The sequence below is a fragment of the Marinobacter sp. DUT-3 genome (assembly GCF_050379435.1).
In the GTDB taxonomy this organism is placed as follows: domain Bacteria; phylum Pseudomonadota; class Gammaproteobacteria; order Pseudomonadales; family Oleiphilaceae; genus Marinobacter.
The window spans coordinates 228,147-276,432 of the sequence record NZ_JBNRMG010000005.1; the positions used below are offsets into that span (position 1 = coordinate 228,147).

43 protein-coding genes (1 of these 43 running past the window's edge) are annotated in these 48,286 nt (G+C 58.0%); 16 read left to right on the top strand and 27 right to left on the bottom strand.

Annotated elements, in window-relative coordinates; translation table 11 throughout:
- The 3 genes in view from fdhF to ACQUWM_RS11525 are tightly spaced (each overlapping or abutting the next) and all read left to right on the top strand, a layout consistent with a single transcriptional unit that may run on beyond the window.
- A protein-coding gene (fdhF, locus tag ACQUWM_RS11515) for a formate dehydrogenase subunit alpha (protein WP_428922237.1) crosses the window boundary here: on the top strand, nucleotides 1-111 show its 3' portion. Its footprint begins 2,760 nt before the window's first position; only the last 111 of its 2,871 coding nucleotides appear in the window; its start codon lies off the left edge, out of view; the stop codon is at nucleotides 109-111.
- Nucleotides 111-944, top strand: a complete 834-nt coding sequence (gene fdhD / locus ACQUWM_RS11520; RefSeq protein ID WP_428922238.1) for a formate dehydrogenase accessory sulfurtransferase FdhD — start codon at nucleotides 111-113, stop codon at nucleotides 942-944. The genes fdhF and fdhD overlap by 1 nt, the downstream gene beginning before the upstream one ends.
- The gene (locus ACQUWM_RS11525; RefSeq protein ID WP_428922239.1) at nucleotides 941-1,180 is read left to right on the top strand and encodes a formate dehydrogenase subunit delta; all 240 of its coding nucleotides are present in this window, start codon (nucleotides 941-943) and stop codon (nucleotides 1,178-1,180) included. The genes fdhD and ACQUWM_RS11525 overlap by 4 nt, the downstream gene beginning before the upstream one ends.
- On the opposite strand, the gene ACQUWM_RS11530 is transcribed toward ACQUWM_RS11525, so the two are convergent.
- The 4 genes from ACQUWM_RS11530 to ACQUWM_RS11545 all read right to left on the bottom strand — a co-directional run bounded on the left by ACQUWM_RS11530 (nucleotide 1,164) and on the right by ACQUWM_RS11545 (nucleotide 7,713).
- Nucleotides 1,164-2,897: a formate--tetrahydrofolate ligase gene (locus ACQUWM_RS11530; protein WP_428922240.1), complete on the bottom strand. Its 1,734-nt coding sequence runs from the start codon at nucleotides 2,895-2,897 to the stop codon at nucleotides 1,164-1,166. The genes ACQUWM_RS11525 and ACQUWM_RS11530 overlap by 17 nt on opposite strands.
- A gap of 77 nt (nucleotides 2,898-2,974) precedes the next feature.
- Nucleotides 2,975-3,925, bottom strand: a complete 951-nt coding sequence (locus ACQUWM_RS11535) for a methylenetetrahydrofolate reductase (protein WP_406999434.1) — start codon at nucleotides 3,923-3,925, stop codon at nucleotides 2,975-2,977.
- Between the two features lie 37 nt (nucleotides 3,926-3,962).
- Nucleotides 3,963-5,324 (bottom strand): glycine cleavage T C-terminal barrel domain-containing protein, encoded by a 1,362-nt coding sequence (locus tag ACQUWM_RS11540; RefSeq protein WP_428922241.1) that lies wholly within the window; start codon nucleotides 5,322-5,324, stop codon nucleotides 3,963-3,965.
- Nucleotides 5,325-5,517: 193 nt separating this feature from the next.
- Nucleotides 5,518-7,713: a LamG-like jellyroll fold domain-containing protein gene (locus ACQUWM_RS11545; RefSeq protein ID WP_428922264.1), complete on the bottom strand. Its 2,196-nt coding sequence runs from the start codon at nucleotides 7,711-7,713 to the stop codon at nucleotides 5,518-5,520.
- Between the two features lie 278 nt (nucleotides 7,714-7,991).
- Here ACQUWM_RS11545 and ACQUWM_RS11550 point away from each other — a divergent pair, with 278 nt between their 5' ends.
- The 3 genes from ACQUWM_RS11550 (at nucleotide 7,992) to ACQUWM_RS11560 (ending at nucleotide 11,137) form a co-directional block, all read left to right on the top strand.
- Entirely contained in the window at nucleotides 7,992-9,779 is a 1,788-nt protein-coding gene (locus tag ACQUWM_RS11550; protein WP_428922242.1) for a DUF4153 domain-containing protein, read from the top strand.
- A gap of 94 nt (nucleotides 9,780-9,873) precedes the next feature.
- On the top strand, nucleotides 9,874-10,329 hold the full coding sequence (locus tag ACQUWM_RS11555; RefSeq protein WP_406999442.1) for an aminoacyl-tRNA deacylase: 456 nt from the start codon (nucleotides 9,874-9,876) through the stop codon (nucleotides 10,327-10,329).
- A gap of 208 nt (nucleotides 10,330-10,537) precedes the next feature.
- Nucleotides 10,538-11,137: a hypothetical protein gene (locus tag ACQUWM_RS11560; protein WP_406999444.1), complete on the top strand. Its 600-nt coding sequence runs from the start codon at nucleotides 10,538-10,540 to the stop codon at nucleotides 11,135-11,137.
- Between the two features lie 70 nt (nucleotides 11,138-11,207).
- Here ACQUWM_RS11560 and ACQUWM_RS11565 read toward each other — a convergent pair whose 3' ends face one another.
- The gene (locus ACQUWM_RS11565) at nucleotides 11,208-11,735 is read right to left on the bottom strand and encodes a shikimate kinase (protein ID WP_406999446.1); all 528 of its coding nucleotides are present in this window, start codon (nucleotides 11,733-11,735) and stop codon (nucleotides 11,208-11,210) included.
- Nucleotides 11,736-11,804: 69 nt separating this feature from the next.
- Here ACQUWM_RS11565 and ACQUWM_RS11570 point away from each other — a divergent pair, with 69 nt between their 5' ends.
- From ACQUWM_RS11570 to ACQUWM_RS11580, 3 genes are all read left to right on the top strand, one after another.
- Entirely contained in the window at nucleotides 11,805-13,316 is a 1,512-nt protein-coding gene (locus ACQUWM_RS11570) for a hypothetical protein (protein WP_428922243.1), read from the top strand.
- Between the two features lie 200 nt (nucleotides 13,317-13,516).
- Nucleotides 13,517-14,935, top strand: a complete 1,419-nt coding sequence (locus ACQUWM_RS11575) for a flavin-containing monooxygenase (protein WP_428922244.1) — start codon at nucleotides 13,517-13,519, stop codon at nucleotides 14,933-14,935.
- 207 nt (nucleotides 14,936-15,142) lie between these two features.
- Nucleotides 15,143-16,051, top strand: coding sequence for a metal-dependent hydrolase (locus ACQUWM_RS11580; RefSeq protein ID WP_428922245.1), 909 nt, complete (start codon nucleotides 15,143-15,145; stop codon nucleotides 16,049-16,051).
- Nucleotides 16,052-16,163: 112 nt separating this feature from the next.
- On the opposite strand, the gene ACQUWM_RS11585 is transcribed toward ACQUWM_RS11580, so the two are convergent.
- From ACQUWM_RS11585 to ACQUWM_RS11605, 5 genes are all read right to left on the bottom strand, one after another.
- Entirely contained in the window at nucleotides 16,164-17,291 is a 1,128-nt protein-coding gene (locus ACQUWM_RS11585) for an HlyD family secretion protein (protein ID WP_428922246.1), read from the bottom strand.
- Nucleotides 17,291-17,638 carry a DUF3302 domain-containing protein gene (locus tag ACQUWM_RS11590; RefSeq protein WP_428922247.1) on the bottom strand — a complete coding sequence of 116 codons (348 nt, stop codon included), beginning with the start codon at nucleotides 17,636-17,638 and terminating at the stop codon, nucleotides 17,291-17,293. The genes ACQUWM_RS11585 and ACQUWM_RS11590 overlap by 1 nt, the downstream gene beginning before the upstream one ends.
- Nucleotides 17,639-17,967: 329 nt before the next feature.
- Nucleotides 17,968-20,547, bottom strand: coding sequence for a DUF2339 domain-containing protein (locus tag ACQUWM_RS11595; protein ID WP_428922248.1), 2,580 nt, complete (start codon nucleotides 20,545-20,547; stop codon nucleotides 17,968-17,970).
- A gap of 14 nt (nucleotides 20,548-20,561) precedes the next feature.
- Nucleotides 20,562-20,945, bottom strand: a complete 384-nt coding sequence (locus ACQUWM_RS11600; RefSeq protein WP_406999452.1) for a DUF2750 domain-containing protein — start codon at nucleotides 20,943-20,945, stop codon at nucleotides 20,562-20,564.
- Nucleotides 20,935-21,525 (bottom strand): TetR/AcrR family transcriptional regulator, encoded by a 591-nt coding sequence (locus ACQUWM_RS11605; RefSeq protein WP_406999454.1) that lies wholly within the window; start codon nucleotides 21,523-21,525, stop codon nucleotides 20,935-20,937. The genes ACQUWM_RS11600 and ACQUWM_RS11605 overlap by 11 nt, the downstream gene beginning before the upstream one ends.
- 109 nt (nucleotides 21,526-21,634) lie before the next feature.
- On the opposite strand from ACQUWM_RS11605, the gene ACQUWM_RS11610 reads away from it, so the two are divergent.
- A complete protein-coding gene (locus ACQUWM_RS11610) occupies nucleotides 21,635-22,138 on the top strand; it encodes an HPP family protein (RefSeq protein WP_406999455.1) in 504 nt (167 codons plus the stop codon).
- 10 nt (nucleotides 22,139-22,148) lie between these two features.
- On the opposite strand, the gene ACQUWM_RS11615 is transcribed toward ACQUWM_RS11610, so the two are convergent.
- The 6 genes from ACQUWM_RS11615 to ACQUWM_RS11640 form a co-directional block, all read right to left on the bottom strand.
- On the bottom strand, nucleotides 22,149-22,481 hold the full coding sequence (locus ACQUWM_RS11615; protein ID WP_428922249.1) for a TfoX/Sxy family protein: 333 nt from the start codon (nucleotides 22,479-22,481) through the stop codon (nucleotides 22,149-22,151).
- Between the two features lie 81 nt (nucleotides 22,482-22,562).
- On the bottom strand, nucleotides 22,563-23,234 hold the full coding sequence (locus tag ACQUWM_RS11620; RefSeq protein WP_428922250.1) for a hypothetical protein: 672 nt from the start codon (nucleotides 23,232-23,234) through the stop codon (nucleotides 22,563-22,565).
- Between the two features lie 23 nt (nucleotides 23,235-23,257).
- On the bottom strand, nucleotides 23,258-23,731 hold the full coding sequence (locus ACQUWM_RS11625; RefSeq protein WP_428922251.1) for a hypothetical protein: 474 nt from the start codon (nucleotides 23,729-23,731) through the stop codon (nucleotides 23,258-23,260).
- Between the two features lie 155 nt (nucleotides 23,732-23,886).
- Nucleotides 23,887-24,690, bottom strand: coding sequence for an SDR family oxidoreductase (locus ACQUWM_RS11630; protein WP_428922252.1), 804 nt, complete (start codon nucleotides 24,688-24,690; stop codon nucleotides 23,887-23,889).
- Between the two features lie 19 nt (nucleotides 24,691-24,709).
- Nucleotides 24,710-25,093 (bottom strand): hypothetical protein, encoded by a 384-nt coding sequence (locus ACQUWM_RS11635; RefSeq protein ID WP_428922253.1) that lies wholly within the window; start codon nucleotides 25,091-25,093, stop codon nucleotides 24,710-24,712.
- Between the two features lie 93 nt (nucleotides 25,094-25,186).
- Complete coding sequence (locus tag ACQUWM_RS11640; RefSeq protein ID WP_428922254.1) at nucleotides 25,187-26,086, bottom strand: fatty acid desaturase family protein; 900 nt, start codon at nucleotides 26,084-26,086, stop codon at nucleotides 25,187-25,189.
- A gap of 150 nt (nucleotides 26,087-26,236) precedes the next feature.
- Here ACQUWM_RS11640 and ACQUWM_RS11645 point away from each other — a divergent pair, with 150 nt between their 5' ends.
- Both ACQUWM_RS11645 and ACQUWM_RS11650 read left to right on the top strand, forming a co-directional pair.
- Nucleotides 26,237-27,262, top strand: a complete 1,026-nt coding sequence (locus ACQUWM_RS11645) for an AraC family transcriptional regulator (protein ID WP_428922255.1) — start codon at nucleotides 26,237-26,239, stop codon at nucleotides 27,260-27,262.
- A 39-nt stretch (nucleotides 27,263-27,301) separates the two neighbouring features.
- A complete protein-coding gene (locus ACQUWM_RS11650) occupies nucleotides 27,302-28,165 on the top strand; it encodes a DUF72 domain-containing protein (RefSeq protein ID WP_406999467.1) in 864 nt (287 codons plus the stop codon).
- Nucleotides 28,166-28,205: 40 nt separating this feature from the next.
- Here the strand turns inward: ACQUWM_RS11650 and ACQUWM_RS11655 are convergent, their stop codons facing one another.
- Genes ACQUWM_RS11655 through ACQUWM_RS11665 form a run of 3 tightly spaced genes read right to left on the bottom strand, consistent with a single transcriptional unit; the run spans nucleotide 28,206 to nucleotide 34,345 of the window.
- Nucleotides 28,206-30,290 carry a WD40/YVTN/BNR-like repeat-containing protein gene (locus ACQUWM_RS11655; RefSeq protein ID WP_428922256.1) on the bottom strand — a complete coding sequence of 695 codons (2,085 nt, stop codon included), beginning with the start codon at nucleotides 30,288-30,290 and terminating at the stop codon, nucleotides 28,206-28,208.
- 23 nt (nucleotides 30,291-30,313) lie between these two features.
- Nucleotides 30,314-31,945 carry a toxin-antitoxin system YwqK family antitoxin gene (locus ACQUWM_RS11660; protein WP_428922257.1) on the bottom strand — a complete coding sequence of 544 codons (1,632 nt, stop codon included), beginning with the start codon at nucleotides 31,943-31,945 and terminating at the stop codon, nucleotides 30,314-30,316.
- A gap of 30 nt (nucleotides 31,946-31,975) precedes the next feature.
- Complete coding sequence (locus tag ACQUWM_RS11665) at nucleotides 31,976-34,345, bottom strand: hypothetical protein (protein ID WP_428922258.1); 2,370 nt, start codon at nucleotides 34,343-34,345, stop codon at nucleotides 31,976-31,978.
- A 201-nt stretch (nucleotides 34,346-34,546) separates the two neighbouring features.
- Here ACQUWM_RS11665 and ACQUWM_RS11670 point away from each other — a divergent pair, with 201 nt between their 5' ends.
- On the top strand, nucleotides 34,547-35,290 hold the full coding sequence (locus ACQUWM_RS11670; RefSeq protein WP_406999474.1) for a substrate-binding periplasmic protein: 744 nt from the start codon (nucleotides 34,547-34,549) through the stop codon (nucleotides 35,288-35,290).
- On the opposite strand, the gene ACQUWM_RS11675 is transcribed toward ACQUWM_RS11670, so the two are convergent.
- On the bottom strand, nucleotides 35,265-35,807 hold the full coding sequence (locus ACQUWM_RS11675) for a Crp/Fnr family transcriptional regulator (protein WP_406999476.1): 543 nt from the start codon (nucleotides 35,805-35,807) through the stop codon (nucleotides 35,265-35,267). The two genes, ACQUWM_RS11670 and ACQUWM_RS11675, sit on opposite strands and share 26 nt — an antisense overlap.
- Before the next feature lie 287 nt (nucleotides 35,808-36,094).
- On the opposite strand from ACQUWM_RS11675, the gene ACQUWM_RS11680 reads away from it, so the two are divergent.
- Nucleotides 36,095-38,146, top strand: a complete 2,052-nt coding sequence (locus tag ACQUWM_RS11680; RefSeq protein WP_428922259.1) for a M60 family metallopeptidase — start codon at nucleotides 36,095-36,097, stop codon at nucleotides 38,144-38,146.
- A gap of 13 nt (nucleotides 38,147-38,159) precedes the next feature.
- On the opposite strand, the gene ACQUWM_RS11685 is transcribed toward ACQUWM_RS11680, so the two are convergent.
- Nucleotides 38,160-38,483: a hypothetical protein gene (locus ACQUWM_RS11685; RefSeq protein ID WP_406999480.1), complete on the bottom strand. Its 324-nt coding sequence runs from the start codon at nucleotides 38,481-38,483 to the stop codon at nucleotides 38,160-38,162.
- A gap of 49 nt (nucleotides 38,484-38,532) precedes the next feature.
- Nucleotides 38,533-40,227 (bottom strand): BamA/TamA family outer membrane protein, encoded by a 1,695-nt coding sequence (locus tag ACQUWM_RS11690; protein WP_428922260.1) that lies wholly within the window; start codon nucleotides 40,225-40,227, stop codon nucleotides 38,533-38,535.
- A gap of 137 nt (nucleotides 40,228-40,364) precedes the next feature.
- Between ACQUWM_RS11690 and ACQUWM_RS11695 the strand changes: the two genes are divergently transcribed.
- Complete coding sequence (locus ACQUWM_RS11695) at nucleotides 40,365-41,024, top strand: hypothetical protein (protein ID WP_406999484.1); 660 nt, start codon at nucleotides 40,365-40,367, stop codon at nucleotides 41,022-41,024.
- Between the two features lie 45 nt (nucleotides 41,025-41,069).
- On the top strand, nucleotides 41,070-41,639 hold the full coding sequence (locus ACQUWM_RS11700) for an NnrU family protein (protein ID WP_406999485.1): 570 nt from the start codon (nucleotides 41,070-41,072) through the stop codon (nucleotides 41,637-41,639).
- Between the two features lie 52 nt (nucleotides 41,640-41,691).
- Here the strand turns inward: ACQUWM_RS11700 and glsB are convergent, their stop codons facing one another.
- The 5 genes from glsB to ACQUWM_RS11725 form a co-directional block, all read right to left on the bottom strand.
- Entirely contained in the window at nucleotides 41,692-42,585 is an 894-nt protein-coding gene (gene glsB, locus ACQUWM_RS11705) for a glutaminase B (RefSeq protein ID WP_406999704.1), read from the bottom strand.
- Nucleotides 42,586-42,662: 77 nt separating this feature from the next.
- Entirely contained in the window at nucleotides 42,663-44,132 is a 1,470-nt protein-coding gene (locus ACQUWM_RS11710; RefSeq protein ID WP_406999487.1) for an alanine/glycine:cation symporter family protein, read from the bottom strand.
- Nucleotides 44,133-44,419: 287 nt separating this feature from the next.
- Nucleotides 44,420-45,829, bottom strand: a complete 1,410-nt coding sequence (locus ACQUWM_RS11715; protein ID WP_428922261.1) for a sigma-54-dependent transcriptional regulator — start codon at nucleotides 45,827-45,829, stop codon at nucleotides 44,420-44,422.
- A 31-nt stretch (nucleotides 45,830-45,860) separates the two neighbouring features.
- Nucleotides 45,861-47,600 (bottom strand): transporter substrate-binding domain-containing protein, encoded by a 1,740-nt coding sequence (locus tag ACQUWM_RS11720; protein ID WP_406999491.1) that lies wholly within the window; start codon nucleotides 47,598-47,600, stop codon nucleotides 45,861-45,863.
- A 223-nt stretch (nucleotides 47,601-47,823) separates the two neighbouring features.
- Complete coding sequence (locus ACQUWM_RS11725; RefSeq protein WP_406987089.1) at nucleotides 47,824-48,258, bottom strand: PaaI family thioesterase; 435 nt, start codon at nucleotides 48,256-48,258, stop codon at nucleotides 47,824-47,826.
- Nucleotides 48,259-48,286 lie beyond the last annotated feature (28 nt).

Sequence of the window (48,286 nt, forward strand, 5' to 3'; positions counted from 1 at the left end):
GTTCAGGTCGAGAAGGTGCACCAGCCGTCCAACTGGCAGAAACGTCACCAGGCTGACGACCGGGAACAGCGGGGCTATCTGGCCGGGACTGCACCGGTCCGGGAGCCATGATGGCGGCACCAAAGCGGGATGAATTGGCCGGTAACGGCTACCAGCCGGTAATCATCCGGGCGCGGGAGCGCCAGGACGACCGCTGGGTACAGCGCACACTCCCCGACTCGGTATCCCAGGAATGCCCGGTAGCACTGGTGTACAACGGCATCTCCCATGCGGTGATGATGGCCACCCCCACCGATCTGGAAGACTTCGCCCTGGGCTTCAGCCTGTCCGAACGCATTGTCACTGAACCATCCCAGATATTCGAGACCGAGATTGTCGATCACGGAGAACAGGGCATCGAACTGCAGATGCATATCCACGGCGCCTGCGCCAATGCCCTCAAGCTGGCGCAGCGTAACCTGATCGGCCCTACCGGCTGCGGCCTGTGTGGCAAGGTCACCCTGGAGCAGATCCGCCGGCCGTTACCCACACGACAGTCCAGGCCACTGCCCGGTCCTGAACAGGTGCAGACCGCCCTCACCGGCCTCGACCAGCACCAGCGTCTGCAACAACTGACCGGCACCATGCACGCCGCGTGCTGGTGTGACAGCGAAGGGCGAATCCAGTTGTTACGGGAGGATGTCGGGCGGCACAACGCTCTGGACAAGCTGGTTGGCGCTCTCAGGCGTGCGGGCCATGATCGGTGCGATGGTTTTGCCCTGGTGTCCAGCCGTGGAAGCTATGAAATGGTGGCCAAGGCGGCGGAAGCGGATCTCGGCACCCTGGTGACCGTATCCGGCGTAACCGCCATGGCGATCCGCGACGCCCGGCAGGCCGGGCTCAACCTCATCGGATTTGCCCGCCGAGGCCGTCAAGTAATCTATACCTCGGGAGACAGCGCATGACTAAGGAATCCACCACTCACCTGGTGAAGATGATCAACCAGATTGCCGCCAACTGTCCCTTTCAGGGGGACCCGGCGGCGGTCACCCAGGCAACCACTAACCATATCCACAAGTTCTGGGCCCATTCCATGAAGGAGGATATTGTTGCCTATCTGGAGTCCGGTGGCGAAGGTCTGAGCCCTGCGGCCGTGGAGGCCATCAGGGCTCTGGATGCTGACCTCAGGCCAACCCGGTAACCTGCTCGTTCTCATCCAGCGAAATATCCAGGGCCGCCGGTCGGCGTGGCAGACCAGGCATGGTCATGATGTCGCCACAGACCGCCACCACAAACCCGGCGCCGGCAGACAGGCGCACTTCCCGCACCGGCAGCACATGACCGCTTGGGGCACCCCGTAACGACGGATCCGCCGAGAAGCTGTACTGGGTTTTGGCAATGCACACTGGCAGGTGGCCGAAGCCCAGTTGCTCGTACTCTTCAAGCTGACGCTTCGCCGCCGGTGCGAAATCGACACTGGCCGCATCATAGATCCGGGTAGCGACAGTCTCGATTTTCTCCGTCAGGGGGATGTCGTCTTCGTATAGCAGCTGCACCTCCGGTGTGCCTTCGTCCATCTGGTCCAGTACCGCCTGGGCCAGATCCGTCGCTCCTTCTCCTCCCATCGCCCAATGGGTAGCCGTCACCGCACGTACACCCCATTCGGCACTGATGGACTGGATCAGGGCGAGCTCTTCGTCACTGTCAGTTGGAAAGCGATTGATACAGACCACCGGCACCAACCCGAACCGCCGCAGGTTACGGATATGTCGTTCCAGATTCACCGCGCCGGCTCTCAGCGCTTGCAGATCCGGAGTTGCAAGGTCCTTGCGGGGCACACCACCCTGCATCTTCAGGGCGCGCACGGTGCATACCAGTACTGCTGCGTCCGGACGCAGGCCGGTCTGGCGGCACTTGATGTCAATAAACTTCTCTGCGCCCAGGTCGGCGCCGAAGCCCGCCTCGGTGACCACCACATCATTCAGCGCCAGCGCCGCGCGGGTAGCGGTCACCGAATTGCAGCCATGGGCGATGTTGGCGAACGGGCCGCCATGGATGAACACCGGATTGTGCTCCAGACTCTGCACCAGGTTAGGTAGCAACGCCTCCTTTAACAGCACCGTCAATGCCCCTTCCACGCCCAGGTCCCGCGCCGTGACCGGCGACATATCCGGACGCCGGCCGACAATGATATTGCCCAGACGCTGGCGCAGGTCGGGCAGACCATCCGCCAGGCAGAGTATCGCCATGATTTCCGAAGCCACGGTGATATCGAACCCGGTTTCCCGCGGCGTGCCATGGGCTGCGCCGCCCAGGCCACTCACCATGTAACGCAGGGACCGGTCGGTCAGGTCCATCACCCGCCGCCAATAGACATGGCGAGGGTCCAGGCCAACCTCGTTGCCCCAGTGCATGTGATTGTCCAGGATCGATGCCAGCAGGTTGTGGGCGGTGGTAATGGCATGGAAGTCGCCGTTGAAGTGCAGGTTGATGTCCTCCATGGGGATCACCTGGGCGCGGCCGCCGCCCGCAGCCCCGCCCTTCATCCCGAAGCAGGGTCCCAGGGAGGGTTCCCGCAGGCACACAGAGGAGCGCACGCCCAGACAATTAAGTCCATCGTTCAGCCCCACGCTGGTGGTGGTCTTGCCCTCGCCGGCGGGGGTAGGCGTAATGGCCGTCACCATCACCAGCTTGCCCCGCGCCGCCCGTGAGGAGGTATCCACATGGGCCATGTTCAGCTTGGCCTTATAGTGGCCGAAAGGGATCAGGCTGTCGGCCGGCAGGCCCAGACGCTGCTGGGCAAGGAGCAGGATGGACTGCGGCTGTACGGAGCGGGCAATCTCGATATCGGGGGTGCCCGGCGGCAGCCTCTCCGGGGTCGGGACGGTTTTATTGTACTCACTGTATTGAAGACCCACGTTTCTCTCCCCCTATATTGGCTGAAGCTCTCCCCCTATGTTGGCTGAGGCTCTTCCCCTACATCCGTTACCACGTATCACACACTGTCGGACACGGGGTCAGACAGGCTGCCCCGAGCCTCGTCGGGCTCTTCGTTCTCATCGGTCTCGCCATACTCACGTATCCACCGGGCAGACCGTTGCAGCCCCCCAAACGGAAACAGGTGTATGCCCGCAAGCCGGGTGTCCGGGAAATCCTGTCGGTGACGCGCCAGGGCGTGCACCAGGCCGTCGGGGGTCCAGGACCGCAACAGGCGGGCGCTGCCAGGCTTACGCCACATCGTCCGCGCGGATACCCCCACGCCGCATTGCGCAGCATAAGCAATCAATGTCTTCAGGTTGGTGGGGCCGGCCACCCCCATATAGACCGGCACTTCCGGCAGGATATCTCCCACGGCCTGCAACCAGCCGGTATAGCGCTCTGCCTCGAAGGCGAACTGGGTCACCACCCACAACCGGGTGCCGGTGACTCTCGCGTAATCGCGCTTGAGCGACAGGGCCCGGGCCAGACTGTCCGGCCCGGCGACGGGGTGTCCATCCGGGTGGCCGGCAACTCCGATGTGCAGGAATTGCTGTTGCTCCAACAGGCCGGATTCCAGCAAAGCCAGGGTGTCCGGGAACGGGCCAGCGACCGAATCACTGTCACCGGCAATCAACATCAGGCGGTCAACTCCGATATCTCTTAGCTGCCCCAGCCAGTCACGCAACTGGTCGCGACTTTCGACCAACCGCGCGGGCAGATGGGGCACCGGCAGCATGCCCTCGTCAATCAGCCGCTGACAGGCAGGCAATGTCTCACTGAACTGACCGTGGGGCAGGAAAGGGACGTAAACCCAGGTGCCGACGGGGAACAGCTCCGTCAGGGAGTCTGTTTCCAGAATCTGACGGGGCGTCGCCTCGATCGTCGCAGCGCGGACCAACTCCCGCACCAGCGCAATGGTCCGGGGATCTTCCGCTTTTTCTGTCTGCCGTTGGTATGCCAGCTTCATGTTTCTGTCACCTCATTCAACCGATACCCGTGAATTGTCAATCCGCGAAATCAATCCCCTTGGCCCTGGCACGTTCCCGGGCATTGGGATTGACCGATGGCCGGAAGGGCACTTCCACCACTTCCGCTTCCACCTCGGTTGAGCCGTCTGCTGCGGCATACTCCACGGGTAGGTGCACGGTGAGCCGGGTGCCAATGTCGCGCAGGTCAAACGGTACGTAGGCCAGTGCGATGTTGGTTTCCAGTTCCGGGGAGTACCAGGGCGAAGTGACATAGCCTTCGGGCTCACCGCCATCAGGACCACTGATCAGCCAGAAATCATTGGCGTAGTCAGTCACCTTGCCACCGCCGAAGCGGATACCCACCATGATGTGGCTGAACGGCGGATGACCGGCGTCGAGCTGCTCGCGAACTTTCTCAAGCTTCTGCTTGCCGATGTAGTCCGCGTCCTTGTTGCGCGGTACCTGGTAGGCCAGGTTGCACTGGAACGGCAGGGTTTCCTGGTCTACATCCTGCCCCCAGGAAAGAATGCCTGCGGCAATCCGGCGATGGTGTGCCGGGGCAATCACCCGCAAGTTGTGGGGTTCGCCAGCAGACAGCACGGTATACCAGAGATCCTCGGCGTACTTGGTGGCTTCCTTGAGGTAGATCTCGTAGCCTTTTTCGCCGGTGAAACCGGTCTGGGAAATGATCACGTCGTGGCCGGCAACCTGACCCTCCATCAGCCCGTAGTAAGGAATTTCCTTCACCGCTTCACCGAACAGATCGGCCATGAGTGCTTCGGACTTGGGCCCCTGGATCTGGACGGGCGCCACATCGATTTCCGCGATACTGACGTCGAAACCCATACCGATGTTCACCCCGCGCAGCCAGAACTCCAGGTCGCTGTCGGAGAGGGAGAACCAGAATTCATCCTCGGCCACCCGCAGCAAAACCGGATCGTTCAGGATGCCGCCGTCCTCGTTGCACAGGATGACGTACTTGCCACGCATAGGCTTGATTTTAGTGGCGTCCCGGGTGATGACGTAGTTGACGAACCGCTCCGCATCCGGGCCCTTGACCTGGATCTGGCGCTCGACCGCCACGTTCCACATGGTGACGTCGTGGATCAGGGACTCGTATTCCACCATGGCGCCGCCGTCCTCCGGACGGACATAGCCGCGGGGATGATACATACGGTTGTACACAGTGGCCCGCCAGCAGCCGGCCTCATACGCCAGATGCCAGTACGGGGATTTGCGAACCCGGGTGGAAATCAGCATTTCCACCGGCGTGGGGCCAGACTGGCGCAGGTTGATCGGCACCTTGCGGTCCGACTGGTCGACACTTCCGGGCTGTCGTGCAGCGCCGGCTCGTTGCTGTGGATGATCCAACAAAGCCTTCTCAAAATTAACCGCCATGGCTATCTCCCCTTTTCTCGGGTTTTCGATAGTTTTAATGTGACGGTGTTTGGTGGGCAGAGGATGGACCAATACGACACGTAAACGTCCAAAAACGGCAGGCAAGCCGTGCGGGTTGCGGTAACACCGGGTGCGGATTGGAGCAAGCCCCGTCCGTTACCGCCTGAACCAAACAGGGCTTGACGGCGACGGCCTATTCGGCAGCCAGCGCCGCGATTTGTGCGGCACTCAAGGCACCGCTATAAATCCGGAAGTCGTCTATTTTCCCGTCCAGGAAGGCGTCGTTCCCATACTGGGAATCTCCCAGCCAGTTCTGTGTGGACACGCCCAGGCGGAACGGAGCCAGTACCATATTGTCGTTACGGCCAACCTCGCCGCCATTCAGGTAGAGAATGCCGGTCGTTCCGGACAAGCTCATAGCCACATGTGCCCATTCACCGACAGGGGCAGGGTTCCCACAGATTTTCTGGTCGGCATGGTAGCTGATCCTGGTAATGAAAAAGCACATCTGGTTGTCACGATCGCGGGGCACCAGGGCCATATATCGCTGGGTGCCAAATCCGAAATCGAACAATCTCGCCATGTCGGTTGTCCCGTCGATGTATACCCAACTGGTGATGCTGAAGTCTGCCAGCTCGGAAACGATTCCCTCCTGCAGGCTCACGTAGTCGTCGGCGCCATCCAGGGATATTGCATTACCGAGCTTGCCCGGCACCAGTGCGGGGCCATTGTTGGGCGTGGCGACGACGGTGTCGTCAACGGAGCTGGCAAACCCGCCGTCCTCCGCCGCATCGAATGGGAAATACACCATGAGTTTGGGCCCCACCCGCACGGTAACGGTATTGGAGGCCGCGCTCTCGCCCTCGGAAGAAATCGCGGTTACCTGGTAATAGTAATCCTCGCCTTCCGAGACATCGGTATCGGTGTAGGTCAGGAATTCCTCTGCCCCACGTGTGGCAATCGTGGCATACACCGCATCCGGAGCACTGGCGCGCTTGAGCCGGTAGCTCTCGGCGCCAGCAGCGCCCCACCAGGACAGCTCCACCGTACCGCCGCTCAGATTCCCGGTTAACCCCCTGGGAGCGCCGCCCAGGGCAGCAGGTTCCAGCGTCTCGGTCAGGGTTCCCCACCCCAGCTCATCGCCGCCCCAACTGCTTCTTTCCGGCCGTTGTCGTGCCGCCATTTTTTCCGTCCAGGGCGCTGCCATGCCCAGCCGGTTGACGTAGTGGTTGTAGATCAACTCCCAGGCCGGCCGGCTATGACCACGCTGCTTGTCGGAAACTGTCCATTGAGGAACGTGCATGACACTTCCGCAGTTCGGTCCATAGGGCGTGTAGGGAACTTCCTCAAGCAGGTTGTAGCGGGCGATGTATTCCGACGCGGCAAGCAACCGGTGGTTCCAGTACTCAAAGACATCCTCACCCTGGTTCCAGGCCATTTTGGCGATAGCCCCGTAGAGCGCGACACCCAGGGTGGTGTGCCCCTGATCGCGGCCGCTTTCCTGATATTGCCCCATGTTGCCGGCGTGAAGATGGAACACCAGGTTGTCGAGCGCGCCGTTGCCCTCACCGGTGTACAGGTAGTCCATTGCTTCCTGGTAGATGTCCGGCCGGTCAGCGAAGACGCCAATGGCCTGTATGCCAGCAATATTGGCCAGGTCCCAGTTAGCCCAATAGTTGGAAATACAGGCATCGTTGTGCTCCCGCAGGAAGCGTCGACTCAGGGGGTAGAACACCGTCACCAGCATATCCTGGAACTGCTTGATATCCGCTTCGGCCCAGCCATCATAGGTACGCATGATTTCAGCGACATTGGCAAACTCGTAGCCATACAGGCCAGCGGCCAGATAGCGACCTTGATCACCCGTGATGGTTTTCAGGGTGGATGACCAGGCATTCAGGTAGTCCACGGCCAGGTCGCCGTAGCGATCGTCTCTGGATATCTTCCAGCGCAGCGCCAGGGCATAGGAGAAGCGGATCTCGGCAACGAGGCGGCCGAAATTCTGGCCGTCGCCGCCACGAATCACGGTTTCAAGGGGCGCCGGTGTCTTGCCAAGCTGGGAAATGCCGTCGGTAACCAGATCGTTCCAGGCGCTTGCCCAGGGCTCTTCTTCGTTCTGTACTTTCTCCCGAATACGGGCAAAGTCCGCTTCCGCGTGCAGCAGGCCCGGGTGATTGAATTGCCGGACCTCATTTCCGGCCAAACCGGTTTCGTCCACCTCCGGTTCGGCCTCGGTGGTGCCTGTGCCGGTGTTGCCTACGAGGTCTTCAACGGACGCGTCCTGTCTACATCCGGCAAGGCTTGCTGCCAGGGCTACAACAAACACCATAATCAGAAATACGGAGCGACACCCGATGCTCCGTAAGAACGCCTGCAAATCCTTTATCATCACAATTCACTCACTGTGGCTTATCCCGTGGGATTTGATAATCCAGACCAGTGGTGGGGTTTGCCCAGCCGCTGGAACGAAAAAAGCCGAGTATAGGAGTATGACGAAACGGTTGTTCCTTCTGTGCGACCATCCGCTATGTGCCAACCTGAAATATTGTGATACGCATCTACTTTTGCGATCTTGATGGCCAGCAGTGCCCCTGCCAGGCCAGGCCGATTTCCCTTATCATCAAGCGCTTGGTACGGCTGTAACATTCCTCCAACAAGGCAGATCTTATGGAAGCCCATGACAACTCCCGTCTGGACACCGTCAGCCGCTATGGCTTGATCATACTGGCAGTGGTGCAGGGCTTCGCCCTGTATCTGTTACACCTGTCCATCGACCACGGGGCATGGCCCGCGACCGATCCACGGTGGCTTATGGCCTTTTACGCACTGGCGGGCGGATTGCCGGTGTTCTTCTATCTCGGCCTGGAACGGATGATGGAACGTCGCAATGCATGGGCGGCTGCCACGGTTGGGCCTCTCCTGTTCGGGCTGGGCTGGCATCTGGGGTGGCTCAGGTGGGGAGCTGGCCTGGAATTGCCGGACCGGCCGTACTTTACATTCATCTTCTTCGTCAGCGTCGGGATATCGCTGTTTATACTGGCGTTATACTTCCGCATCTGGTGTATCAACCGCGCGCCCCGTTTCGACTACCGCCAGTTGCTGGAACACTCCTGGCAGCATGCCCTGACTCTGGCCCTGCTCGGACTTTTCCTTGGGACATTCTGGCTGTTGCTGATCCTGTGGGGTGCTCTTTTTGACATCATCGGTATCTCTTTTTTCGAGGAATTGTTTGAGGAACCCATCTTCCTCTACCCCGCCAGCGCGTTTGTCGGTGGCTGGGGGCTGGTGCTGATCCGCGAACGCATCCGACTGGTTGCCACCGTGCAGTCCATGTGCGAAGTATTGATCAAGGCCCTACTGCCCCTGGCCGCACTGATTGGCATACTGTTCCTGGGGGCGTTGCCATTCACTGGCGTGGCCAAGATCTGGGAAACCGGTCATGCCGCCCTGCTGATGATGTCCCTCGCGATCGTGCTGCTGTTCTTCTTCAACTCGGTGCTGAGCGAGAACCCGGAGCATCCACCTTACCCGAGGTGGATGCACGGCCTGGTGATATTCGGCGTGTTCCTGCTCCCTCTCAATTCGCTGTTGGCAGCCTGGGCGCTGGGGTTGCGTATCGAGCAATACGGCCTGACCGTCGACCGCCTCTGGGCGGCTACCATCCAACTGCTGATCGCCGGCTTCACCTTCAGCTATGCCGTGTTGATCCTGATGAAGCGCGCCCGGGCCCTGGGGGCCATCCAGAGCGCCAACAAGGTGCTGGCGTTTGTGGTCGCCGGGGTACTGATCCTGGTGAACACCCCCGCCGCCGACATGCGCGCCTGGGCCGCCGAAAGCCAGGCCAACCGGCTGTTGAATGGTGAGGTCGAGGCGGACGCATTTGACTACAACTACCTGCGCTTCAAGCTGGGCGCTTACGGGGTCAAGGAGTTAAGAAAGCTGCAGGACTCGGAGTTTGCCAAGCAGAATCCGTTGGTCGCCGATCGCATCGACGCCGTGCTTAAGCAGGACAAACGTTGGCAACACAAGCCCGTGGTGGACAGGAACGATCGCCAGGCGGTGGCGGACATGTTCATGGTCATACCCCGGGAAACAGCCATACCGGAACCGCTGCTCGATATACTGACAAACGACAACGAGTACTGCCTGAGCTCCCCCAAACAATGCCAATTGGTCAGGACGCCATCCCGCGACGGTGAAGTCTACTGGTTGCTGTTCACAAACCGGTACGGCTCTTACATATCGGGAACTGCCTACAGTGATGACTCAGGGACCATGAAAGCCATCGGACGCGTATCCAGCCCCGGCTGCCATGAGTCCAACGAAGCCCGGCTCAACGAGAACACGAAACTGGCACCGGTGGAAAGCCCGTTTGTGGCGTTCACTGACGGCCAGTGCTTTTACCTCATTCAACCAGGTATCGACTATTTCAGGGGGTTGACGGGCCAGCCGTAAGCTCCGATCGTAATCCGACAGCGACCGGATCACGTGCTAAACTGGTAGATGTACACATCATGGAACTTTCACTGAGGTGAAGGAGGATACCGCCATGATTAACCAGAAACTTCGGGAATTTCTCGACAGCAATGCAGTGAACTACCGAACGGAGGCCCACGAGCCCACCGTTGACGCTTCGCGAACCGCACAGGCCGCCCATGTACGGGGCCGCGAATTCGCCAAGACAGTGATTGTCAAAGCAGACGGCCGCCTGTTCATGACCGTTCTGCCGTCTACAGACCGCGTACACGTAGACGAGCTGAAACAGGCGCTGGGCGCCAGGGAGCTGGAACTGGCAGATGAGGCTGATATCAATGCCGCCTTCCCCGACTGTGAGGTCGGTGCCATGCCGCCTTTCGGCAACCTGTACAACATGGACGTCTTCGTCAGTGAGCATCTGCGGGAGGACGAGCACATCGTCTTCAACGCCGGTAGCCACAGCGAAGTCATGCGGATGAGCTACCAGGATTACGATCGCCTGGTTCACCCACAAGTGCTTCATTTCTAGGGAGTACAGGGCCGGTGCAGCAACCCGAGCCGGCCCTTATTTCAGCGCCCCCGGGGCTGGGGCGTTGGCTCGCAGGTTCACTCCCTTGTCCCATCCTTTATCCGCCCTGATGTCAGGTTTCTTTACAGGTTTTGCGACGGAATAGCATGACATGTCGCTGGTTCGTGCTCTTAGAAGGGTTGGTCCATTAATTGCTGCATCTTGAAGAATGGAACTCAGCATCACATCGAGAGGGATTACCATGAAAGGGCTCATGCTGCTCGCAGCCCTGTTTCTATCCATGTCAGCCAATGCCACGCTGATTAGCTATTCATACGATAACACTATCGCAAACCCGCAAGGTTCCCACAGCGCGGTTGGGATATTTACAGTAGACGATCAGAATCGCGGCCTGGTCTCGGCCACGTTTGAGAGTGAACCGGCATCCTTCGAGTGGGAAGGATTTGCGCCGCTGCTGCACGACCAACCCGTTTCGGACGAAGGCGGCTTGTTTGAGAACGGCTTTGAGCCATTTGTTTCCGGTGACTTTGAGTTCTTCCTGTTTTTGGACCTCTTCTTCCTGGAAGCCGGCCAGGATATCTTCCACAACCTTGATAAAACAGCGCCTTTTGAGGGAGCCGGTGTCACAGTTCTAAGCACCGGTGAGACCTACTATCTGACCGGAGGCCTTACCAAGCTCCAAACAATAGACATTCCCGAACCCTCAACCCTGGCCTTGCTGGGCCCTGTACTGATTAGCCTAGTGCTTTCAGGGCTTTTAAAGGGTGGTGCTCAACAGGATGAAGGAACAACCCCGGCTTCCAAATGATCAATGATGCTGGGTGGAACGGCGGTTATTATCGGCGCGATTCTCATTGCGATGGTTGCCGTTGTTGGCATCATAAGGGAACCCGTGTTTTGAAGGCCTCGACCACCGCCTCGCACACCTCATCCTGATCCCGCCCGACACCGGAAACCGTGATATCCGCGTGACGGCTATAAAGTTCAAAACGTTCCTCGAACAGCTCTTCCAGCGACTGGTCCGGTCGACGTGAGATACCGCGCAGGCTGAAATCTCCCAAACGCTGGATGACCAGCTCCAGTGGAATATCCAGGAACACCGCCACGCCATTGTTCTTGAGGTGCTTCATCGCCTTCGAACTGTAAACAGCACTGCCCCCCGTGGAAATCACGTGCCTTTCCACATCCAGACTGAGCAACACCTCTTCCTCAACCGCCCGCAACGCCTGGTAGCCCTCGCTATCCACGATGTCCTGTAGCGTGCAACCGGCGTGTTGCTGGATAAGCAGGTCGGTGTCCACGAAACCGAGTCCGAGGCGCTTGGCCAACAGAACACCTACGGTGCTTTTACCGCTACCCGGCATGCCAGTCATGATGATGTTTGCAGTGGGTGATCTGGTATTCATATCTTCTCCTGAAACTTCCACACGGCCCCCGTGTCAATAGCGCTAGAGCTCCCCGAGGCAGCCAGGCAAATGCTCAAATTCCACAGGTCGCACCCGGCGCCAACCTGTAACCTCGTGACCCTGATGCTCATGGCCTGGGCACTGAGTGGCTGTGCCAGCCAGTCAGCGAAGCCGCCGTTAGCACCCCTGACCAGCGAAGCCTGCACCACGGCCTGGCAGGATGTCGAGCGGCAACTGCAACAGGCCGGCATTCAGGATGCCCAGGATAATCCGATTCCCGGCTACCCCTACCTACGGGTTAACAGGACGCTGGCCGATTTTGACCTCGCCGCCCTTACGCCTGAAGAACGCCATGACTGGTTGTATCATGCACTATACAACGGAGATCGGGCGTTGCGTGTCCGACTCGCTCGGTTGAAAAAACGTCATATGCTCGATCCCGGCTGGCTGATGCACTGCGCCAAACAACAGGTAACTGCGCTGGCGTCCGATTCGCACCAGTGGACCGACCTTGTGTCCAAGGTGAAGGTACCCGACGCCTATCTGGACTGGCGCCGCACCATTGGCGCCTATCCTCTGATGCGGCCATTGCTGGCTTACCAGGTCCGTAGACTCCAGGCGTCACAGGAGGCGCAGTTTGGCACGCAGACTGACAATCAAGGGGCCCGACAGTACTCGCCAGAACCACCGGAACCCGATCCGACACTTATCACGTCCGTTCTGAGCCATGAACACTCCCGGGACCGTCTTGGGTTACCGGTGTTTTCAACGGAAGAGTCCGGAAAACTGCTGGAGTACCATGCCCCCCATCTGATCATGGCCAGTGACAAACCCTATGACCGGCCAGGAACGCCCCTGTGGAATGACAGCCAGTGGGTGGTAGAACCGCCCGCCCGGGCGTATACGCTGATCACCCGGGTTCGCTGGCAGAACCGATGGCTGCCACAGCTGGTCTACGTATTCTGGTTCGATGAACGTCCCAAGCCCCACCCGCTGGATATCTACGGCGGTCGGTTGGATGGGCTTATCTGGCGCGTCACGCTGGATGAGAACGGGCAGGTCCTGATGTATGACAGTGTCCACCCATGTGGCTGCTATCACCAATGGTACCCCCTGTCGGATCGCCTCCAGCTCAAGGCCGACGCGGTGGGGGACGAAATCATGACCCTGCTGCCTCTCGAAGCGCCAGACAACCATCAGGCCATGTCCCGCCCCATTGTGTACCTGGCCAGTGGTACCCATTACGTTGCCAATGTGAGTTTTTCGGCTCCACCGGACCCGATAACAGAGTCGACACCCTATGAACTGATTCACTATGACCGGCTCCGGGCGTTACCGGACAATACGGGCATGCACCGCAGTCTGTTCCTGCCCAACGGCCTGATCGCCGGCACAGAACGCCTGGAGCGATTTCTGCTCTGGGGCACCGGTGTACTCTCCCCCGGAGCCATGCGCCAATGGGGCCACCATGCCACCGCATTTATCGGCAAGCGCCATTTCGATGATCCGGATCTGCTCAACCGCTACTTCGAGCCCACTCAAGTAACAGAAAGAACGCCAGGGTCCGAGCAAAGCAAATAGTTACATTCCCTGTGTCCATATCATTTCACGCCTCTACTGCCACTCCTTGCCAGTAACCGACATTTTCTTGATCTGACGCAAGCCCACCCTGTCATGTCCCATCGGGCATGCCGCATGGCCGTTTCTGAACCGAGAAACCCCGTGATGTCCCCATACACTCGACCTTACACATGACAACATCAGCAAGAGGAGACCGGGTTATGGGTCAACAAAAAACACCCCACACCCCCAGCATCAAAAAGACCGAGGTCGTGATCGTCGGGGCCGGCTTCGGCGGCCTGTGCATGGCGATTAAACTCAAGGAAGCCGGCATCCACGATTTTGTGGTGCTGGAAAAAGCCGACGACGTCGGCGGCACCTGGCGCGACAACACTTACCCGGGCTGTGCATGCGATGTGCAGTCGCACCTGTATTCGTATTCCTTCGAGGGCAAGCCGGACTGGAGCAAACGTTATACGCCCTGGTATGAAATTCAGGACTACATCCGGAACACCACCGACAAATACCAGATTCGCCCGCACATCCGCTTCAACCAGGAGGTCATCGCCGCCGAGTTTGACGAGGACCGGGCGCGCTGGACGCTGACCACGGAAACCGGGGACAAGTTCGACTGCCATCACTGGGTGCTGGCTTCCGGCCCTTTGCATGTACCTCAGTATCCGGACATCCCGGGGCTGGACGGCTTCAAGGGCAAGGTCTTTCATTCCGCCCGCTGGGACCATGACTACGATCTGAAGGGTAAAGAAGTGGTGTCCATCGGCACCGGGGGCAGTGCGATCCAGTACTGCCCGGAAATCGCCCCGGAGGTGGAGCACCTGACGGTCATGCAGCGCTCACCTGCCTGGATCATTCCGCGGGACGAACGCAGCTACAACGGCCTTGAAAAGACCGTGTTCAAGCGCGTCCCGGCTCTGAGGAAGCTGCACCGGGCCCGCCTTTACTGGTCCAATGAATCCCGGGTCTGGCCCATCTTCAACCCGGCACTGGCCCGCAGCCTGCAGCACCTCACCAAGCTGTTTATTCGCTTGCAGGTCCGCGACCGGGACACCGCCCGCAAGCTCACCCCGGACTACACCATTGGCTGCAAGCGGGTGCTGATTTCCAACAAGTTCTACCCGATGTTCAACCGCAAAAACGTGTCGCTGGTGACTGAAAGCATCGACCGGATCACCCCGAACGGCATTGTGACCAGCGACGGCGTCGAGCATCCGGCCGACTGCATCATCCTGGGCACCGGTTTCCAGGTGGACCCGCGCCTGTACATGAAAGACTTCACCCTCAAGGGCCGCAAGGGTCACACCCTTGGCAAGGACTGGAAAGACGGAGTGGAGGGCTACATGGGCACCATGGTCAGCGGCTACCCGAATATGTATCAGTTGGTTGGCCCCAATGCCGGTCTGGGACACAACAGCATCATTTTCATGATCGAGGCTCAGGTGGACTACATTCTCAAATGCATGGAAAACGCCCGCCTGCGCTACGCGGACTACCTCGACGTTAAACCGGAGGCCCAGCAACGCTTCAACGAAAACGCCCAGAAGGCACTCGATGGCACGGTCTGGGCCACCGGCTGCACCAGCTGGTACCAGCAGGCCGACGGTAAAAACTTCGCCGTCTAGCCCTATTCCACCTGGAAGTTCTGGCTCTGGACCCGGCGGGTTCACGAGACCGACTTCGAGTTCGGCGTCGGCCGCAAAGTCTTGCCTTCCGAGCGGGTCCGGGAAGTGGCTGAAACCGAATAACCCCGAACCTTCAGGGCCGGCTCTGCTCCTGCGACCGGTCCTCTTTTTCTCTTCATGTATCACCGAACAGACGGAGACATCACCATGCAATCACCCGAAACCAGGAAAACCTCGCTACGCCCTACCCCCGAAAACGTCAGCATCAAGCCCCAGCGCATGGGTTTCACCTTCGACAGTAAGGTTCCCCGCTATTGGCTAGGGGGAAACCGGCTGATGAGCCATACCATGAACACCATGTCGCTGCTTTTCCCCCAGGGCGAAACCTTCTTTGTTGATGCCGTCCGGCACTTCCGTGCATCGGTACAGGATCCGGTCCTGCAGAAGGAAATTTCCGGCTTTATCGGCCAGGAGGCCATGCACTCCCTGGAACACGTGGCCATGAACCAGCACGTCCACGATCAGGGCATGCCGACGGAGGAAATCGAAGCGCACCTGAAAATCCTGCTCGATGCCGTTCGGATACTTCCCATGCGTCACCATCTGGCCATCACCTGCGCCCTGGAGCACCTGACTGCCATGCTCGCCGACCTGCTGCTGGCACGGGATGATATTCGCGAAGATATGCACGAAACCATGCGTCCACTGTGGGTCTGGCACGCCGTGGAGGAGACCGAACACAAGGGCGTGGCGTTCAATGTTTACAAGGCGGTTGACGGCAGCAACTATATCGAGCGAACAGGGTGGTTGGTACTGAGTACAGCCATGCTGGCGGTGTTCACCACCTATGGCACTCTTCGCATGATGGCCCGCGACGGTCGCCCATCACTGACCGACACTCTTCAGGGGCTTTGGCGAATGTGGGGTATCAATGGGGCGTTCTCAAGCCTGACAGGCGAGTGGCTGCGCTATTTCAAGCCTGGGTTTCACCCCTGGGACCATGACAACAGCAAACTTATTGACCAGTTCAAACGCACCGTGCAAGACAGCATCGCCCCTGAATTCCGGAATGGAAATCGGCGCAAAGCCAGGGCTAAAACAGCAACTGCTCACTAACAGCGGGGACTCTGGTCTGGCAGAAGCGTAGCACTGAAAGTGACCCACTGAATCTGTGGGTCACTTCATTCGCGACGTAAGGAGAAGTCGCCCATTCCCCTGCCAATCAGGATCAATGATCCAGATAAAGGTAGTGCTGCCAGCTCAACATCCTGAGAAGGATTTTGCGCATGATCGACACATGATGAACATGATCGGAATAAACTGCCGCCTGGGCACTGACCCCAAGGGGGAGGTCCTCTATCCCGGCACTTTCATCCATTTCCAGGACAACCAACGCCTCATTATCCATCCTCCGGAACGCCTCACCACCAATCAGTTGCTGCCCCGCTGCTAACTGTGCTTCCGCGATAGTAGGCAACACCTCAACCACCTTGGCGGAAAAAACCTCTCCAGGTAAAGAGGTAAAAGTCAGTTCCGCCTCGTAGCCCGACTTAAGGCGCAACAGTGACTGCTGTCGGAAGGCGGCCACAAATCGGCGTTCCTCCTGATTTACAAAGTTAGCCACTGGCCGCAGGGGGAAAGGCACAGCCATCATTCCAGGGCGCACAGCCAGTTGAGTCAGGAAACCATCTCTAGGTGCCCTCAGAACAGTATTTTCGAGATCAAAACGGGCTTCATCGAGCTGTGCCTCAATGGCGGCCACTGCGGGATCCTGACCATCCACCGAGCCCGTCAGTTGCGTTTCCGCCTTTGCCAATGCCGCCCTGGCCGCATCCAGATCCGCATTGCTGGCCGCCACCTTATTACGCTGGGTGTCGATCTGCTGTTGACTGAAAGCGGAGGCCGCCCCTTCGTAGCGACGCAAAGTACGTAACGCCTGGTCCCTTTTTGCAGTCGCCTGAACCACTCTGGCCCGGGCCTCGGAGACACTGGCCACATTAGAGGCCGCCACCTGGCCCATGTCCGCTAATTGGGCTTCCAGTTGGGCAACCCGGGCCTGATATCGGGTGTTATCCAGCACTATCATGGGCTCCCCCTGTTTCAGGGGGGTATTAGCCGGCGCCGGGATGTCCATCACTCTGGCCTTAACTTCCGGCACGATGGGCGTCACAACATAAACCTGCCTCACCTTATGGGTGAACGGGTGGTTATAATTCATTAACAGCACCAGTGTGCCGACAAGGACCACACCGCCCAGAATGGCCGTAGGAACAGTCCATTTATTGAGGGGGATTCGGAACACCTTGAATATGAAAATACAGATAGCGGCATAGGTAAGAAGCAGTAGGGCATCCATCAGTTATTCCCTCCCAGCTTCTGCTCCAGAGTTTCCAACCGCCTTGCCTGCTGCTCCAGCTTGTCGTTCAGATCCGTCAACAAGGCTTCATCCTCGCGTTGCTGTTTCTCTAACTGTTGAAACCCCCAGCCACGATCAGGCCGGTAAATAGTTGCCCAGATCCACAGGAACGGCCATATCGCATGCAGGGTAAACAAGCTAACCCAGCCTGCCACGTGAATAGCATCCTGATGGGGGTGATTACGTTTTTTAGCAATTTCGTAGGGAATATCATGGATGGCAATAACGCCATAAAACAGAACCAAAACCACGAAAATCAATAACACCAGAGCGACGTAACTGAGCATCAGCGACTCCTCATTTTACGAATAGCAGGTATCTGACATGCGATTGAGTTTGTCCTGGCAATAACGGTCAGCCCCCAAATACCCTATAGGTCCCGAACGCAGCCAGATGGAGCGACTCTCCCAGTAACACCGGCACCCCCAATAAACCTTAGCAGAAACAATAAAGCATATTCAGGAAGTGCCTGAAACTCACTGCCCATGGGTAGATAGTTGCCCACAGAATCTGTGGATAACTGTGTTAGCAACACAAGGATAGGTGCCCCAAAGCGCTTTGGAACGGGCGTTTCAGAAATATGACCGTAAATTGACCGCTTAATACTTCCCGCCCCCTAACTACGCTCTGGAGCCCCCTGAGCTTTTCGGTAGAGCCAGGCCAATCCCAATAATGCAAGCCCCAATCCCATAAAGGCAGCCACCCGCCACAAGCCTTGCAGACCGGCCATATCGATCAGGAAGATCTTGGCAATGACCAGCCCCAGCAAGGCCATACCGGCTTTGTACAGCACTGTATTATTACGCCCGGTGGCGTAGATGATTGCAGCGATGGCATACAGCATGCCCACAACGGAGTATGTATAAAGTTCGCCCTCGGTGATCCCGAACGATAGCCGCATATCACTGCCCTGCCAGAGTTGCCGGATTTCCAGGGCTGTGAATAACAGAAAGCTGCCAGCGGCCACGCAAAGCGACCAGAACCTGGGGACAAGTTCCGGGAACCGGCTGGCAACCACTGCCAGCAGCACCGGCCCACCGTAGGCAGGCAGCAGGATATTGAAGATCGCTGTATCGCCGATGGCACTGCCGCCCCACCAGGGATTGTGCACAGTGACCAGCGAGAGATAGCTCAGGCTGGCAAGGGCTAGCAGAATCCATGAGAACAGCCGGTAGAGCCAGGCCAGGGATTCACTGGCTTTCGCGCGAACGATATAAGTCAGGCTGAGCGCGCCCCAGAGCAGCGTGTTGATCGTCGCTTCGGTGAAGCTGTACTCATGGGCAAAGATGTCGCCGTCGTAGAGCCAGTAACGCATTTCCGAGCCCAGGAACAACACCAGAAGGTGTAATGTCGCCCCTTCCAGCCAGGGGCGGATGCTGTGATTCCGGTTCGCAATCCAGGTGGCCACCGCCGCGCACAGTGTTGCGCCGCCGTAGGTCCACAGTGACCAATGCAAACTGGCATCGTAACTTTGCAGCCACGGATTGAAGGTCAGCCGCGCGACCACCAGGGCCAGCGCTATCTTGAGCAGCAGGTACAGCTCAGGCATGTCATAGCGGCGCGCCAGCCAGGTGAGACTGATGAACTGAACGGACAGGGCCAGCGTGAGTGAGGCTTCACGGAAGACCATCACCGCCGCCAGCGAGTAACTGACATGGGCCGCCAGGATGGCCCAGACCACCCCGCTGCGATAGCGCTCACGGCTTTCCATCAGCCAGGCGAGAACGCCGTACAAACCGCCGAGCAACAGCGTGAACACCGCCCAAAGGGAGGAAGTGCCGTAACCATGCAGCAGCAACCAGCCCAGGATCAGCCACACCAGCGGTGAGAGCATCGTGAGCGACGCCCACCGGCGACGGTCAGGATCACGCACCCAGTGCCACAGGCCGAGCCCCAGGGTCAGTATCGCTGCGGCAATCAGGTAGGCGAGGAAACCACCCTGATGCTCCACGGGCATCTGCACCAGGTACACACGGTCTGCCACCTCACGAACCATATAAGCCAGCCAACCGGCAGCGCTGGCCAGCACTGCCGCCCAGGGCAGATACCAGTACACCCCGCGACTCTGGGGCGCCAGTGCCGCAGCCGGCAGAATCAGCAGCCAACTCCACAACAGCGGATTGTCAGCGGCCTGATCAGCGATCGACAATCCCCAGATCGCCAGCAATGCGAGAAGGGCTTCCCACAGGCGTGGCGCCCCCGCCTTCTGGTGTCCCGGCATGACAGCAAAGATCACGAACAGCCCTGCAAGATACCAGGCAGTCGGCACTCCCACTGGCGCAGCGGACAACGTGACCAGCCACCACAACAACGCACCGGCCAGCGTGGAGTACCACAGCCAGTCCCGATAAACGTAGCGCATTAACATCAGCGAACTGAGGGTGATCAGGAAGCTGTACGACAGCACAAAGGCCAGACTGCCATCCTCACCGCCAATCAGCAGAGGCACAAGATAGGCACCGCTCAACCCCATGATGGCCAGCAACGGGCCATGAACCAGAGCAAGCGCCATGGTGCCGAGGGAGACCACCGCAAGCCCTACCAACCCAATCAATGGGCTGATCAACTCATAGTGGTGAACGCCGGCAAGCAACGCGGCATACAGGGTAATGCTGCCGCCCCCTGCCAACGCTGCAAATACCTGATCCGCGCCCCGGTTGCGGCGACGCAGAAACTCCGCGCCCGCATGCAGGGCAAGACCAGTGAACAGGGCGAGCAGCAGTTGTTGTACCGGGCCGATCAGCCCGGCATTGATGGAATGGCTGACCATGAAGATCCCGGCCAGACCCACACTCAGGCCACCAAGCCAGACCATCCAGTTTTCTTTCAGGGCAGCGGTAATGCGGGAAACACGGTCTGGTTCCGGTCGTTCACTGCGCACCACCGGCTGCGCAGGCTCGATCCAATCACTTGACGCGGAATCGGTGGCTGCTGCGACATCTTGCGGTGGCGAAGCCTGTTCAACGGGTGCAGGTTCTGCAGATTCATCATGTTGCGAGGCCGACGCGTCATACTCACGAGCCATCTGGCGCTTCAGATGGGCAACTTCCTCTCGTAAACCCGACACCTCCCGCCCCAGGGATTCAATGCGGGCAGATTGCGAACTACGTTGTCGAAAGGCCAGAAACCCAAGAACTGAGCCGACAGGAACAAGCAAAACAATGCCGGCAACCAGAATGATGAATAATGCTTCCATGCCCCGTTCCCTCGTTAAAAACTCGACAGCTCATCCTGCAGGTCGCGCTTCAGTTCTTCCGGCTCCGTTATCCACAGGGTTCCGTCCAGGCCAGGAAACACCCCAACATCCAGGCCGTCTTTCGTTAAACCCGGCACCCATTTTTTGAAGAAATCCGGCAGGGAAATACTTTTCGGGGTGAGATCCTCGGAATCTTTGCCATACTCCGCCGCGAACGCCTCGCTGGGCCAGACCGGCAGGTGCTCCACGTTGCCATCGTCAGACACGATTTTCAGGAAGCGATTCTCCGCATTCACCAGAATCCAGATCTCGCGCTCTTCGATCACCTCACTCAGGAAGTAGTCGTATCGCTCTTCACCGTCTAGTTCGAGAATACTCTTTAATTCATCATTGTTCATGGATCGACTCGCTGTTGGGCTTTTCAAGTGGTTCGTATGGGAGGTCGATATACCGACAAAGCCCTCTCCATACTTCATTTATACTGTCGAAAGTGCGGAAAATGCTCGCATTGATGATCATGCCATCGAGAGTCACCTGGAAAAAACGTGCGACGCTCGCGGCATTGTCTACCCCCATCGCCAGGAAGATATCTTCCAACATCCTGGCGACCCACTGTTTGTGCTCTTGAGAGATCGCAAGCAGCTCGGAAGACTCATGGTATTCCCCTGTCGCGCGGATAAACATGCAGCCGAAGAAGTCCAGCGAGAAGAACCAGCGGGCGTGCCAGTTGAATACTTCCCTGAGCTTCAGAGGCGCATCGGGAACCAGGGCAATGGCCTCCTCCAGAGATTCCTTGAATTGGCAATGTCGGAGTTTTAGCACCTCTTCAATCAACGTGTCCTTGTTCTTGAAATGCTTATAGAGCGTCATTTTCGAGACATTGGCCACGTCACGAATGGTATCCACCCCCACCGCCTGATAGCCGTGTTCGTTGAAGAGATGAAGGGCCGTGTAAAGGATATCCTCCCGCTTGCTCATATCTGCATCCTATCAATACCACAACGCATTAAGTCTGAATTTGGTTGACCACTGGCTTCAACTACCATAGTGTACAGACCGGTCTGTACACTATGGTAAGGAGATATCCATGCTTCACAAGTTCAAGGGCCCAGGCACCGCTCCTGCCCGCCCCGATTCGCTGCAAATCCTAACAGGGTTGGTAGGAGGTGTCGCCGGAATTGGTGCCACGGCTTACCTTTCCCAGTTGGCAGGCGTTCCATTGCTGATGGCTCCCTTCGGCGCAACATGCGTGTTGTTGTTCGCTGCTCCAGGCGCACCACTGGCTCAACCACGCAACGTGATCGGTGGCCACCTGATTGCGACCCTCGTTGGTCTGGCAATAATGAATATAGCCGGGGCTGGCGCATGGCAGATGGCCGCTGGAGTCGGAATAGCCATCGCCCTGATGCAGTTTTTCCGAGCGGTGCACCCGCCAGCGGGCGCAAATCCAATTGTCGTGTTAACTGCAGGGATTCAGGACTGGGGATTCCTGTGGACGCCGGTGCTCCTTGGATCCGTCATCCTGGTTTTGCTTGCCCTCGTGATCAATAACGTTGGTCAGCAGAAGCAATGGCCACAGTACTGGGTATAAGTGTGAGCAGTTAGGGATGCCCCTTTCGCGCCCGCAAGGCGGCCTCATATGAGCGACGGGCCCAGGTAGCCGCCTGTTCCGGGTCTTCCAGGACGTCGTCCGGTGCAAGGTAGTAGGACATTTTGACGACCTTGCCGCCCTTGTCGTACTCGAATGGCCCCAGGCCCTCGCGCTCGAAGTCGCCCACGTTCTCCCGATCGGCTTTCAGGTAAAGGGCGTCATCGGCCACCAGCGCGAACATCAGGCCATCATGGTAGATGCCGTAGCCACCGAACATCTTGCGGATGGTGATGGTCCCGAAGTGCTGAAAGACTTCGTGGAGGTGATCGGTGTATTCGCTCATCAGCTTTCCCGGTTCTGTATCCCGACAAGCCGGGACAACGCATTGCTGGAACTATCCGTCAGGATAGAGGCATTCACTGCACTAAACCGGCCAGCCTCCCACCATGTCACCAAAAAGCAGCAGCAATATCGGCAAGGGGGAGATGGCCACCGCAATTAGAAGGATGAATTGAGGGATGGAGAACAAACGGCTTATTCCCGCAACCATCGCCAGCCCCCCGCCGCCACCGATTATCATATTACCCGGAAGGTTGATCACAACCATCAAGGTGAGAAATCGATGCCGTAGAAGCACGGGCACCAGCCTGCGCGGCGAATTTTCAAGCATTAGACTCAGCCTTTGTTGGCTGTCCAGCCCCTGCAGTCTTTCAATGAATCGCCCTGCCCTGAAAAGATGTAAATCCATCAGGAAGCGGCTGATCATAGCCTCGGGAAGGAAGCGCCCTACCAGAAACCCCAGACACAGAGAAGCCAGAGTACAGCTGTAGACCAGCGGAACAATCTTGGGCCCCAGAAGCATCATCAAGGCCAGCCCGATTTCTACGCCAGGAACAAACGGAATTGCCATCAGGAAAACATAAGCAATCATCGAGGTAACGATGACTCGGTGCAGCATTGGCTCATTATAGGGCCGGATCGAAACCTCCATGCCCTCCAGGACACCCCGGGTGAAAAGATTACCAACGACAATCAGCGCGATCAGAATGAGGAGCTTCAGGATGCCAGCCAGTTTTCTTTTAGCCTGCGTGTCCATGAATCCGCCTGTTCCCGTAAAGATCAGTTATTGGTTGCAGTAGCGGCATCCACCAACCGACCTTTAAACTCGAATTCTTTCTCGAACGTCCAGTACCAACGTTTATTAATCCAGGTATATGTCCCTTCTATCTCTTCGCCCTTGATCGTCCCTTCCCAGATTATAATTGCGTCGGATCTCAAGCAGGGCGACTCCGCGAACATCTCAATGGTGTCTCCCTCTGCCCGCACCCAATATTCGGTCTCCGCGTAACCGCAACGCGCCTCGCACTCTTTAGACACAAACAGACCATCCTTGAAGACCAGTAGGTCGTCGATCGGCGCATCGTCCCCCCGCCCCAGCGTGGCCTTAAAGGTCTTACCATCCAGAACCGACATAGGCGCATTATCCGCTGGCTGCGCCAGGACCTGTTCAGCGACAGCAGTCGAGGTTATCATCAGGGAGAGAAAGACAGCTGACAGCCACAAGGAAAACGTACGAACTGCACGCAGGCTCATGGAAGATTCAGAAAAAGCGCCTGAGGAGATCATAGGATTCGTACTCCAATCAGACTGATGGTTAAATTTTAACCAATCAACAAAACTTCCTCAATGAATGGTGATGGGTCCGAAGCGGTGGAAGACTTCTTGGAGATGATCGGTGTATTCGCTCATCAGTTTTTCCGATTCTGCATCCTTACAATCCGGAACAGCGCGTTCGGTGAAATCCGCTTGATCCAGAGCGCAGCCATTTCTTTGCCCTTGCCTACCGGGATCTCCGGTTTCTTCGCTTTAAGACCCTTGAAGATCACTTCGGCGCATTCGTTCACATCCATACCGCCGGCGATATCCTCGTCCTCCTGACCAAAGGCCTTGCCATCGCCCGCCAGGGCATTACGGGAGATGTCCGTCCGGATAAAGCCCGGAGTGATTGTTGAAACGTGAACACCCTGGCCCTCCACTTCCGCCCGCAATGCATCAAAGAAGCCCATGACGGCGTGCTTGGCGGCACAATACCCCGTACGCTGAGGCACGCCCACCTTGCCAGCCACGCTGGCCGTCACAGCCAGGTGCCCGCTACCACGCTCCAGCATGTGGGGCAGTACCGCTTTGGTCAGCGCGATCTGGCCCATCACGTCCACATCCATCAACTTCTGATAGACCGACATATCGGTATCTTTGCAGAGCGAACGCTGGGAAACGCCGGCATTATTAACCAGAAGATCAATGCCCCCAAAGGTATCGAGCACGCGCTGAACCGCCCCCGACAAACCTTCCCAGTCCGTCACATCCAGCGGCAATACCAACACCTGATCAGCCTCAAGGCCGGCCTCACGGCATCGCTCTGCAACCCGCTCCAGCTGACTTTCCCGCCGGGCAGAGAGCACAAGACGTGCACCATCCCGGGCAAACCGGACAGCCAATGCTTCACCAATGCCCGAGGATGCTCCTGTAATCCAGATGGTTTGAGTCGGCATAAATAGTCCTCTTTTATTGTTATTGCGAAGGGTCAATGAGTCCGGAACGCGGCACCAGACAATTCATCATGGTGATCGACACATCCCGAAAAACCGCGTCGGAAGCGATCACCCCCGGGAACGCGTCGTAGATCTCGCGCCGACATGTGGAGGTTCTGGATTCGCCGCGCTCAACGCATTCAGAATACGCTGCGCTCCCCTTCCTCCCACCAGAGGGCTCTTCGCAAAATGCCGGGATCTGAGTCACCACCCAGTCAACAACCTCGCTGCGCTCCGCCGGGTTGGCAGCCAGATTTGTGAAACGGGCGGAATTAACGGGATCTGGCTTGTCGCGGAACTGTTCCCATACGACGAAAGCCAGCGCGGCTGAAACCAGTATGACGGTCGCTTTGGGGAACTGCATAGAAAGGTTTCCAGTTTGATGACATGAGTCCCGGATCATAAGGGTCTTCCGCCCCCGAGCCAAGCCAGAGTTCCCGGGACTCAGTTTTCCCCGTCATTGATGCTCAGTCCCGGCCTCCACCGGTTGGCGGCTGAAAATGCCCACAATAGGTGTGCCATGGGCACGCAATATCGGTTCGATATCACGATGCAAGGCGTGGTACCGGTAAAAAGGCACGCGTGGGAACAGGTGATGAATGGAGTGCAGGTTCTGGCCGAGCCAGAACCACTCCAGCGGCTTCATCCACGTCGGCATGATCAGGCTGTTTGTGTTGCGATAGCGTTTCGCATCCTGATAGGGAATGTGTGGACGATAGGCAAACCAGTACGCCGTGAAGAAGCCGCCGAGCAGGTAGCCCAACAGGATAACGCTGAGGGTCCCGGGCTGATCCACCACCACAACAAAGGCCAGCCGCCAGCCCAAAGAAACCAGCACTTCCAGGCAATAGATGGCGCGATCTTTAAACGATGCCGTACCCCAGTGCTGCTTGACGAAAAAGCTGTTCTGAACCCAGAGAAATTTGATCACTGTCACCACTGCGGGGATCAAGCCCTTTCCCATCCCGCTGACAATATAATCCGGGTCCTTGTCCGGCTGATTGGTGTATCGATGATGAGTGAAGTGCTCAACCCGGTGCGATGCGTAAGGGATCGCAATCAACGGCGCCACCAGGTAGCCACAGAGATCGTTCAGCCACTTCAACTGCTCCAGCCCACCATGGATATTGCCATGCACCGCCTCATGCAAGGGCGTGTAGGACATGTAGGTCAGGGCCCCGAGAACAGGCAAAGCCACCCAGGCTGGTATCACCCCAAAAGCAAACAGCGCCAGATTCAGTACAAATCCGACAAATACGGCGGCTACCAGAACGACCGTGGGCCAGGACACATGCCCCATATAGCGTTTGGCGGATGCAATCGCCTGTTTATTGAGTACGGCAAGATCCTGTGACATTGAAAACCTCCGGATTGGACGTGGGTACGAATGCCAGTCTAATCAGGGCCAGAACAGCCAGACAGAACCGCAATGGCCATTCGGGAGGCATTTATGGCCACGGCGTCAGATTACTGTCCAAGAAGAGAGTGCCGGGGTAGACTTTCCACCATGTCGAACTTTGAACACACATTGCATCCCGTCGCGATCAGCCAGGTGATGATCAACTTTGCCGCCAGTCAGGGGGTGGATCGCGATACCTGCCTGTTAGGCACCGGCATTAGCGACCAGGACTTGCTGGACGGCGAGGCGCTGATTACCCGGGATCAGGAAATGCGCCTGATTGAGAATCTGATACTTGCCCTGCCTGAGACGCCCGCGCTGGGTTTCCAGCTTGGCCTGCAATACAGCCTTGCGACCTTCGGCATATGGGGGTTCGCCATGCGCACCAGCCGGACCCTGCGGGAAGCGATCGCACGAGCCATGCGGTACCTGCCGCTGAGTACCGCCTATTGCAGAATATCGAGAATCGATGAGGGCAACTGCTTCGGGGTCGCGATGGACGCGCAACCCATTCCCCATCATCTGCGCCCGTTTCTCCTGGAGCGAGATCTTGCCACAGGCCTCAATCTCCTGAAGGAGCTCAGCCTGTCCAGTGTCGACATTGTTGCCCTGGAGTTTCAGGGAGCTCCGCCGGAGCATGCCCAGCGCATCGGACAATTGTGTGGCATCACGCCGACATACCACAGTGCAAGAAACGCCATTGTGGTCCACAGCGATGTTGCCGATCAGCCGCTGTCCACTTACGACTCGCACCTTGTCCGCATGCTGGACGACCAGTGTCGCCGGCGCCTGGAACGTTTGCAGACCAGCGGCCTGGCGGGTCAGGTGCGTCAGAAACTGCATGGCCCGCTGGGCCTGGTCGCCTCACTGGACGAAATTGCCCAGGCACTGGCTCTGTCACCACGCAGTCTGCGCCGTAAACTGGATCAGGAAGGCACCAGCTTCCGCACTCTGGTGGAAGACGAACGCCGGCAAATTGCCCTGCAGTTTCTGGACGGCAGCGACATGAAACTGGAGGAGCTGGCCATCCATCTCGGATACACCGATACCGCCAGCTTTACCCGAGCGTTCCGACGCTGGATGGGCTGCTCTCCGGGAGAGTATCGCCAGACCCAACGCCTTGATAGACTCTGAAACCACTGGAAAGACTCATACACATCCATCGATCGGGCCATGACACAACCCTACTTTCTCGGCTGCCCGCAGTGGCAACACCCTGCCTGGAACTCGAAACTGCCACCCGGCCGAAGCCCTCTCGAGCGCTACAGCAAGGTGTTCAACTGCGTCGAGGGCAACACCACGTTTTACGCCACCCCCAGCCAGGAACAATGTCGGCAATGGCGGGCTCAGGTTCCCGGAGACTTCCGCTTCCTGTTCAAGTTCCCGCGCTGGATTACCCACGACCGGCTGCTCGCTGGGCCCGGTTCTGAGGTACGGGACTTTCTGGACATCCTCACGCCACTGAACGACGTACTTGGCCCCTTTCTCGTTCAGCTTCCGGCATCGTTTGGTCCCGAACACCTGGACAATCTGTGGAGATTCACAGACGCCTTACCCGCGCCGCTCACCTGCACAGTTGAAGTTCGCCACCACGCCTTCTTCAGCAAGGGAGAGGCCGAGAAGACACTCAATCGCGGCCTGCGGGAGCGCGACATCGCCCGTGTATGTTTTGATGGCCGCGCTCTCTTTGCAGCGGAACCGGACAATGAGGTTATCCGGGATGCCCAGCGGAAAAAGCCCAGGGTCCCGGTTCATCTGCTCCCTGTCGAAGCACCCCCGGTAGTCCGCTATATAGGCCATCCGGACCTTCAGGCCAACCGCCCCTTCCTGGCGCCCTGGGTAGAGCGAGTGAGCACCTGGATTGAAGAAGGGAAGCAACCGTTTGTCTTTATGCACATGCCGGACAATAGCGATGCCCTGCCCCTGGCCCAGCTTTGGAATGAACTGTTAAGCAAGCGGATGCCGGGGCTGGAGGCCCTGCGACTTGGCGAAGAGCTGCCGCAGCTGGGACTCTGGAGCACACCGCCCCACCCTTAGCGGCGCTGCCGCCGGCAAGCCGAACTCAAAAGTTCTGATCCTAGTCTGCAACGCTTGGGGCAGTCGTCAGCCGGTATGCGTGAACTTCCAGATCTCCTGGTCCCCACGCCAGACCACTTCCACTTAGCCACTCATCAACCTCTGCCTGTAACGCCACGGCGATGTTACTGCTGCCCGGCGCTCCATACACAATAGCCAGAGTTTTCACACAAGAGTAATCAGCCCACTCGCCATACTCACTGCGTTGGTAGCCAGAAGGCGCGTCAGCAGTAAACCACTTCCAATGCGCATTTTTGGCCATTGCACGGCTCCCCTTAGCCTGCTCTGCCACTGTGAGAGTCTTCACCACCCCATCGAGGGTGGTGAGCTTTTGCTCCAGTTCGGGTGTCCGGGCTGCCACTTCCTGTTCCTCGCAGCCGTAGGCCTGTTCACCTCGGGTAACGGTGTAGAGAAAGTCCTCTCGGCCATGGAACTCATTGGCTTCCGAGGCCGGGGTATCAGCGCTGCCCTCCTCGGGAGTTGCATCAACCACCTGCTCCAGACGCTGGCTCCATAGCCCCTGCACACTGAAGCTACGCTCCTCCCCGGGCTGTGCAAACAAGCCAGTTGCCAACTGAGGCAGGGCGTTTCCACTCTCGCCCTCCCCGCTCTGCGGTTGAGTCACGAAGAACGATGTCGTGGCCAGGCCCGGGCCCACCAGGCCACCGTCAAGACCCGCCTGTTTTACTCGACGGACCAGAGCCATCCGTTCCGCGTCGTCGTATTCATCGTCAGTCATGTCTACCGGGAATCGCAGCGTTCTACCGGCCCCACTCTGCATCTTTTGGATGTAGACTCCCGGTGACCACAGAGAATACACCTGAAGCCCGGCTTCTCCTTCCTCCAGGCTCTTGATTTCCGTGCGGATGTCTTGATAGACCCCGGTGGTGAAAACCCCATGGGAAGCCTCGCGATGCTCAGCCGGGGCCAGGGTTGCTCTCACCCATTGTTTGATACGTGGCTCGTTATCGGAATAGTAGGAACGCCGCTCATTGTTCCATGCCAACAGCTGTCGGGTGAGCCAGCCGTCCAGCCTCTGCTGTACCCTCTTTCGGCCCGTGGCACCGTACTCGTCGCCCTCAAACCGGTAATCCATGCCGTCAGACCAACCGAGACCCTGTTCACCTGCAACCACCAGGTTGCCATCAGCGCGTTCGTGAACCGCCAGAATGGTTCCGTGGGCCTGGGCTGAGTCAAGATGGAATTGCTCACCCGACGGCGTCCGCTTCACCACGACGCCGCTGCCGCCGCCTAGCACCACGCTTCCATCAGTCAGGACCCGACCAGCAAAATACGGCGCTTTACTGACCGACTTGACCTGCTGCCAGTTGGCCCCGGCATCGGCGCTCTCATAGATCTGTCCGCCCTCACCATACACCAGCCATTTGTCGCCGCCAGAGAGTATAAGGATACCGTTCAGGGATCTGTAGCTAACCTGACCCAACGCTTCCCAATCATCTCCGTCATCGCCCTGACGATAGACATTGCCTTCGGACGACACCACCAGCGCCCGGCCTGCGGGTGTTACCGCCACTGCGTTCAGGTCCGACGGACGATAACGGTTGGGCAGAGTCTGCCGGGACCAGGTCTCGCCGCCATCGCTGGTAACGATAAGAAACCCGTCCGCTCCCACAATGTAACCATGGCCTTCGGAACCAAATGCGACATCCAGCGCGACAAAATCCGGACTTTCCAGGCCGCCCGGAGGCCGTTGCTGCCAGTTGAGACCTGCATCGTCACTGAACAGTACGGTACCGCGATGACCCACCGCCCAAAGCTCTTTCCCAGAAGCGGCGCTGACTGCCGTCAGCAACCCGCTTACCCCACTGTCAACACTCTGCCAACTCTCCCCGGCATCGCTGGAACGCCATATCTGGCCAGACTCGCCCACCGCGATCAGGGCGTCATCAACGGCGGCAATATCCAGAAAGATGTGTCGCTGACCACTCCCTGAAGGCCACCCCGCTGCCTCATCCGTGATCACCGGAGCGGTATCATTCAGAAAGCCGTTCGCTTTCACCCACCACATACCCGACGCCAGCAGGAGGACGACAAGGGCCACAGTCAATATTCGAGAAACAGTCATTAAGTCCTTCCCTGAACGATAAATTAACGCAGGAAGGAGGGCTGCTGCCCCCCGCCCGCTGAATCCAGACTGATGTTCGCTACCTCTTCGCCGTGGCGGTAAGTCACCTTGCGGACAACCTGCCCGTCATAGCCGGTTTCGATCCATTCTCCGTGACGCTCACCGGCCTGATAGGATTCCTTCGCAGTCATTCGGCCGTCTTCCGTGAAGTGATAGTGAACGCCTTCGGGTTTGCCATTGATGTACTGGCCACGATGCAGCACCCGCCCATCGTCCGTGGTTTTGAGATAATCCCCATGGGGTTCTCCATGACGGTACTCAGCGACCTCCCGATGGCCCAGGTAACCCTGCATATTGGCGGGGCCATGGAGCTTGCCGTCACGGTAGTTGGAGAACTCAATGCGCTCACCCAAGACATCATAACTCTCCTGAAGACCATGCAACTCACCGGCCTTATACCGCCGGGCAACGCGAGACCCATCCGCAGCGGTTTCCACCCAAAGGCCCGTTTTCAGACCGTTCTCGTAGGTGCCTTCCTTGCGAGCGCCATTGTCGGAGACTGTCAGGTGGGGGCCGTGTTTCTTGCCATCCCGGTAATGCTCGCGAATCGTACCGCTCCATCCGGATGTCAGCGCCAGGCCCTGCCTACCGTTCTCGTCGCTTTCCAAACGCTCGGTGAGCTGACCGTCAGCGTTGTAGACTTCCCGAAGCCGATAGTCGCCCTGCTCCTGTTCCCGGAAAGCGAGTTTTCCATTGTCATGAAAACGCTTTTCCGTACGCTCGGTTACCTGCCCGGAATCATCCAGAACCCGGTGGATATGACGTTTTTTGCCGCCGTCCTCCCGGTAATACACATCGTCGCCCTCCGGTTTTCCCCGGTGATTACTGGCCACATAGGTACGTCGCACCTGACCATTGCTGTGGTAGTCAGTTTGCGGCCCGCGCTGGTATCCCTGTTCGTAGCGGTGATCCGTCAGTTGTACACCGTCCCGGAACGTACGCATGACCCCGTGTCGTTTTCCTTCCTGGTAGTGTTCCAGTCTCGTCAGCCGGCCCTGGGCATCAAACCAGCTCTGCTCCCCATGCCGCTGACCGTGCTTATAGTTACGCAGGGACACCAGCTCACCGTCTTCGTACTCCGAAAAGGTGTCGTGATACTTGAAGTGAAGAATGGTGAATTCCTTCACCAGGCGGCCTTCGGCATCGAAGTCCCGATAGGTGCCGTCGGCCAGCCCCCCGCCGATATACTCGCGCTGGCTTTTCAGTTGGCCGTTAGGGTGGTATTCCGTAAAGGTGCCGTGCTTGACCGGGTACAGGTTTCCGCAGTCACAAACTTCGTCACGCGTGACGTAGTGGCCACTGGCTTTTTCCGTCCCATCCTCGAACCACTCCCGGAAGTCGCCTAGCAGCTCCTGCTGGTACCACTCTGGGTGGTGAGTGGTACCCTCAAGCTTCATGGCGCCGGAGGCATAGTATATTTTGAGCCGGAAGAGCTCTCCGTCCGGCTCCAGGGGCAGGTCGTAATACGCACTCTTCCGGTGTGAGAGGTTGTCCGGGTCGTAATAGGCGCCGTCACTGTTCAGCCATACCCGCTGGGCGGACTGGACTGAAGTGGCGACAAACAGAAGCAGAAATAGCAGTACAACGTGTTTCATGGTCTCATCCTGGACGTTCGGCCCGTATCCTTACGGCAATGGCGGAAACTCGATATCAATCTGGCGGGATTCCTTCCCGGCCAGAACCGGAAAGGTCACTTCCTCAACTTTTCCCCAGAACCGGATCCGGCGGGAATCCGGCGCTGCCTCTTCACCCTGGTACTGGTCCATCCGCGACAGGATCACCAGCGGTTGCTGGTCACCATTGCGGCCAATCAGCGGGTATTGTTCACCAAAGTACGAACCGGATCGCATCGCCTGTACCCGATCTATATCGTTGTACAGCTGCTCACTGATTTCGATGGTGAACGGATCCACTCTTTGCAGGAACTCGCTGTCATCCACCGGCTCGGTACGCACGTCAATCCGCGTCAGACACTGGGCCTGCAGTGACACCTGCATGTCGTAGAAGAAACGGACGCCGTGATCTGTAGACAGAACCTTCTCGCTGTGGCCATAACCTCCTGCTGATTTCAGGGAAAGGGGGCGGCCCTGGTGCTCAAGCGGCGAAAGCAGTCTGACACTGCAGCGATTGCCCCCCTGGTCCGGCATCTGCACGCTCAGGCGGTTGTTCCCCGCGCCCTCGGCTGAAACGCTGTCCATGTCTATTTCGGCGAACTCGAAGGTGGGCACTTTGTATTCATCCAGCACCCGGGTACCCACTACTGGCCCCCCCTTCAGAGTTTTCCCCGCACTTTGCACCGAGAGCACCTCCCGGTGAGGCTTCATTGGCAGAACATGGATCATAAGAGAGCTGATCGGTTCGCGCGTTCTCACTTCAATAATGCGGTCGTTCCCCACCCACTCGTCGCCAAGCGGGTGCAGCTCTGGCCGAATGAAGCGGGTAAACGCCATAAAATCGGAATCTCGGTCGGTTGCTTCAAGAAAATCCGAGCGCAATGGCTCCAGTACCGAGATGCTTCGGCGGTATCCAAAATGGGTGATGGGCTCTCCATCGCTCCCCTGGGGCAACGCCGAGATTTGACTCCAGCGACCAAACGCTCCGTCGTCGGCGTGCGTCAGTTTTACCCTGGCCTGCTCGTTAGTCCAGTCCAGTACCTCCGCCTGATATACGCCTGCATCACCAGCAATCACGCCCCCTGACCGATCGATCTCAAACGACACCAGTTCCCCGGGCACCGATAGGGCCAGATCGAGCTCAAGGCGATCAATAGCCTCCAGCTCCTGTGCGGACAACTGGCCCACCTGAAACGGATTCCGATCCCGGGGCTCCTCCGTACCCAGCCCAGCCAGGGCCCCCGGGCGGAATCGCGGATTGACTTCGATGCCGGGCTTTATGGGGTTGTCGTCCTGATCCCACAAGCTCACTCCGTGCAATGACGTAAGCTCAACAAAGCTGTCCATCATCACCTCTTGAGACAACTGCAGGCCGCTGTCCCGGCCGCCTGGACCCGGCGGAAACCAAAGCATGGTGTCTTGCAATCGTGCCAGTCGCTCATCCAGGGCATCAGTAACAAATGGCGGCACCATATAACGACGCATGTCGGGGTCGTCCAGATCGACCGGGAATCCATTCAGAGCATTGATGGCCCAGCCTTCCAGCACCTGATCCGTCACCTTCATCGGATGACCCTGCTGGTACATACTCAGATAGGAGGTAACCTCATAGGTCCGGTCTCCATGGGACTGGCTCTGCCTGACCAACAGCCGGCCCTGCAAAGGCCAACCGGTGGCCCGCTCGAACACCAGGAAGCCGAGGCTACCGGGCTCTTCGTCAGCAACACCAGACTCCCTGAGAGTCACGGTAATCCGCTCCGGTGACAGTGCCACCACCTCATAATGCATGGCCGGCAGCTCAACAGCGCCACCTTCCAGCGGCTCAGACTGCCAGCTTAATCCCTTGCGCAAGGTTCCAGTCGGGAACTCCGGCTGGTACAGGCCCGCCAGCCCCATGGCTTTCCCCAGCTCACCGATGGCTTCGGGAGCGGAATCGGAGAGCTCCGAAAATGCGTCCATATCCGCGAACGAAAATTCCTGTAACTGGCCACGTTCGTCCACCACCTCATTGAGACCGGCACGCATCAATCGGGCGATCAGGTTCTCCTGCTCATCATCGGGATTAATGTCGTCGGTATCGAAAAGCACGCGTCGCCCATTGCCCATCAGCGCATGCACAACCGACGTGTTCAGCGACGCAGCACCATCATCCACTTTTTCTACGCGTGTATTAAGCACGTTTGAAATGGTCAGGGTCTCGGCACGGGCGTACCGGCCGCCTTTCTGGGGCTCAAGGTGAGTTTCGGAGGAAATAACGAAAGTGCGAGAGGTGCCCGGCTCCGGACTGAATGTCAGGCGCTCCTGGGAGAGCCAGACCAATACCCCTGCAGACACTGCAGCAAAAACAATACAACCAAAGCCAATCGCAACCTTGCGAGACATGCTAATCGCCCCTCCGTGGACAAACTGCCAGATTCTTGAGAGCAGCATTGTAGCGTCTACGCCCTGCTTTTCAATGACCCGTCTGATTGTCACTGTGTTGTGAAAATGTAAAGAAGAAGATTCCGGCATGTCATGTTGGGTCCGCGTTCAATATCATACCGCGCTCCCAAAATACCGTAACCAGACAAGTGGAGTGGGTTCATGAAAGGAAAAGTCGGGCTTGTAATGGCCCTGTTGATGATGGCAGGTTGCGCTACTGCTACCGAGGAACTGCGGATCTATACTGAACAGTATCCTCCTTACAACATGACCACCAACGGCCAGCCGTTTGCCCACTCGAAAAAAGACATAACCGGCCTCTGTACGGACGTGCTGAAGGCACTGGTGGAACAGGCCAACCTGGAATACAGCATCAAACTCCGGGATCTCAGTTATGGCCTTAACCGCACCGAACGCCACCCGGACCACGGCATCTATTGCGTATCCAAAACAGAGGATCGTGAGCCGTCATTCAACTGGGTGGGCCCGCTGTCGTCCATCAAGTGGACGTTGTTTGCCGAGCCGGGATCGTCGATCGAGCTGAAGAATCTGGAAGACGCCCGGGAGTACCGGATCGGTGGCTATAAAGGCGATGTCATGACCGGCTACCTGACAGACAAGGGCTTCAACGTGTCTGCCATCAGTAATAATGGCCTTAACGCTCGCCGTCTGGTTCAGGATCAGATTGATCTGTGGGTAGCGGACGGCCTGGCAGGCCCGTACCTGGCCGCTGATGCCTCAGACGTGACCGATCTTGAACCAGTCCTGGTCTTCCGCGAAACCCCCATGTACCTCGCGGTTCACAAAGACACCGATCCTGAGATTCTGCGCGCCCTGAATGAAAGCTATCAACAACTGGTTGAATCCGGGGAAAAGGATACTATTTCTCAGTCTTACGGCTTGTAACAGAGCCGGGCGACGACGAATAGGCCGCATGCAGCTGATTGTCCTGCTCAGCCAATACGGTAGCCATGCTTATGATTGCCCGCGCCATGCCGCGACCCAGGTTTAACAGGATAACGCCGAAAGCTTCCGGGTCGCGCTGGTGAAGCTCTATGAACTGAGCGCAGCTGATCTCAAGCACGACCGAGTCCACATCCGCCGTCGTGCTGGCAGGGCGGTCCCTGAGGGCGATCATTGGCACGAAGCCCATGTCGTCGCCCGTTTCATGGCTGCGCGCGAGTGTCCAACCGCCATCATGCCTCGGCATGAAGGTATTAACCCTGCCGCTCAAAACAATATAGAAGGATTCGCTACGCTCACCGGCGCTATAAAGACGTTCTCCGGCGTCGAGCGCAATCACCCGCCCGCCTTGCATCAGACGCAGTATCACCTGGTCAGGAAGAGCGCCTAAAGTGGAAAGTTCACGAAAATAGGCGGGGCCCTGCGCCTGCCAGAATTCCAGGGCATCGATCTCATTCATGCGGCTGCCACTCGGTGTTTCTGGTTCCCTGCTCTTCTGAGTATAGCCTATCGTCCCAGCCCAAACAGGGCTCCGCCGCCCCCGAAATGTTCCCGGAACTCCCTGTTAGTGAGGCAAATGCGAACTGCCACTAACAAACCGAATGTTACAGTTCGTAACCATCGAACTGTGAAGACATTCCCTACCTGGCTCGCACATTCCGGGCACAATCTTGGTCCCCCTTGGCGCAAGGGGTCATCAGGGAGTTTTTCAAAATATTCCTGGCAAAGAACCAACAAGGAAAGGTCATGCAGTCCCCTACCGAACGTGCTTTATCCCAACCTCAGAGCGCTCTTACCCTGATTCTCACCTCCAGCCTTCTGCTGGCTGGCTGCCTGGACAGTGGCAGTGGTGACAACAAAAACGACTCATCCCATGGCACATCTCCGCCGGCGACCTCAACACCGCAGACGACAAGCTCACCGACACTGGACGAACAGCTGCGCAGCGCCAGTCCCTGGCAAGCCATACCGATTCCGGAACCAAACGAGCTGACGACGCCGGATGTCATGGACCTGGAAGACCAGGAAGCCATCCTTGTGGAAGCAAGGCCGGGCCAGTGCCTGTCGAGTCGCAACGACCCGCCAGTACCCGGTAGTACCGTTACCCTCGCAACCTGCAATGGCTCTGCGCGGCAGCAGGTATTGCGCGTGGATAAGCTACTCAGCTTGGGCGGGCTTTGTATAAGCGCCCGAACCAATAAACAACCCATATTGGAAGCCTGTACAGCGGGCAAGGCCAGCCAGCAGTTTGAACTCAAGCCGGACGGGGCCATGGGCCTGGTTGGTTCCAACCAGGTGTTTGATGTGACCGGTGACCAGCGTATTGTCACCTGGGCCGCCCACGGCGGGCACAATCAGCGCTTCAGCTTTCTGAGCGACGTTCAAGACAAGGTAGACAGCTACCCGGTAACCGTCGACTTCCCCATCACCGACAGCACCCAAGCGACCCAACAGGCTGAACTGGATGCGCTCAATGCCATGCAGCCACCAGCGCCCCAACTGTATGACCGCAGTGACTTGCTGCATCTGTTTGCCGGCGATGTGCCCACCGATGCCGAGCGGGTTGCCATACGCTTTCCCGTGGACCGTCGCTTCGACAATGGAAGCGTGCAGGGCTGGAGCGCGCAACTGAAAAACTGGACTTTCAGCCGCACCTACGCTGCGCCGGGAGAGATTGTCCGCATTCACGTCGAAGATGATAAAGCACAGGCCGAGGGCCTTTTCGCCATTATCAACGTACGTACAGACAACCTCCGCCTCGGACATGGCAACAGCGATGACGAGCTCAAGCGCCCCGGCAGCCTGAGCCTGCGGGTCGCGCTCCAGGCTGGGGACAATTATGTCCGCAATCCCTATGGCGGCAGCATCGTGATCGAGTCTACCGGCAACGATGAACATACTTCCTGGGTCCGGGTTCTCGGCGGCATCCGCCAGCCCTTTTTTGACCTGACGAGCCAGGATCACGAGGACTGGCTGGAAGCTCGCCACCACCCCGCACCCTTTGCCATATTACAGGCCCCGCAAATTGCTATAGGCCTGTACGACCGCGAACGCTGGGAAGCCATAGACCAACCTGTTGAACTGATGCAGAACTACGAGAGGGTAATGGAACTGAGCCGCCACATCACAGGTTTCGACCGTGACGGCACCGGCGTTCACCGCTGGCCGGATGGCCGCCAGTTTCTGGTCCAGGATGTGGAAATCAGCGCCGGATTCGCCCATGCGGGCTTTCCCATCATGGCGCAGCCCGGATTCCGCATCGATCGGCTGTCGGACAGCGTCTTCAGCTGGGGCGTGGCGCACGAAATTGGCCACAATTACCAGCATCAGTGCCTTTCATCCTACCGCTATGGCGTAGAGTCCACAGTCAACCTCTGGAGCAACTACGTTGAAGAGCAGGTGGGACTGCCCGCGCGCATTGAAAGCGATAACCGATACGACAGTGCCATCAGCCGTCTCAACGACGTCAGTGACTTTAATGATTTCGATGTGTGGGAAAAACTGATTTTTCAGATGCAGATGATCTATGGCTTGCCTGGTCACTGGGACAACTACCGTAACGCCCTGCGACAATTGCGCGAACTCCCCGGGGACCGTCGCAACCAGATCTGCAACAGCGAGCAGGCTCAGTGGGATATCTGGTACGAAGTGATGAGCGAAGTCAGCGGCTATGACCTGACAGACCACTTTAACACCTGGCAGGTCCCCATCAGTCCGGAAGCCATTGGGAGAGTCGAGGCCCTGAGCCTCCCCAATCCGCCGACGGACCTGTCGCAAGTCCGCGGCAGGCCCTATTGAAACGTGCTTCCACTCAACCGAAGTAATCCTGCATCCAGTCAAACAGCGTGCCCACATCCATATCGGACAGGGGCACCTGTTTGAAATCGTTGCCAACCTCATCATCCATAGTCACAAACTGGTAGAGCACCATACCGGGTTGTCCATCGTGCAGGATGAGTGTGATGCGGCGGCGGGTGCGCAGGCAGTCGATGGTCATGACATCGGCGGGGATACCGGAATCCCGCATGCCGCGGCGCACTTCCACCACCGGGTTAATGTGCTGGTGAGTGGCCTGGATTCGGGCATGGGCATCACTGGCCATGTCGGACAGGGTTTTCAATGGCTCTTCTGACATTGGCCGAGTGTCTCCTCTTGCTGGCTCGCAATATGAAGGGCGTATTCTGCTAGAAGCGTGCCCTGCCCCGCAACAGCACCTGCATGTCGTCGATGCTGTCATCCCCATCCAGCGGAAAAGCAAAATCCAGGTGCAGCATCCTCTGCACCTCAATCCGGCTCGACGCCAGCCGCAGCCCAAAACCCACGTCTTTCAGCACGCCTTCATCCGGACCGTTGTTCCGGCCGTCACTGAACCAGGCTCGCCCTATGTCCGAGAACAAAACGCCGCCAAGACGAAACAGTTTGAAAGGATGCCAGTCCGGGAAGTAGCGCCGCTCGATCGTCCAGAGCGCCCGCCGGTTACCCTGCTGGTACTCGCTCGGATAACCGCGCAGGCCGGTATCACCGCCGATCAGTAGCTGCTGGTCCACGGTCAGGTTGTGGGCAGCAGTAAAAGACAGATTGGTGTACCAGCTGTTCCAGCGCACCGAACCACCATGGAAGTATTCCACACTGAGTGTCCCCAACAGGTTCTCGACCCGGCTCTCATCGAATCGCCAGGTGCCACTCTGGCTGAACCCGTAGCTGGCGTAATTGGTATCGGTGGTCAGAAGCGCGTCGCGAAAATCCATATTCAGTACGGCGCGGTCCTCGGTGGCACCAAGCCCGGGGGAGGAATAACCCAGTTCCGTGCGCCACACAAAACCGTCCCGCACGTCCTCCACCCGCTGTAGTCGGGTCAGATTCGTCATTTCCCGGAATCGGTTCTCGCGGTAGTCAAAGCCAATCCACGGGTAGCTCACCGTTCGATCTTCCGGTAACACGTCAAGGTTGGGCTCATCCGGCAGACGTTCGAAATCCAGTGCTTCATAGCGGTAGCCGGCCAGCAGCCTCACCTGGCGATCATTGCGCTCCGCCAGCCGCCATCCCACATCGACACTGACGTAGTCGCGGCTGCGGCGGTAATCCGCAATGTCTTCCGCACCCACAAAGCGGGACTCCTCGCGCACATCGTCCACGCCACTCAGTCCAACACGCCAGTTCGCCTGCTCGCTGTAGAACGGGCGTTCCAGGTAGGCACTGCGACCACGGCCATCGCTTCGTCTATCGTAGGCAAATCCACTCTGCCAGTGGGAACCGAAGACGTTCGGATCATCAAAATACACACTGGTTTCGGTGCGGTCGGAATCCCTCGTGTAGGACACCCCCACGCTTTTTCCGGACCCCAGAAAATTCGGGTCCGACAGCCCGGTGTTGGTCGTGTTGTCGCCGCCGGACCGCGAAGCCCCAACGGTGGGCAGCAGCGTCCAGGTGTCCCGCACCAGAACACTCACCTCTACCTCATTGCCGCACACATGGGTCACACCGACCCATGCAGCCGTCAGGTACTCGCGTTGACGGAGGATGCGTTCGGACTCGGCGATCAGGCCCGGTTGGTAGACATCACTTTCTTCGAATACCAACTGGGCGCGTAAAGCAGACTCCCAGGTGGGCGTATTGAGTGCGTTCAGCATCCGGTAGAGAACATTGTCCTGTTCCGGATCACTGACATCGAAAATCGGACGGCGAACAACACGAATCCGACCAATGCGGGCCCCCTCCGGAATCACCAGGTCACTCTGCCGCGCCAGCTGGTCCCGGGGCTGATCAAGATCAATCGCCTCCGGCTGAACTTCGCTGGCAACACAGTTTTCTGTAGGGGTCTGGGCCCCGGCAGACAGGCTGAGAAGAGATATCCAATAAACCAGCAGGGGGCGACACATTCTAAGCATCATCCAACTATAGCGCCTGTTCCGGCCTGCGTCAGTGACAAGGCATGCCTTGAACTTATAGACATCGGCGTTATCAACTGTTCCAGGTATGTTAGGGTAAATGCTTTGATTTCTGGAACGTCCGGCCCATGCGCATCCGAATCACCCACCAAAGAATCACCATTGCACTGCAGCTGATTCTGCTGGCAGAGACAGTCTTCGCCATATGGGGCCAACGCTGGTTTACCGCGTTCCTGACCGCCATGATCATCGCGATCACGTTCTTTCCGGTGCTATTTGAACGTCGGTTCCGCATACACATCCCGCCAGAACTTCAACTCGCAGCTATCGGGTTCGTGTTCGCCTCCCTGTTTCTGGGCGAGATACGCGATTACTACACCCGATTCTGGTGGTGGGATATGGCATTACATACCCTGTCCGGCTTTTTGCTTGGCATTCTCGGCTTTCTGCTTGTACACATAATGAACGAGACTGAGAAAATCCAGGTCCACATGAAGCCTGGTTTTGTGGCCTTTTTCGCGTTCATGTTCGCCTTGGGCGTGGGTGCGCTGTGGGAAATAGTCGAATTCACCATGGATTCCGTGTTCGGCATGAACATGCAAAAGCCCATGCTGGGTGACCCATCCGGGCTGACGGATACCATGTGGGACCTGATCGTCGATGCCCTGGGCGCTCTGGTAATTTCGGTACTGGGCTGGCGCTACCTCAAGAATCCCGGTGCGAGATCATTCCTGGAACGCTGGATCGACGCGTTCATTGAGCGCAATCCCCGGTTCTTCAGGCCGTGAAGGTACAACGGCCCCGGTCAACAAAACAACAAGGAGCTAACGAAAATGACCACACTGATCGTAGGTTTGGTTCTGTTTCTCGGTCTGCACTCGCTGTCCATCGTCAACGAGCCGCTGCGTAATCGCCTGCATGCCTCCCTGGGCGAAGCCACGTTCAAGGGGCTCTTCTCGCTGGCCTCCCTGATCGGTCTGGTGCTGATCATCTGGGGCTATGGGGCCGCCCGCCTGGATCCGACGGTGGTCTACATGCCGCCGGGCTGGCTCCGGCATCTGGCCATGCTACTTCTGATTCCGGTTTTTCCGCTGCTGTTCGCCACCTATTTCCCGGGCAAGATCAAGGCAAAACTGGGGCACCCGATGCTGGTGGCGGTCAAACTCTGGGCGCTGGCTCACCTGCTGGCCAACGGAATGCTTCATGACCTGTTACTGTTCGGCTCCTTCCTGGCATGGGCCGTGGTCGACCGGATCTCCCTGAAACGCAGAGCCCAGCGGCCCATTGCCACACTCCCGGCCAGCAAGGCGAATGACGCCATTGCCATTGTCGGCGGCCTTGCAGTGTATGTGGTGACGGTGTTCTGGGCTCACCAGTGGCTCTTTGGTGTGGCGCCGGTCTGATAAACACGTTCCTGCATCCTGATCAGTGGCGTTGGGTTGAGGTGAGCAGTATTTAAAGACTGTCCGACAGCAGCTCCAACGCATACTGGGCCGCCACCGAATTGCCGTTATCGTCGAGCGCCGGCGACCAGACACAAACGGAGAAGCGGCCCGGCACGATCGCCACGATGCCGCCACCGACGCCACTCTTGGCCGGTAGACCGACACGGTAGGCAAACTCACCAGCAGCATCGTACATACCGGAGGTAAACAGTAGAGAATTGATTCTGCGTGCCAGTTCCGGTGCCACGAATTGCTCGTCCGCCTGTCGCGAATATCCCTCCGCGGCCAGGTAGTTCAGCGCCACCGCCAGATCAACGCAACTCATGTTTAGCGAACAGCAGGCGAAATAAGCGTGGAGCACATCATCAACCTCGTTATGGATGTTGCCGAACGCTTTCGTCAAATAGGCCACCGCGGCATTCCGCGAACGGTGTTCCCATTCCGAGGCCAGAACACTCCGATCGATCAGGATGGACGAATTGCCAGACAGACGCCGCGCCACATCCTGGATGACCTGCGCCGGCGTCGCGAAGGCGCTGACCAATGAGTCGGCAACGACGATTGCACCGGCGTTGATGAATGGATTTCGCGGCTTGCCCCGTTCCGCCTCAAGCTGCGTCAGGGAGTTGAACGGCATGCCCGAAGGATTGAGCCCGACCCGCTCCCAGAGTGCGTTGCCGATGGCGCGTAGCGACAGAGTCAGCAGAAACACCTTCGATATACTCTGGACCGAAAATGACTCCCGGGCATCGCCAGCCGCGTAAACGCGGCCGTCGTTGGTGCAAATCGCAATACCGAAGCGATTTGCATCCTGCTTTGACAGCGCCGGAATATAGCTCGCAACTTGCCCTTGGCCGAGCCGGGTACGCGCCTGTTGGTGAATACCTTCCAGCCACTCCTGCATGTTTTCAGGTCCGTCAATCGTCGATGATTTGCCCAGGCGCGAAGCCATCCTCACGCCCGGAAATTGCGCCAACAGATTCATCGCGTAGCTGCAATGCTTTCAGCAACGAACGGGGCAGCCCTTTGTCGGTCTTCAGGTTCGATCTTCCAGGCTGCCGCGTCGATATCGAGATCGGCAAAATTGGCAGCATCGAAAACCGGTTGCTTGATGCCTGCTTCTACCTGGTCATCGAAATCACGCAGGATCCTCAGTCCTGGCTGCATCAGCATGATCAACGCAAGCAGGTTCGCCAGTGCCAGCAAGCCCATCGTCACGTCTGCAAACCCGAATACGGTTCCCAGGTCGGTAGTTGCCCCCCAGCCACACAGGCCGATAACGGCGATGCGGAAAACGTTGAACAGCGTGCGATTCTCTTCGCTAAAGAAGTTGAGGCTGTTCTCGCCCAGGTAGTAGTTGTAAAGAATGGTGCTGAAACCGAAAAGCAGCAGCGCAATGCTGACGAATTCGCGGCCCCACTCACCCACATGACTGGCCAGCGACATCTGGGTAAGCGCCACCCCGCCGATATCGCTGCCCTGGGTCGGGTCGTAGGCGGTGCCCATGAGAATGATTAACGCGGTACAGGTACACAATACAAGGGTATCAATGAACACCGAGAGCGCCTGCACCCCACCCTGGTTTACCGGGTGCGGTACATAGGCCACGGCGGCGACGTTCGGCGCACTGCCCAGTCCCGCTTCGTTGGAAAACAGCCCCCGCTTCACACCCATCAGTATGGCAGCGCCAATACCACCACCGACCGCAGGCTCCAGGCCGAAGGCGCTCTTGACGATCAGCGCCAGCATCGTAGGCACCTGATCGAGATTCATTGCCAGTACGACCACCGCGATCGCCAGGTAACCAAATGCCATGACCGGCACCAGTACTTCAGCCGTCCGGGCAATCCGTTTGACGCCACCAAAGATGATCACCCCGACGGTGATCGCCATCGCGATGCCGGTGTAAAGCACGGGAACACCGAAGGCATCCTCGAATGACGTAGCGATGGAGTATGACTGCAGCGCAGTGAAGCCGAAGCCAAAGGTCACTAGCAGCAGGATTGAATAGACCACCGCCAGCCAGTTCCACTTCTGCCCCAGCCCGCGTGAGATGTAATAAGCCGGGCCGCCACGAAAGGTGCCATCAGGTTCGGCCTTCTTGTAGGCCTGCGAGAGAGTACACTCCAGGAAACTGGTCGCCATGCCCATCAGGCCGACGACCCACATCCAGAATATGGCACCGGGCCCACCGAGGGTGATGGCGACCGCAACGCCGGCGATGTTGCCGCCGCCGACGCGACCGGCGACAGACAGCAGCAACGCCTGGAACGAGCTCAGGTGGCCTTGCTTGTCACGACTGAACACTTGGCCTGTGCCAAAAATTCGAAACATTCGGCCGAAGTAACGAAACTGTACGAAGCGCGATGCGACGGTAAAACCGATACCGACCGCGATCAGCATTGCGATAAGGACATAGCCCCATAGGATGTCGTTGAATAGTTCCAGCATCGGGAACCTCCACGTTTGTTGTTGTGAGTGTGCGGCACCCCTCTAACGACGGTGCCGCCACAGATAGAGCAAGCACTGCGCCAGGCTCGAAGAACTTCCTTAAGCCCTTGTTAAAAAAGAATAAAAAACGGAGATGAGCGGAAGTCGCTTACGTGGAAGGGGTATAACCTGAAGGGGCAAAAATCGACGCAGGCAAACATCAATCTTTAATTATCAATTAGTTACTAATGTTTCGCGAGGTTATAGCAGATCGAAAGGTTATAGGGGTTCAGCCTTCACCATGGCGATCAGGACTGCTGCTTTTTTATTCGTTTGCTCAACGCCGGCTGGGAGATGCCCAACAGCCGCGAGGCAATGGACTGGTTACCCTCGGCACGCCTCATCGCCTCCTGAACCAGCAAATCTGCCACATCACTCAGCGCCGGCAACGGCTCATCAGCAACGAAAACAGAGCGGCGCTCGACAGGCGCGCAAGCGGTTTCCGAATCATTAAAATCGATGGCTCGCTTGAAAACAGTCATCGACAACATGCGGGAACGATGAACGCTTACGGCGTCATACACCATCGCCCGCAACTCCCGCACGTTGCCGGGAAAGGCGTAGTTGGACAGAAGCACCGGCAGTTCACCTGGAACAACCGGCTTGGTTTTACCCATCTCCTCGGCAGCCTTGGCAAGAAAGTGCTCCAGCAACAGCGGGATATCCTGCTTGCGATGCCTTAACGGAGGTATCTGCACATGGTGGGTACGCAGGCGGTAGTATAGATCCTTGCGAAACTCGCCCGCGGCCTGCTTCTTTGCCAGGTCCTGATGGGTTGCAACCAGCACCCTGGCCCGCAGCTGTTTCGGCCGGTCGCTACCGAGGGGATAGTATTCCCCCTCCTGCAGCAGCCGCAGCAGCTTGACCTGGGAGGCCATACTGAGATCGCCAATCTCGTCGAGGAACAGCGTCCCTTCCGCTGCCTGCTCGATCATCCCGGCACGCGCACTGTCGGCACCGGTAAACGCACCACGCTGGTGGCCGAACAGGGTGTCCGCGAACATGTTGTCATCGAGCCCGGCGACATTGACACAGACCAGCGATCCCGGGCGTTCGCTCAGGGTATGTGTCGCGCGGGCGATCAGTTCCTTGCCGGTCCCGCTTTCGCCGCAGACCAGGATCGGCTCGCGGCTCACCGCCACCGACTCCAGGTACTGGAACACCGAACGCATACCCTTATCACCAGTGATAATAGGCGCGAAAGCCTCGGGGTAATCCAGCGTGTCATTGAGGACATGTCGGCGCAGGGCCTGGTTTTCCTGCCGCAACTCCTGCAGCCGGATAGCCCGCTTGATACCCTCGATCAACCGGTCCTGCTCGTCGGTTTTGACGAAATAGTCGAAAGCGCCGAGCTTGATACAATTGACGGCTGTTTCCACCTGGTTCAGCCCACTGATGACGATCACACCCACATCCGGGTGCTCCTCGACAATCTGGTGCAACAGCTTTTCGCCACCAATGTGCGGCATGGTCAGATCAAGCGTCACAAGGCCGATATTTTCCCGAGCCAGTATACCCATCACGTCGCGGCTGTCCTGACAACGGTGAATATTGGTGATACCACCGCCGCGTTCCAGTGCAATCCCGAGACTTCGCAGAAACGAGGGCTCGTCGTCTACCAGCAACACACCAAACGTGGGGTACAGGTTCTTCGTCATCGAACGTGGCTCCAGTCGCATCTGAGGATATTCACGGGGTTGTGTCGGAACTTTCAGGCTGCAGTGCCGGCAGAGACAGTCGAACGGTGGTTCCCTCTCCTGCTTTGGAATCGAAGGTCAGTCGCCCCTGATGTTCGTGCACAATACCGGCCGACACCGAAAGCCCGAGACCGGTGCCACCACTCTCGCGTTTGGTGGTAAAAAACGGATCGGTCAGACGGTTCATGACGTCGGGGGCCATACCACAGCCCTGATCCCTGACCTCCAGCAATACCTGGGGCTGCCCCATTTTATCAGTATCGGTATAGGTTCTTAGAAATATACCCTGCTGCGGATTTTCCAGCGCCTGGCAGGCATTCACGATAAGGTTGATCACCACCTGCTCGATCCGCTGGGCATTGCCCCTCACTGCCGGCAGATCCGCACCGTAGTTAACCTCAAAATGACATGTCGCTTTGCGGATTGAATTGTCCACCAGCCGGATTGCGGTCACAACGATGGCGTTGAAATCCGGGATCTCGGTCAGGTCCGTACTGCCGTCGCGGGAGAAGTCCTTCAGGTCGCCAACAATTCGTTTGATGCGTTGGCTGCCTTCCAGCATTTCGTCAAGCATAAGGGGAATCTCATCCCGCATACGCGAGTACTCAAGCCCTCCGAGCATGAAATCTCCATGCTCGCGATAGTGAGCATCAAGTATGTCCAGGCAATCTGCATAGGCGTCCTGTAGCACCGGCAGGTTCAGCAGCAGGAGGCTGCTTGGGTTGTTGATCTCATGAGCGACACCCGAGACCAGCACACCCAGTGACGTCATCTTGTCGGCCTGGATCAACTGCTGTTGATGTTCGCGCAGAGACCTGGAACGGCTGTCCACTTCCCGCTGTAATGTCCGGTTCCAGATCACAATACTGCCCAGGATCAACAGCAGTGTGCCGGACACGGCCGCGCCGACCTGACCGATCAGCTTCCATGGAATGCCGCCATCCTCTTTAAGCGGCCCCAGCCATTCGTCGTAGATCTCCTGATAACGGCCCGTATTCTTGAGAATCGCCACCCCCTCGGAAAACTGGGCCAGCAGATCGGACTGCCCCTTCCTGACAGCATATCCATACGACAACGAGAAGGGTCTCGCCACCGGCACGATGTTGGTCAGGCCCAACTGCTGTGTCAGGTAGAGCGCCGGCAGATTGGCAACCAGCGCATAATCCCCCTTCCCCGAGGCCAGCAAACGTAGTGCGTCGGCGTGGGTGTCGACAGGAAGCAGCCTGGCGCCGACCTGATGCTCAATCAGGTAATCCTCCATGATGTCGCCACGCTGTACGATGACTTCTTTTCCCTTAAGGCCGCTCACATCGACAACCGGATCGCCACGCCGGGCAAAGATTGATTGATGCACAATCGCATGGGGTGGCGAGAAGTCGAAGACCTTGGCGCGCTCATCGGAATACGACATCCCCTGAAGCACATCGATCTCGCCATCGACAAACCTTTTGCGCATTTCAGACCACTCGCCCAGCTCGAATTTGACGTTGATGCCCATGACCTCGGCAATCGCCCGGGTCAGCTCAACATTGTAGCCAGCGGGCTCGCCGTTCTCGTCGATAAACTCATAGGGAGGATGATAGTGGTCTCCGCCCACAATGATCTGCTGCTTGCTGCGCTCAAGCGGGGCTGCCTCAATCGACAACGAGGTCACTACACACAACAGCAGTGACAACAGCTGAAGCCAACGAATGGCGGCCTGGTCCGTTGAGAAAAACTGCACTCGTTTCATTGTCTGCGTCAGCCCAGTGGATGATAAAAGGCGCCAGATGGGCAAGATTTCGTTTCAGCCTTGTCCGGTAATCATCGCCTGTATGCCTGCCTGTTTTATGGAGACAGACGGAAACGCAGACTAGCACCCGTCCGGGCTCTCGGAAAGATACTGTACGCAATGGAAAGCGAAGGAGTCGGCAACGGTTGCCCCGGGAGCAGACTCCCGGGGCCCTGTATATGACTTACCGAACAATCATATTGGTTGCTGTCGCGTGGGCATACAGCTTACCTGCTTCATCGCGGAGGTAGCCCTCAGAAATCACCAGCGAACGACCGGCGTTGATGACTTTTCCCTCAGCAATCATGTTGGTGTTGAACGGAATGGGCCGGCACATCTTGATATTCAGGTCGGTTGTACCGTAGCCCTCCCCCGCCTGCAGCACCGTGTGGGTCGCACACCCGGTGACAGAGTCCAGAACCGTTGCGGCAAAGCCACCATGCACCCCGCCCAACGGGTTGGTATGGCTGGCATCCGCCGTGGCAATAAACACAACGCGACCATGCTCCACCTCAGAAGGTTTCATCGGGATGGTCTTGGCGATTCCGGGCGTAGGAAATAAGCCCTCGGCAAATGCCTGCATGATTTCGAGGCCGGTCATCTCTTTTGGATCAATCATCTTTCGATACTCCTTCATTCAATTACGT

What these genes read in the sequence shown, in the direction of transcription:
- fdhD (WP_428922238.1), top strand. Translation starts at nt 111, where the DNA reads ATGGCGGCACCAAAGCGGGATGAATTGGCCGGTAACGGCTACCAGCCG.
- ACQUWM_RS11525 (WP_428922239.1), top strand. Translation starts at nt 941, where the DNA reads ATGACTAAGGAATCCACCACTCACCTGGTGAAGATGATCAACCAGATT.
- ACQUWM_RS11535 (WP_406999434.1), bottom strand. Translation starts at nt 3,925, where the DNA reads ATGAAGCTGGCATACCAACGGCAGACAGAAAAAGCGGAAGATCCCCGG.
- ACQUWM_RS11540 (WP_428922241.1), bottom strand. Translation starts at nt 5,324, where the DNA reads ATGGCGGTTAATTTTGAGAAGGCTTTGTTGGATCATCCACAGCAACGA.
- ACQUWM_RS11545 (WP_428922264.1), bottom strand. Translation starts at nt 7,713, where the DNA reads ATGATAAAGGATTTGCAGGCGTTCTTACGGAGCATCGGGTGTCGCTCC.
- ACQUWM_RS11550 (WP_428922242.1), top strand. Translation starts at nt 7,992, where the DNA reads ATGGAAGCCCATGACAACTCCCGTCTGGACACCGTCAGCCGCTATGGC.
- ACQUWM_RS11555 (WP_406999442.1), top strand. Translation starts at nt 9,874, where the DNA reads ATGATTAACCAGAAACTTCGGGAATTTCTCGACAGCAATGCAGTGAAC.
- ACQUWM_RS11560 (WP_406999444.1), top strand. Translation starts at nt 10,538, where the DNA reads ATGGAACTCAGCATCACATCGAGAGGGATTACCATGAAAGGGCTCATG.
- ACQUWM_RS11565 (WP_406999446.1), bottom strand. Translation starts at nt 11,735, where the DNA reads ATGAATACCAGATCACCCACTGCAAACATCATCATGACTGGCATGCCG.
- ACQUWM_RS11570 (WP_428922243.1), top strand. Translation starts at nt 11,805, where the DNA reads ATGCTCAAATTCCACAGGTCGCACCCGGCGCCAACCTGTAACCTCGTG.
- ACQUWM_RS11575 (WP_428922244.1), top strand. Translation starts at nt 13,517, where the DNA reads ATGGGTCAACAAAAAACACCCCACACCCCCAGCATCAAAAAGACCGAG.
- ACQUWM_RS11580 (WP_428922245.1), top strand. Translation starts at nt 15,143, where the DNA reads ATGCAATCACCCGAAACCAGGAAAACCTCGCTACGCCCTACCCCCGAA.
- ACQUWM_RS11585 (WP_428922246.1), bottom strand. Translation starts at nt 17,291, where the DNA reads ATGGATGCCCTACTGCTTCTTACCTATGCCGCTATCTGTATTTTCATA.
- ACQUWM_RS11590 (WP_428922247.1), bottom strand. Translation starts at nt 17,638, where the DNA reads ATGCTCAGTTACGTCGCTCTGGTGTTATTGATTTTCGTGGTTTTGGTT.
- ACQUWM_RS11595 (WP_428922248.1), bottom strand. Translation starts at nt 20,547, where the DNA reads ATGGAAGCATTATTCATCATTCTGGTTGCCGGCATTGTTTTGCTTGTT.
- ACQUWM_RS11600 (WP_406999452.1), bottom strand. Translation starts at nt 20,945, where the DNA reads ATGAACAATGATGAATTAAAGAGTATTCTCGAACTAGACGGTGAAGAG.
- ACQUWM_RS11605 (WP_406999454.1), bottom strand. Translation starts at nt 21,525, where the DNA reads ATGAGCAAGCGGGAGGATATCCTTTACACGGCCCTTCATCTCTTCAAC.
- ACQUWM_RS11610 (WP_406999455.1), top strand. Translation starts at nt 21,635, where the DNA reads ATGCTTCACAAGTTCAAGGGCCCAGGCACCGCTCCTGCCCGCCCCGAT.
- ACQUWM_RS11615 (WP_428922249.1), bottom strand. Translation starts at nt 22,481, where the DNA reads ATGAGCGAATACACCGATCACCTCCACGAAGTCTTTCAGCACTTCGGG.
- ACQUWM_RS11620 (WP_428922250.1), bottom strand. Translation starts at nt 23,234, where the DNA reads ATGGACACGCAGGCTAAAAGAAAACTGGCTGGCATCCTGAAGCTCCTC.
- ACQUWM_RS11625 (WP_428922251.1), bottom strand. Translation starts at nt 23,731, where the DNA reads ATGAGCCTGCGTGCAGTTCGTACGTTTTCCTTGTGGCTGTCAGCTGTC.
- ACQUWM_RS11630 (WP_428922252.1), bottom strand. Translation starts at nt 24,690, where the DNA reads ATGCCGACTCAAACCATCTGGATTACAGGAGCATCCTCGGGCATTGGT.
- ACQUWM_RS11635 (WP_428922253.1), bottom strand. Translation starts at nt 25,093, where the DNA reads ATGCAGTTCCCCAAAGCGACCGTCATACTGGTTTCAGCCGCGCTGGCT.
- ACQUWM_RS11640 (WP_428922254.1), bottom strand. Translation starts at nt 26,086, where the DNA reads ATGTCACAGGATCTTGCCGTACTCAATAAACAGGCGATTGCATCCGCC.
- ACQUWM_RS11645 (WP_428922255.1), top strand. Translation starts at nt 26,237, where the DNA reads ATGTCGAACTTTGAACACACATTGCATCCCGTCGCGATCAGCCAGGTG.
- ACQUWM_RS11650 (WP_406999467.1), top strand. Translation starts at nt 27,302, where the DNA reads ATGACACAACCCTACTTTCTCGGCTGCCCGCAGTGGCAACACCCTGCC.
- ACQUWM_RS11655 (WP_428922256.1), bottom strand. Translation starts at nt 30,290, where the DNA reads ATGACTGTTTCTCGAATATTGACTGTGGCCCTTGTCGTCCTCCTGCTG.
- ACQUWM_RS11660 (WP_428922257.1), bottom strand. Translation starts at nt 31,945, where the DNA reads ATGAAACACGTTGTACTGCTATTTCTGCTTCTGTTTGTCGCCACTTCA.
- ACQUWM_RS11665 (WP_428922258.1), bottom strand. Translation starts at nt 34,345, where the DNA reads ATGTCTCGCAAGGTTGCGATTGGCTTTGGTTGTATTGTTTTTGCTGCA.
- ACQUWM_RS11670 (WP_406999474.1), top strand. Translation starts at nt 34,547, where the DNA reads ATGAAAGGAAAAGTCGGGCTTGTAATGGCCCTGTTGATGATGGCAGGT.
- ACQUWM_RS11675 (WP_406999476.1), bottom strand. Translation starts at nt 35,807, where the DNA reads ATGAATGAGATCGATGCCCTGGAATTCTGGCAGGCGCAGGGCCCCGCC.
- ACQUWM_RS11680 (WP_428922259.1), top strand. Translation starts at nt 36,095, where the DNA reads ATGCAGTCCCCTACCGAACGTGCTTTATCCCAACCTCAGAGCGCTCTT.
- ACQUWM_RS11685 (WP_406999480.1), bottom strand. Translation starts at nt 38,483, where the DNA reads ATGTCAGAAGAGCCATTGAAAACCCTGTCCGACATGGCCAGTGATGCC.
- ACQUWM_RS11690 (WP_428922260.1), bottom strand. Translation starts at nt 40,227, where the DNA reads ATGTGTCGCCCCCTGCTGGTTTATTGGATATCTCTTCTCAGCCTGTCT.
- ACQUWM_RS11695 (WP_406999484.1), top strand. Translation starts at nt 40,365, where the DNA reads ATGCGCATCCGAATCACCCACCAAAGAATCACCATTGCACTGCAGCTG.
- ACQUWM_RS11700 (WP_406999485.1), top strand. Translation starts at nt 41,070, where the DNA reads ATGACCACACTGATCGTAGGTTTGGTTCTGTTTCTCGGTCTGCACTCG.
- glsB (WP_406999704.1), bottom strand. Translation starts at nt 42,585, where the DNA reads ATGCAGGAGTGGCTGGAAGGTATTCACCAACAGGCGCGTACCCGGCTC.
- ACQUWM_RS11710 (WP_406999487.1), bottom strand. Translation starts at nt 44,132, where the DNA reads ATGCTGGAACTATTCAACGACATCCTATGGGGCTATGTCCTTATCGCA.
- ACQUWM_RS11715 (WP_428922261.1), bottom strand. Translation starts at nt 45,829, where the DNA reads ATGACGAAGAACCTGTACCCCACGTTTGGTGTGTTGCTGGTAGACGAC.
- ACQUWM_RS11720 (WP_406999491.1), bottom strand. Translation starts at nt 47,600, where the DNA reads ATGAAACGAGTGCAGTTTTTCTCAACGGACCAGGCCGCCATTCGTTGG.
- ACQUWM_RS11725 (WP_406987089.1), bottom strand. Translation starts at nt 48,258, where the DNA reads ATGATTGATCCAAAAGAGATGACCGGCCTCGAAATCATGCAGGCATTT.